Raw genomic sequence first — 56,362 nt, forward strand, 5'->3', positions numbered from 1 at the left:
ACCGGCTATGGTGACGGCGCGGCGCTGGTGGTCAAGGAATGGCATCCCGACGGCGGCGTCGTCGCCAACAGCTATGACGTGTTCGGCGACCAGGTCGACAGCTGGGACGCCCTCAACCGCCATACGAGCATGGCCTATGACAAGCTCGGCCGGCTCACCCAGGTGACGCGCCCGGCGACGGCGGCGGGCACGCTGGTGCAATCCTATGCCTATGACCTGCTCGGCAACCGGATCGGTGCGTGGAACAACGCCGTCGGCTATGCCGGCCGCGAGCGCACCCAATATGACGCGCTTGGCCGGATCACGCTGCAGGTCGCGTTCGGCGGCGACACCACCACCACCAGCTATGGCTGGGACGGCGCCATGGCCACCTCGGGGCTGGGGACCTTCGGCGGTTGGGTGGCGACGACCAGCACCGACGCTGATCGGGCCTCGGCCAGCTACGGCATCCATGCGGCGGTCCAGCGTGTCGACATTTTCGGCCGGGTTGTCGCGCGCAGCGACAAGGGCGGCCAGGCCTATGGCTATCAATATGATCGCGCCGCCCGCATCGTCGCCGAGACGAGCACGCTCGACGGAGCGCCCGCGCGCAATCTCGTCTACAGCTATTACAATACCGGGCAGATCCGGCAGGTCCTCTCGGGCGACGTGCCCGTCGTCAACACCAGCTGGAATCGCAAGGTCGCGAGCTATGAATATGACCTGCTCGGCCAGCTGACCCGCGAGACCCTTGTCAGCGAGGTCGCGGAGTTCAAGGAGGAACGATATGTCTGGGTTCTGGCTCCAGGCCAGTCTCCCGACACGCCCGAGGGGGAAGGGCAGGGCTATTGGGATTTCATTCCCGCAAGCTACATCGTCCGAACCGGCACGTGGCAGGACGGCCGCGCCGAATATGACGCGGCGGGCCGGATCACCCGCTACCGCGACGTTTACGCGCCCGGGGTCGATGCCGTCGACAAGAGCTGGACCTATGATGCCGCCGGCAATGTCCGTTCGATCGCGACCAGCTACCTGCCGGTGCAGGCGAGCGGCCTTCTCGCGACCACGGCGACGAGCCAGACCTACTGGTATCGCTATGACAGCATGAACCGTGTGGTGACGACCAAGGGCGTGTTCGTTGGCGCGGCGGGTTCGGGAGCGATCCAGCGCGGAGGCGCCGGCACGGACGTCACCTATGACGCGGCGGGCCAGCGGGCGACCGCGCAGACGGGTTCGAACGCGCAGGAGGTCTATGCCTACGACGCCGCGGGGCAGCTTGGCTCGGTCGTGATCGGTGGGACGACGCGCGCGCAGACGTCCTACGATCTGTTGGGCCGGGTCTCGAGCTATGCCGAATATGACGGCTGGGGCGTCGGCGTGCACAGCCGCTACGACATCGTCTACGACCCGCGCGGGCTGGTATTGGCGGAGAAGAGCTCGACCAGGCAGGGGAGCGACACGCTCTACACCCACACGGTCAACTATTACAGCGCCACCGGCGTGGGATCCGCCGGCCCGGCGATCAGCTGGTCGGGCCAGGCCGGCAACGCGAGCGGCAGCCTGCTCTACTATAGCGAGACCAAGAACTGGAAGAATGGCGGCACGCCAATCTATGGCGGCCCGGGTAGCTATTCGCAGGCCGATCTCGATTATGCCGACAGCTATACCAGCCAGTCCTATGCATGGCGTGACGGCGCGCAGCAGACGCTGGTGCAGCTGACCAACCGCGACGGCACGAGCAGCTCGAGCTACAGCTATGACCGCGACGGGGCGCTGACCGGGGTCGCCATCAACGGCGGTTCGCGACCCCGCGCGATCCTGTATCGGACCGACCTGCAGGGCCAGGTGATCCTGCGCGGCGAGACCGACCTCATCTGGGGGAACAACGAGCCGCTTACGCGCACCTATATGTTCGGCGGGCGCCAGATGGGCGTGGTGAGCAACGACGGCACTGCCAATGTCGACTATGCCGCCGCGATCGCCGCGCGCACGGCAGCGCCCGGCAACGGCACGTTCCGGAACGGCGCGACCAACGCCACCATCTTCGCCGATTTCGACGCCAATTTCACGGCGCTGAACGGTGGCACGGTGGGCGGCGCCTCGAGCTATTCCGCGAGTGCGGGCGAGACCCTGCAGTCGATCGCCGCCCAGCTCTGGGGCGATTCCAACCTGTGGTACCGCCTCGCCGAGGCCAATCCCGGCTTCGGCGCGGGCGGCGCGGTGCCCGCCGGCACCACGCTCACCGTTCCCGGCGGCGTTGTCGGCAGCCATCACGACGCCACCACCTTCCGGCCCTACGACCCCGCCGAGGCCATCGGCAACACCTCCCCCAACACCCCGGCGCCGCCCAAGCGGAACAGCTGCGGCGCGCTCGGGGCGATATTGGTGGCGGTGGTGTCGATCGCGGTCAGCGTGGCGCTGCCGCAGCTGTCGCCCTTCTTCAAGTCGTTCGCCGGGCAGGTGCTCGGCGGCCTGCTCGCCAATGCCGCGGGCCAGGGCGTGGGGATCGCGACAGGCATCCAGGACCGGTTCGACTTCAAGGGGCTGGCGATGGCGGGGGTGACCTCGGCCATCACCGCGGGGCTGGGCGGCAAGGGCACGTTCAAGTCGGTCGGCGCCGATGACGTCGACATTTCGCAGAGCATCTTCGACAAGGTCGGGATCGGCACCGGCGTGCTGGGCTCGGCGGCGCGGGCGGTGATCGGCGGTGTACTCGGCGAGGGCATCGGCGTGGCGACCGGATTGAAGTCGCAGTTCGACTTCGCGGGCGTGGCGGCGGCTGGCGTGGGTGCGGCGGCGGGCGCGCCGTTCGGCGGCAAGGGGCTCGGTCGCGAAGTGCTCGGCATCGGCGCGGACGCGCTGGCCAGCGCCGCCAGCCGCTCCGTCCTCACCGGCACCAGCTTTGGCGACAACATCATCGCCACGCTGCCCGGCGTCATCGCGCGAACCCTCGGCAGGGTCGCCGAGGATGCGATACAGCGCGGCCAACTCGCACGTGCGAACGCTGGCGGGCTGAGCTCTGAGAACAAACTGCTGCTACTTAGCTTCAACCCATATGCCGATGGTGACAGTACTGCCACCAGCATGGAGGCGACGGGGCGCCACGCATGCTTTGTCGCCGGGACATTGGTGCATACCGAGCGTGGCCTGATTCCAATCGAGCAGATCAGACGGTTGGACCTTGTTCTGTCGAGGCAGGAAGACGGCCCCAACGCGCCCATCCGCCTGAGCAAGGTGATTGCGTTGCATCACGCGGATGGGCAGCGAACCCTGGAGGTGGCTTTCGCTTCGGGCGGCGCTGCCGAGCTCTCAATCATCACAACAACCGCCAAACACCCATTCTGGGTCTGCGGGCGTGGTTGGGTCGATGCGTCGCTGCTCGAGGCAGGTGAATTTCTGTCCCTCTCGGATGGACGGACGGCTCGGATTGCGTGGACAAGGGAGACGGGCAAGGCGACCTCGGTGTACAACATCACCGTCGACGAGGATCACACTTACTTCGTCGGCCGGGAAGGCATTTGGGTACATAACAAGCCTGCGTTCCAGGATCCTACGCCAAGGAGCGTCGCCGATATCGCCGGTAAGCACCGAGATCCGGTGGGGCCGGCCGATAACGATCAAATACACCGCGATCTGATTGCCGTTATCGAGGAGAGATATGGCGGCGATGAGAGGCTCATAAAAGAAGCGGATGATATCCATGACGGATGGAAGAGATATTTCGAGAGTAAGTCTGGAATATCTGTCATGTCGATATTGGATAGTGTCGTCAAAGGCATAAATTCTGTCGTAGATGTAAATGTAGAATACTATGGAAATCTGGGGAGTTATCTCGTTGGTTCGCAATCTCTGTACGGGCAGTATATTGGCCAGCCCTTTGCCAAATGGGCCGGGCCAACGGTAAATCCGATATTGAGCGACATTGAGGGCATGGCGGCGGACCCCCAAGTCGGTTTGCAGATGATGGTTACCGGCGCTCCTCCGGTCAAGTTGCTGGGGGCTGGATCCTATACCCTCGCCAAGGGCTACCAAGGCCTCAGCAAAATCTCGCAATTCCTCAGCCGGGCGAAGGTCGCAGACAGCGCAATAGATATTCTCCCGAAGGGGCAAAGCCTGATGCTACGCCCTGTCGAGATTGAATTTCCAGCATACGGACTGTCATCGCAAAAGCAGGCTTTATTTGCTGCCCATCTTAATGAGCAACAAATTGGCCTTAACTATCTCTCGTTGCAGAGAACGGATGACCTGCTGACCAATCTTACAAATTATCCAAATATTGCCAGTGAACTCAAAGCTGCCCGTGCGCTGGGGCGGTTCAACATAGAAGGATCGGGTGCAGGACTTGACGCGGCTCATCGTCTTGATGCAGTCGCTGGGGGATATCTACATGATTTTGCTGGCTTCCGCGATCCGGTTCAGCAGCGTATTGGGTCTCTGTGGCGAACCCGGGTTGACCAAATCGTTCCGGGCCGAGAACACGTGCTAGTACCCAAGTTCGAGAGATGACCAACATGAACCAATCGTTCATCCCCGCAGCTAAAAACGGTTTTTCCATAGCCGCATTCTCTGCCTTTGGTCACTTTGAAGGCGTTAGAGAGCAAGAGTATCAGAATCTTTCGGCGAAATGGACGAGCTTATGTCAAGAATTATTTTTGGAATTTGGTGGTGTTTTTGATTATACATGGTCGGGTAATCTCTCTCACATTCGGACGAAATTTACGTCTGATCAAGGCGTCGGGATTTGTACTATATTTGTCAACGATCGAACTGCTTCGTCGATATTGTTGATGAATGGCGAAAATGTTAGCGTAGAAAAAGATGTATCGAAGATATTTATCCGATCGCTTCACACGCCTTTATTGAACACGCCGGAAGGCCGAGCTGAAAATGGCTTTTCCGAAATCGAGTCTATTTCAGATCGTCCGCTGATGATTGTGGTGCCTTTCCCAAGCAACGAAATATCCACTCAGAACCATGAAATTGTTCGCGAGCTGGGCTGGCATATGGCGGCTGCATACCTACAAGAATAGCATTAGGGTCAGGACCCATTGATGTGAGAGGTGCGATCTGATTCAGGCTCCGCAAGGAGACTGACTGTGAGCAACCTGTACTGGCTGACGGACGAGCAAATGGCGCGGCTCGAGCCGTATTTTCCAAAGAGCCATGGCAGGCCGAGGGTTGACGATCGGCGCGTGCTGAGCGGGATCATCTTCGTCAATCGTAACGGGCTGCGCTGGCGGGATGCGCCGAAGGATTACGGCCCGCACAAGACGCTCTACAATCGTTGGAAGCGCTGGGGCGAGATGGGCGTCTTCACGCGCATGATGGAAGGGCTCTCGACCGGTGCTGAGCGCAAGACGGTGATGATCGACGCGACCTATTTGAAGGCGCACCGCACGGCATCGAGCCTGGCGGTAAAAAGGGGGATCTCGGCCGCCTGATCGGCCGCACCAAAGGCGGCATGAACACCAAGCTCCATGCCGTCACCGACGCCAACGGCCGCCCTTTGAGCTTCTTCATGACCGCCGGCCAGGTCAGCGACTATATCGGTGCAGCAGCCCTGCTGGACGAATTGCCAAAGGCTCAATGGCTGCTCGGCGACCGGGGCTATGATGCTGACTGGTTCAGGGATGCGCTGCAGGAGAAAGGCATAAGGCCCTGCATCCCGGGCCGGAAATCGCGCAACGAGCCCATCAAATACGACAAGCGCCGCTACAGACGCCGCAATCGCATTGAGAGCATGTTCGGCCGCCTCAAGGACTGGCGCCGCGTCGCTACCCGTTACGACCGCTGCCCCACCGCCTTCTTCTCCGCCATCGCGCTTGCCGCCACCATCATCTTCTGGCTATGACCAATGAGTCCTGACCCTAGGAGGCTTGCTGTCGGCATCGCGTCGATCGAACGAAACCGGACAATGAGTTAGTCGCTAGCAGCAGCTAAGCGCGCCTGATGCCCCATTGGTGCCCCGCCGAAAGGCGCAGCTCGCAACTCACATCTATGTCATGGAAAAATGGTGGACGCACTAGGGCTCGAACCTAGGACCCGCTGATTAAGAGTCAGCTGCTCTACCAACTGAGCTATGCGTCCATTCCGGGTTGTTTCGGCGCTCTTGGTGGGTGCGCCTCCGCAGTGGAGGGGCGCCTTTAGCGTCGCGCTTCGCGGCTTGTAAAGCCCCAATCACAAAAAAATCACCAGCGCTGCACGCGACGGCTCTGGCGGTCGATCGAGAGCAGGATTCCGAAGCAGATCATGAAGGTCATCACGGCCGTGCCGCCGAAGCTGATCAGCGGCAGCGGCACGCCCACCACCGGCGCCAGGCCCATCACCATCGCCATGTTGATCGCGCAGTAATAGAAGATGGTGGCGGAAAGGCCCGCCGCCGTCAGCCGCGCGAAGCGGCTCTGCGCGCGCATGCTCACGCCGATCCCCCAGCGGATCAGGATGCCGAAGCCGACGATCAGGAAGAAGCCGCCCATCAGGCCCCATTCCTCCATCATCGTCGCCAGCGCGAAGTCGGTATGCCCCTCGGGCAGATAGTCGAGATGGCTCTGGGTGCCTTGCAGGAAGCCCTTGCCGAACACGCCGCCCGATCCGATCGCCACCTTGGACTGGCTGATGTGATAGCCGGTGCCCAGCGGATCGCTCTCGGGATCGAGGAAGATCAGCACGCGGTTGCGCTGATAGTCGTGCAGGACGAAGTTCACCGCCAGCGGCGCCGCCACCGCCAGCGCCAGCGCGCCGCCGATGAACAGCCGCAGCGGGATGCCGGCCAGGAACATGATCGTCACGCCGCCCGCGGTGATCATCAGTGCCGTGCCGAGGTCGGGCTGGAGCATGACGAGGCCGGCCGGGATGCCGATCAGCACGCAGGCGGGCCAGATCGCCCCGAACTTCCGGATCTCGCCCGCCGGCAATATCTCGTAGAAACGGGCCATCGCCATCACGATCACCGGCTTCATCAGCTCGGAGGGCTGCAACCGGATGAAACCGAGGTCGAGCCATCGCTGGCTGCCGCCCGCCACCGCGCCGAGCAGTTCCACGCCGACCAGCATCACCACGATGACGATGTACATGGGGAAGGCGCCCAGCGCCCAGAAGCTTTCCGGCACGCGCGAGAGGCCGATGGCCATGGCGAGGAAGACGAAGAAGCGCAGGCCCTGGTTGAACGCCCAGGGCGTCATGCTTCCGCTCGCGGCCGAATAGAGCACGACCAGCCCGAACATGCCGATCGCCACCACCAGCCCGATGATTCGCCAGGGCAGCTGCGCCAGCGGCCCGGGAACGATGCCCGAGGGGCCGAGGCCCGAGGATTGGAGCGTGGCCATCAGTCTGCCTCCACGCTGCCGCGTTCGGCCGCGCTGCTGTCGATCGTGTTGCTGGTCGTGGCGTTGGCGGCTTCGGAAGCGACGGTGCTCGCCGCCTCGGCCGCGTCCTCGGGCGCTTCGGGCGGCGGCGCGCTCTGCGCCGCCTTGAAGGCCTTGGCCTGCTCGGCCATCCGGGTGCGATAGTCGCCGCCCCAGGTCGGTTCCTCGCGGTGCAGCGATTCCATCGCGCGCTTCCGGTCGAACAGGAAGGTCATGATGTCGCGGCCGATCATCGGCGTGTCGAGGTTGCGGATGGTGTGGCCGTTATGCTCGAGCACGATGCCGGCGGCATATTTCGGGTTCTCCGCCGGAGCGAAGCAGACGAGCAGCGCGTGGTCGCGCAGCTTGAAGGGCAGCGAGGCGTTCTTGAGCACGCCCGATGCACGTTCCGCCATGGTGATGCGGCGGACCTGCGCGGTGCCGGTCTTGCCGGCCAGCGTGATGCCGGGAACCTGGATCCGCGCTGCACCGCCGGTGCCGCCCGAATTGATCACGCCGAACATCGCGTCGCGGATGATCGCCAGCTGCTCGGGCGTGGAGGCGAGGGGCGGGGCATCCTGGTGCGGGGCGTCGGCGAGCAGCCGCGGGACGAGCTGGCGCCCGGAAGCGAGCCGGCTCGCCATCACCGCCAGCTGCAGCGGATTGGCCAGCACATAGCCCTGGCCGATCGAGGCGTTGAGCGAATCGGCGACGGTCCATTGCTGCTTGTAGCGCTTCAGCTTCCAGGCGCTGTCGGGCACGGTGCCGAAGCGCTGGGTGGAGAAGGGCAGGTCGAACTTCTGCCCCAGGCCGAGCGCGCGCGCCATCGGGGCCACCGCGTCATAGCCCACGCGGCGCACCATCTCGTAGAAATAGATGTCGCAGCTCTGCATGATGGCATGCTTGAGGTCGAGCGCGCCATGGCCCCCGCGCTTGTGGCAGTGGAACACGCCGTTGCCCACGCGCAGCGCGCCCGAGCACACCACCCGGGCATTGGGATCGACGCCGGCATGCATCAGCGCCAGCCCGTTCATCGGCTTCACCGTGGAGCCCGGCGGATAGAGGCCCTGCAGCACCTTGTTCATCAAGGGCACATGGTCGTCCTCGCTTAGCATCTTCCACTCGTTGCGGCTGATGCCGTCGGAGAAGCTGTTGGGGTCGTAGGCGGGCATCGAGACCATGGCGAGGATGTCGCCGTTGCTCACGTCGATCACCACCGCCGAGCCGGAATTGGTGCCCAGGCGCCGCGCGACATATTCCTGGAGCAGCGCGTCGATGGTGAGCTTCACCGTCTCGCCCGGCTGGTCGGGCCGGGTGGCGAGTTCCTTGACCAGGCGGCCATGCGCCGTCACCTCGACGCGCTTGGCACCCGGCGTGCCGCGCAGGCGATCCTCCAGCGTCTTCTCCAGCCCGTCCTTGCCCAGCTTGAAGCCGGGGGCGACGAGCAGCGGGTCCTTTTCCTTCTGATATTGCTCGGCCGAAGCGGTGCCGACATAGCCGACGAGATGCGCGACGCCGGCGGCCAGCGGATAGTTGCGCGAGAAGCCGCGGGTGGGCTGCACGCCGGGCATCTCCGGCACGCGCACGCTCACCGCGGCGAAGCGCTCCCAGTCGAGATTGTCGGAGACCTGCACCGGCTGGAAGCCCGCCGCCCGCTTCAGATCGGTGCGGATGCGCGACATTTCCTCTTCGGAGAGGCTCAGGATCTGCTGGAGCATGCCCAGCGTCTTCTCCTTGTCCTCCATCCGGTCGGGGATCATGTCGACGCGGAACGCAGTGCGATTGTTGGCGATCGGAATGCCGCTGCGGTCGACGATCCAGCCCCGCCGTGGCGGCGTGAGCGTCAGGCGGACGCGGTTGCTCTCGGCGGTCAGCCGGTAGCGCTCGTTCTCGAACACGGCCAGCCAGGTCATCCGCCCGGCCAGCACCAGCGCGGCCGCGCCCTGGATCCCGCCGAGCACCAGCGCGCGGCGGGAGAAACTGTAAGCCTGCGCTGCTTCGGTGATCCGGGCCATTATTGTCGCTTCTTATCCCGATCGAGCCACGCACAGAACCGGGCAACCACGGGGAACAGCGCCGCCGAGATGAGGATCTGGATGAGCAGCGCCGTATCGACATGGGCAGTGAAGGGAGCCGCCACCAGCCGCCCGCCGATCAGCACGAAGGCGATCGCGCCGCTTGCGATCAGCCAGTCCTGCCAGAAGTCTCGCCACACCAGCCGCGTATCGAGCACGTCCACCATCAGCACCGCGGCCGACCAGAGCAGCATCGCGCTGCCCAGGGGCTGGCCGCTCAGCATGTCGTCGAAAAAGCCCAGCGGGACGGGCATCCACACCTTCATCGAATCGCCGCGCATCAGCCGCCAGGCGAGCAGCATCATCAGCCCGAAGGGCGGCAGGAACGGCACCGTGGCCACCACCGGCAGCAAGGTCGTCATCGACCCCAGCACCACCGAGAGCGGCGCCAGCCAGATGCTGCGCGGCATCTTCTCGCTGCGGCCGAGGGGAATATAGTCGGTCACCGCTATTTCTTCCCGGCCTTTGGCTTTGCGCTGGGCGAGGGCTTGGGGGACGGTGTGGGCGTGGGGTCAGGCAGGAAGGTCGCCTGGACGAGCGCGAAATCGAGCGCGTCGGGATTGGCCGAAGGCTGGGCCACCGCGATGTCGCGCGAAGTGCGGATCACGCGCGCGACGGGGATGTTCGGCGAGAAGATGCCGCCGGTGCCCGACGTGACGAAGGTGTCGCCCGGCTGGAAGATCATCGTCGCCACGCTCGCCGAGCGGATGTCGAGCAGCCCGTCGCCGCGCCCGGTGGCGATCGCGGGCAGGCCGTCGCGGGTACGGCGCACGGGGACGATGCTCTCCGGATCGACGATCAGGAGCACGCGCGCGGTATTGGGACTGGTCTCCACCACCTGGCCGATCAGCCCGTCGGGCTGGCGCACCGGCTGGCCGGCCTTCACGCCCTGCCAGCCGCCCGCGTTGAGCGTGGCATAGCGCCGGGTGCTGCCCATCGAACTGGCCACCAGCCGCGCCACCACCACGGCATCGGTGGAGACGTCGTGCAGCTTGAGCATCTCGCGCAGGTGCCGGTTTTCCTGGTTGAGCGTGCGCGCGCGCTCGACGAGCAGTTCATTGTCGGCGATCTGCTTCTTGAGTCGCGCATTCTCGCCGCGCACATTCACATAGCTGGAGACGCCTTCGGGCACGCCGGCGACGCTGGTGCGCACCCAGGTGAAGGCGGAGGCGACGGGCGTGGTGATCTCCGAGAAGAAACCCCGCACCGCGCCGAAGGCCGGCGGATTGAATATCGAAAGCAGCAAGAGGCCCGCCGCGACCAGCATTCCGCCGACCAGCCCCACATAACCGAGGAAGAGCCCGTATTGCGCCCGCCGCGAAAACCCCGGGCGCCGGTTGCGTGGCGGCGCCATACCCCTTTGCTCCGATTAGACCGAGATGAGGACGCCGCGGAACACCGGATCTTCCAGCGCGCGCCCGGTGCCGAGCGCCACGCAGGTCAGCGGGTCCTCGGCGATCGTGACGGGCAGGCCGGTCTCGTCGCGCAGCACTTCGTCGATTCCCTGGAGCAGCGCGCCGCCGCCGGTGAGGACGATGCCCTGGTCGACGATGTCCGCGGCCAGTTCCGGCGCGGTGTTCTCGAGCGCGATGCGCACGCCCTCGACGATCGTGCCCACCGGTTCCGACAGCGCTTCCGCGATCTGGCCCTGGTTGATCTGGATTTCCTTGGGCACGCCGTTGACGAGGTCGCGGCCCTTGATGTGGATCGTCTGGCCGATGCCGTCCGCCGGCGGCTTGGCGACGCCGACTTCCTGCTTGATCCGCTCGGCCGTGGCTTCGCCGATCAGCAGGTTGTGGTTGCGGCGGACATAGCTGACGATCGACTCGTCCATCTTGTCGCCGCCGACGCGGACCGAGGTGGAATAGGCGAGACCGCGCAGCGAGAGCACCGCGACTTCGGTGGTGCCGCCGCCGATATCGACCACCATCGAGCCGATCGGCTCGGTCACCGGCATGTCGGCGCCGATCGCGGCCGCCATCGGCTCCTCGATCAGCCACACCTGCGAGGCGCCGGCGTTCGACGCGGCGTCGCGGATCGCGCGGCGCTCGACCGAGGTGGAGCCCGAGGGCACGCAGATCACGATCTGGGGCCAGCGCATGAAGCGCCGCTGGCCGTGCACCTTGCGGATGAAGTGCTTGATCATTTCCTCGGCGATGTCGATGTCGGCGATCACGCCGTCGCGCAGCGGGCGGATCGCCTCGATGCTGCCCGGGGTCTTGCCCATCATCAGCTTGGCGTCGTCGCCGACCGCCTTGACGCGCTTGACGCCGTTGAGCGTCTCGACCGCCACCACCGACGGTTCGTTGAGGACGACGCCGCGGCCGCGGAGGTACACCACCGTGTTCGCGGTGCCGAGGTCGATCGCCATGTCGTGGGACATGAAATTGAACAAGCGGGGAAATGCCATCTATGTTTCCGTCCTGCCGGGCGGGCGCCCGCCGCCGGCTAATCGCACAAAATATCTAGTCCGGGACCTTTCCGGGACGGACTGAAGAATCCGGCCTGGTTGCCATGCGGTTGGGGTCGCGGGATGCCGCCGCTTGGGCTAGAGCAACGACCATGTCAATACGCCGTCTGCCCGAACACCTTGTCAACCGAATTGCAGCGGGAGAAGTGGTCGAACGCCCTGCCAGCGCGCTGAAAGAACTGGTCGAAAACGCAATCGACGCCGGCGCCGCCCGGATTGCCGTCAAACTGGCCGGCGGCGGCACCGACCTGATCGAAGTCACCGACGATGGCTGCGGCATGTCGCCACCCGAAATGGCGCTCGCGCTGGAGCGCCACGCCACCTCCAAGCTGCCCGACGACGAGATCGACCAGGTCACCACCCTCGGCTTTCGCGGCGAGGCATTGCCTTCGATCGCCAGCGTGGCGCGGATGACGCTGGAAAGCCGGGTGCGCGGCGCCGAGGGCTGGAGCCGGGTGGTCGACAATGGCGTGCTCGTCTCCGAAGGCCCGGCCGCATTGCCGCCGGGCACCCGCGTGCGAGTCGAGGCGCTGTTCGGCCGGGTGCCGGCGCGCCGCAAGTTCCTCCGCTCGCCCCGCGCCGAATATGCCGCCAGCCTCGACGTGATGAAGCGCCTCGCCATGGCGCGGCCCGACATTGCCTTCTCGGTCGAGCATGACGGGCGCAAGGCGCTGCAGGTGCAGGGCGGCGAGACCGGGCCGGAGCGCGTCGCCGGGCTTACCGATCGCGCGCTCGCCGAGAACAGCGTTGCGGTGGATTTCGAGCGCGAGGGGATCACCCTTGGCGGCGTCGCCGGCCTGCCGACCTTCAATCGCGGCGTGGCCGATCACCAATATCTGTTCGTCAACGGCCGCCCGGTGAAGGACCGCCTGCTCATCGGCGCGCTCCGCGGCGCCTATGCCGAGATGCTGGCGCGCGACCGCCATCCGGTGGTCGCCCTGTTCCTCGACGTGCCGCCCGATCAGGTCGACGTGAACGTCCACCCGGCCAAGACCGAGGTCCGCTTCCGCGACCCGGCCCTGGTGCGCGGGATGATCGTCTCCGGCCTGCGCCGCGCGCTCGACGAGGCGGGCCATCGCAGCGCCCAGCGGCCGAGCGAGGCGGCCCTGGGGATGTGGACGAGCGAGGCCAGGGCTCCGGTGGCTCCTGCGCCGCGGCTCTGGGACGCCGAGCCCGGCTTCACGCCGGCGCCGCAATATGATCCGGCGCCGACCTATGGCTATGCGAGCGTCCAGGACCGTCGCCCGGGCTTCTCGGCCCCGCCGCCCCTCGCTCGCGCCGAGCCGGCGGTCGCGCCCGTCCCGCAAGGCATCCAGCATCCGCTCGGCGTGGCACGCGGCCAGGTCGCCAAGACCTATATCGTCGCCGAGGCCGAGGACGGCCTGGTCCTGGTCGACCAGCATGCCGCGCACGAGCGGCTCGTCCTGGAGCGGATGCGGCGCGCCATGTCCGAAGGCGGCGTGGCATCGCAGGGGCTGCTCGTCCCGGAAGTCGTGGAACTGGACGAGCCCGGCTGCGACCGGCTGGAGGCCCGCGCCGGCGAGCTTTCCGAGTTCGGCCTGGATCTCGAGCGCTTCGGCCCCCGGGCGATGCTGGTCCGCGCGGTGCCCGCCGCGCTCGGCAAGGGCGACGTCCACGCGCTGGTGACCGATCTCGCCGATGAGCTGGCCAGCTTCGACGAGGCGCTCAGCCTGAAGGAAAGGCTCGACCATGTCGCCGCGACCATGGCCTGCCACGGCTCGGTGCGGGCAGGGCGGGTGCTGTCGGTCGCCGAGATGAACGCGCTGCTCCGCGAGATGGAAGTCACGCCGCATTCCGGCCAGTGCAACCATGGCCGTCCGACCTGGGTGAAGCTGGCGCATGGCGATATCGAGAAGCTGTTCGGGCGGAAGTGACGCTCCGGGGCCGTTCCGGTTTTCCCCGTGAAGCTTGCGGGCCCCGGATCCGGGGCCCGCGCTCATGCAGACTAGGTCAAGGAGATAGTTGCTGATTTTACCGATCCGTCGGCGAGCTTGACGAGCGCGCAGAGCTGGCCGCTCGGCTCGTTCACGAAGAATGTCACCTGGCCCGGGGAGAGCGCATTGCCGCCCGGGCTTGCTGCCGGGCATTTGAGATAGCGCTGGCCGCTGGCGTCCAGGCGTTCGGCCAGGCCGGTTCCGATCTCGAAGCGCTGCATGTCCATGCCGCTTCCATTGCCGTTGTTGATCACCTGCCACGCGGCGCTCGACACGGATTGGCCGGCACCGCGCATGACCAGCACCGACTGGTTGTCGGTTGGCGAGCGGATCAATTCGAGATGCGGGCCGATGCCGTCATATTTGCGATGCTGAACCGGCGCGTTCACCTTGGCGGGAGGCGCCAGCGGTTTCGTGGCGCCCGGAACGCTCGGCGCGCCCGGGGCGATCACCGTGGTCCGGGCGCCATTGTCGCTGAATACGACAGCCGGCTCGCCGCTGGAAAGGTTCCAGGCTGGCGCGATCACGGTACAATCCTCGCAATTGGCATCGATGACGATGCCTTTCCCCTTGATCCTCATGGGCGCGATCTGCGCGCCGAATATGGTGACGTTCGCGGCGTTGCTGATCATCACTTCCGTGTCATTCGCAGCGCGCAATAGCCAGCCAGGGCCGATCAGGACCTCATTGGCATATTCGACGAGGATGCCGTATTTGGCGTGCTCGAGATTGCCTTCGCTCTCCAGTACCACGTGATTGATGCGGTCGCTCGCAAGACCCTTGATGTGGATCCCAGCGGAGCCGGGTCCGCCGCCGTCGCCTGCGGTGCCCCGCTCGAAGACGTTCAGGATATTGCGCAGCACGACATTGCCGCGTGGCGGTACCAGGCCGGTCTTTGTCTGCTCGATCAGGATGCCCCTGATCCGCAACGCCTCGGGCGCTGCGGCTTCCCCGCCATTGGTGATGCCGTCCACCACCGCATATACCTGATCGCGCAGGCGGAGGGCGACCGACTCATTGGTTGCAACTACATGCTCCCAGCGGAACCCGATGTTCGAGATGCTGACATGGTCGGCTTCGTCGAAGGCCAGGACGGCGCCCCCGCCGGGAATGGTGCCGGTGCCGTCATAATAGAGGAGCGTCTTGTTACGATTCTCGCCGAAGATCCTGCTGTTGCGCCGCCCGTTCAGCTGGCTGGTCACCCTGTAGAACTCCGCGGGCGAGGGGATGAAGCCGGCCTTCCCCTCGCAAGCGTCCAGAAAGGCTTGCAGTGCAGCGGTGTCGTCGGAGATGCCGTCCCCGACGGCACCGAAATCGCTTGCCGAAACGATATGGCTCATGTCGTTCTCCTTCGCGTTCCGCGCGCACCGCGGCGGTGCATCCGAATCGGAACATATGGAGAACTGTTCTTCGAAATCCTACATGTAAACCATGGTGGGCGCTCGGCGGAGGGAGCTAGCGCCGCACCCTCCCGAAATGCCAGGCGCAATAGCTCCCCAGCACCAGCCATCCCGCGATCACCGGCCAGATGCCGTAGGTCCGCAGCGAATAGCTGAGCAGCGCCGAGATCCCGATCAGCAGGTTCGCCGAGCCCCAGTAGAAGTTCATCAGCGGGGTCGAGAGCCCCACGCCGCGCGGGCGGGAGAAGGGTGTGGGGAAGGGCTCCCCGCGCAGGCCCGCAGCGAGGTGGGGGATCGCGTTGCAGAGCAGCGCCCCGGCGAGGAACAGCACCAGATAAGCCATCGAGGCACGATCCTTCACCGATAAGGGAGCGGCTGGCAATGCGCCTCAGCGCCTGGTCGTCGCCGGCATCCGAAAAACCTGGCCGCCGCGCGCCCTGGCCCAGTCCGGCACCACCGGCGAGCCGTCGGCGGTGCCGCTGAAATCGACCACGCAGATGCTGCCGAAGCGGCGATGCGCGCCGCAGCCGACGCCGGCGAAGCGGAAATCCGACTGGAACAGCAGCGCGCGATGCCCCCTGCCGCGCACGCCGTCATCGACGATCAGGCTGCGGACGACCGCACCCGCGTCGCCGCTGCCATACCAGATGCCTTCGCCGACATAGATGTCGCCGCCACGCTGCCGCACGCGTTCGCCGGGCGTGCGCCCGTCGCGTGAGGCATGGCCGCTGCCGCCGGTGGCGCCCTGCTCGTCGGCATGGTCCTGCGCCGCCAGCGCCAGCAGTTCGGCGCGGCCGAGCGGCGGCAGCGGTTCCTGGCGTTCGAGGAAGTCGATCGCCTCGTCGACTGCGGCGATCCCCTCATTGGTTATCACGCCGTTGCTGTCGCCGGGCAGGAACAGCACCCGGCCGTCGAAGAATTCGCGATATTCCCGCAGCATCTCGGCATATTCGCGTGGATTCTCGCGGGCGCGGTTGATCTCGGCGAGCACGTCGCGCTCGAGACGCGAGACATTGGCGGCACGTTCGCCGGCAGAGGCGGCGCCGCTGGCCAGCAACAGGGCGCACGCGCCGAGCGCGGCAGTCCAACGGCTCTTGGCAATCACGATCGGGCTCCCCCGGAGCCGGCCGGGCCCCGCGCCCGTCCGTTATGTCACGGATAGCGGCATCCGCTTAACCGCCTGAGAAGGCAAGCGGATATTCGGGAGTTAACCTTAGGGACGGCCATCGGGCCGCCGACCTAGATCGGCGACGCACATCACGCGATAGCCCTTGTGCGGCCCACAGGCGATGCCGGCATAGCGCATTTCGGCGGCGAACAATGTCCTGCGATGCCCGCGACCGGGCACCGCATCGTCGACGATCAGCTGGCGCACCACCTCGACGGCGCTGGGCGGGCCATAGGTGATCACTTCGGCCACATAGTCGCCGCCGACGCGGCGCTGCACGCGGGCGCGTGGATTGCCGCCATCGGCCGAGATATGCCCCGTGCGGCCGCTCGGTCCCTGTTCGCGGACATGGTCGCGCGCCGCGCGGGCGAGCAGCGCGGATGGTTCGATCGGCTCCAGCGGAGGCTGGCGCTCGAGGAAGCGGATCGCCTCGTCCACGGCGCGCGTGCCCTCGGCGGTGCGCAGTCCATCCGGATTGCCGGGATAGCGAACGATCCTGCCCCTGAAGAACTTGCGATAGTCGCGGAGCCGCTCGGCATAGTCGCGCGGCCGGGTGCGCGCGAAATTGATCTCGGTCAGCACCGCAGCCTCCAGGCCGGCCTGGGGCGGTATGGCGATCGCCAGGGCGAGGGGCAGGAAAGGTGGCATCGTGCCCCTATAGGCCAGATCCGGGTGAACGCGTTCCGAACAAAAGATTAACGCCCGCTGCAACCTTGCCCGGCGAGGCTCGTTCTATACGGTGAACAACAGGCAAGGTTCTGATCGATATGAACAAGGTTTTGCCCGTAGTGTTGGCGTTGATTCCGTTGGCTGCGATAATCGGAGCCTGTGTTTCTTGTCCGTGATGCAATAGTTTCATTCGAGAATGCGGATATATATTGAGGATCTGCCCGGAGGCCTTCTCGAATACTGATATTCCCTGACGGGTCGCACAGGAAAAGGGCCGCTCCGGAATGCCGGAGCGGCCCTTTCATTTTCCCGTTACGGGGGCGATCAGCCCTCGGCGGTCTCGCCTTCGTCGGCGGCCGGAGCCTCCTCGCGAACTTCGGCAGTCGCGCCCGGCTCGGCATTGGGATCATAATCCTCGACGAAGCCGGTGGTGTCGCGGCCTTCCTCGAACATCTGCGCCATCACGTCGACGCCCTGGGCCTGCATGTCGGCCTCTTCCGGCGAGCGGGCGACGTTGACCTTGACGGTCACCGACACCTCGGGGTGCAGCGCGACGCGCACCTCGTACACGCCGATCGCCTTGATCGGCTTGTCGAGGACGACCTGCGCCTTGGTAACCTTGTGGCCGTCGGCGACGAGCGCCTCGACCAGGTCGCGCACCGCGACCGAGCCGTAGAGCTGGCCGGTGTTCGAAGCCTGACGGATCAGGGTGACGGACACGTCGTTGAACGTGCCGGCTTCCTTCTCGGCGTCGGTGCGACGCGCGGCGTTATCGGCCTCGATGCGCGCACGGTTGGCTTCGAAGACCTTCCGGTTCGCGGCGTTCGAGCGGAGCGCCTTCTTGTTCGGCAGCAGGTAGTTGCGGGCGAACCCGTCCTTGACCTTCACCACGTCGCCGATGGCGCCGAGCTTGTCGACGCGCTCAAGCAGAATGACTTCCATGGGTCGAGCCTCCCTTACTTAACGATGTAGGGCAGCAGGCCCAGGTGACGGGCGCGCTTGATGGCCTGGGCCAGCTCGCGCTGCTTCTTGGCGCTCACCGAAGTGATACGCGACGGGACGATCTTGCCGCGCTCAGAGACGAAGCCCTGGAGCAGACGGACGTCCTTGTAATCGATCCGGGGAGCGTCCTTCGCGGAGAAGGGGCAGCTCTTGCGGCGGCGGAAAAACGGGCGTGCCATGGTCTATGTCTCCTTATTCGCCGCCGAAACCGGTGTTGCCGGCCTCGTCACGATCGCGACGGCCGCGGCCGCGCTCACGGTCGCCCTTGCGCATCATCACCGAGGGACCCTGCTCCAGCTCGTCGACCTTGACGGTCATGTAGCGGATCACGTCTTCGTTGATCTGCGTCTGGCGCTCCAGCTCGGCGACCACGCCGGCCGGCGCGTCGATCTCGAGCATCACGTAATGCGCCTTGCGGTTCTTCGCGATGCGATAGGCGAGCGAACGAAGACCCCAGGTCTCGGTCTTCACGACCTTGCCGTTATTGTCCTCGACGATCTTGGTGGCGGCTTCCGCCAGAGCGTCCACCTGCGCCTGTGCCAGATCCTGGCGCGCAAGGAACACGTGCTCGTAAAGAGCCATGCGTCTTTCTCACTGTTGGCCGATCGCTGACGCCACCCCGTGCGGCGCCCCTCCGGCTGTCGTTTCAAATCAATGGTTCGAAAGGGCAGGGAATCGCTTCCATGCCCGAACGAAGGGGCGCCCTTAGCGGAGGTGGGGCGGGAACGCAAGCAGGCGCGCAGATTGGTGCTTGCAATGTAGGATTTCAAATGTTCTCCATTTGTTCAATCCAGAATGGAGACAGTTGATGGTACTCGCTTCTAGCTATGGTTTTTCCTCGAGCGCATCGGCGTCCGCGAACAAGACGGCGCTGCAGAATGCGATCAATGCGGCATATCATGTCGAGCTCCCGGAAGACGCCAATGTCGTCGATTTCGAAGGCCCGATCACGCTGCGTCCCGGCACGCGGCTGACCGGCGCCGGCGTCACGGCCTCCCAGATCCGCTGCACGACCGATCTCGCGTTCGTCTACTACGCGCCGACCGGCCTGAACCTGATGGATGGCCCGGAGCTGACCAATTTCAGGCTCGCCTGTGCCGGTTCGGGCATTCAGCTCAACGACCCGAACGGGAACTTCTCCGAGGCCAGCGGCAGTGCTGGCCAGAGCTATATCATGCGCCCGCGTTTCCGGCGCCTGTCGCTCCTAGGCCCGAGCGTCTCGGCGACGGGTTCGTTCGGCATCAACCTGAACAAGTGCTTCTCCGCAGTGGTCGACCAGTGCACCATCGAGCGGTTCGAGCGCGGCTATTGGGGGCGCGGCAGCGACTTCGAGACGATTACCAACCGCACGCGAATCCTCGATTGCGACACGCTGATCCATACCGAGAAGGTCGACACGTTCGGCAGCGGCATGCTGATCGACGGCGCGGACTTGCTGGCTCCGATCCGGACCTTCATCAAGTCGAGCAATCGCCATCTAATGGTGCGCGACAGCTATCTCGAGAAACAGAACGGCTACACGCTGGTCGGGCCGGTGCTCGACATCGAGCACAATTACATTACCAGCTTCGAGCGCAACCGGCTCGAAGTCCCGTTTTCCGGCAAGTCTCCGGAGAACGAGACCATTCAGATGTGCCCCCAGTTTCTGAAGGTGAGCGGCGACGGAAGGGGGGCGCTCTTCGAGTTCGTCGGCAACACTTCGCTCAGCCTCGGCTGGGGCACCGTCGACTGGTATGGCGGCGCGGGCTCCTTCTACGTGCACGATGAATTCGTGCGGCAGAAGATCGTGGTGCGGGACAATCGCCAGTCGTTGCCGGTGCCCTTCGTCACCGAGGATTCGCCGCCGTTGCGGAGCGAGTATCGTGACCTCTGGGTGCTGTCGCCTTCGACGAACGGCCTCTCCGCCGGCAATTATGGCACGGGCTGCAAGGTGGTCGATGGCGCCTTCGTCATTCCGGCGCTGAGCAGCTATGGTTCGCTGCTGCTCTTCCGGGACGACGAGCGTCCGGTGAGCGGCCCGGTGGTCATCCGCGTCCTGGCCAAGGCCAGCGTCGCTGGGCAGCAGCTCTATGTGCAGCCGCAGAATTTCGGCGGCACCGCGTCCGCGAGCACGATCACGCTGACCAGCGACTATCAATGGCACGAGTTGCGGCCGGCTATCGGCACCCCGGCGGTGCCGATCTCGTTCACCGATCTCGCAATCTATCTGTGGAATGACGACACCACCCATGGTGGCGCCGCGCATGTGAAGCAGATCGTGGTCGAGCGCGCCTGACCCGGAGGGGAGGGTGCTCCGAAAGCGGCGCCCTCCTTTCCCCTAGTAACGGTCCCCATTGCCGGCGCCATTCCCCCGCGGCCGCGGCATCGGCCGGGTGTCGCTCGCCACGATCGGTGCCGGGCTGCGCGAGAGCCAGCCCCCGTCATCGTCGAGCCGCGGCTTGGGGAAGTCCGCCGGCGGGTGGATCGGGCCGCAGGGCTCCTCGTCCCATTGGAGGCAGCGCAGCCGGTCGTTGTAGATCACGCCGCGGATGTTGCCGGTGCTGCCGTCCTGCCGGGTGTAGCTGCTGTCGAGATACCATTCGCGGTTCTTGCGGGGCTTGCCCGAGCGCACCGGTTCGGAGACCCGCCCCATGTCGATGCCGCGGAAATGGCGCGAGAAGCTGTCGAGCTCGATCGCCGCGCGGAAACGGCTCTCGGGCGCGCCCGGGCCGTCGATCTTCTGGCTGAGCCAGTTGATCCGCCGGTCGCGCCGCGCCTCTTCCTCGCCCAGCTTGGTGATCCAGCCGGTGTCGCGCACGAACATGCCGACGGTGGAGAAGCTCACTTCCGATTGCTTGGGAATGCCGCGCACCGAGACGATCTGGCCCTGGAAGCCCTTGGAGCCGCAGGTCGTCGCCTGCCACATCGTGCCGTCCGCCTCGTAGAGTTCGCAGCCCATCGCGGTGCGCCGGCCGATGAGCGTGCCTTCGCGCAGCCCGTTCGGCCCCTCGAACCCGCCGACCGAATAATAGAAGCCGGTGACGTGCTCGCCGTCGAAGCTCAGCACCACCTTCACACCGCCGCCCACGATCTGCTGGTAGCAGCGCTGGTCCTGATAGGGGCAGGGGGTCTGTTCGCGGCGGCGCAGATCGGCGGTGACCGAGGTCTTGCCGGTGTAGTTGCCGAAATAGGCGACCTGGCCCTCGAAATCGGGCGCAAGGCCGCCATCGTCGCGGTCGGCCGCCAACGCCGCCAGCGGCACGAGCATGGCGGCGGCAAGGGCCGTAACGGCTGCCCTGAACATCCTGCATTCCTCCCAGTCGACGCGCGTTAACCATAACACTAACGCAGCCGAAACGAGGAGTCGGATTCTTTCGCGCAAACGTAAAACGGCAGGGCGGGGCCCTGCCGTTTCGCGTGCCCGTCAGGCGTTCCGCTTCAGCGGATCGCGCCCGCGAACACCGCCGCGACGATGCCGGAAGTGATGCCGACCAGCACCGCGTCATTGCCCGACCGGACATAGCGATAGCCGCGCGGCGGGGCCTTCAGGCCGCGATAGTGGCGATAGTCGATCTGGCGATAGTCGCGGGCATAGCGGCTGTCGAAACGTTCGCCCTTGCGCCAGTTGCGATATCCCGGCTTGGTGACGACGACCTTCTTCTTGACGACCACCTTCTGCTGCACCGGCGGGCGGCCGTGCTGCGGGGCGGCGGCGAGCACCGGGGTGGCGACCAGCGACGCGGCGACGGCGGCGAGAACGAACTTCTTCATGACTGCACTCCTCATTGTCGGCGACGCCGGATTGCGCCGGCGTCGAGGGCAATCTGGGTCGGCCGTGTCGCAGGTATTTCCCGTTCGATGCGCGAAATGGTCGCAATGTTTCGCAAGTCGGCCGGGTCCGTTCAGCTTCCGCGCTGCGCGCGCGGGGTTGCGTCGGGCAGGGCGCGGTTCTAACGCGCGGCCCCATTGCAGCGCCGCCGACAGGAGAGAGACATGCGCGCCTTCATCTTCCCCGGCCAGGGCAGCCAGGCCGTCGGCATGGGCAAGGCCCTTGCCGAAGCGAGCGCCGCCGCCCGCGAAGTCTTCCAGGAAGTCGACGAGGCGCTGGGCCAGAAGCTGTTCCAGCTGATGACCGAGGGCCCCGAGGATCAGCTGACCCTCACCGCCAATGCCCAGCCGGCGATCATGGCCAATGCCATCGCGGTGCTGCGCGTGCTGGAGAAGGAAGGCGGCATCCGCCTTGCCGACAAGGCCGATTTCGTCGCGGGCCACTCGCTTGGCGAATATACCGCGCTCTGCGCCGCCGGAGCGCTGGATCTCGCTACCACCGCGAAGCTGCTCCGGACCCGCGGCGATGCGATGCAGGCCGCGGTGCCCGTGGGCATCGGCGCGATGGCCGCGATCCTTGGTGCCGACCGCGAAAAGGCCCAGGCGATTGCGGACGCCGCGGCCGAGGGCCAGGTCTGCACCGTCGCCAACGACAATGATCCGGCGCAGGTGGTGATCTCGGGGCATCGCGAGGCGATCGAGCGCGCGCTTCCGATCGCCAAGGAGATGGGGGCCAAGCGCGCGCTGCTGCTGCCGGTCTCGGCGCCTTTCCACTGCCCGCTGATGCAGCCGGCCGCCGATGCGATGGCCGAGGCGCTGGCGGCGGTCTCGATCCGCGCGCCGCTGGTGCCGGTATATGCCAACGTCACGGCAGCGCCGGTCGCCGATCCCGACACGATCCGCGCGCTGCTCGTCGAGCAGGTGACCGGTATGGTCCGCTGGCGCGAATCGGTGCTGGCGATGTTCGCGGCGGGCGTGGGCGACTATGTCGAGTTCGGCGGCAAGGTGCTGGGCGGCATGGTCAAGCGCATCGCCCCCGACGCCGCGCCGGTGAGCGTGGTGACGATGGAGGACATCGAAGCGCTGGCGAAGACGCTGTAGGAATAGGAAGAAGAGATCGGTTCACGCGGAGACGCGGAGGCGCGGAGAACGGGCTTGAAGGATATCGAGCAGATCAGCGGCGACGTGGTCGATGTGGCGCTGCGGCTGCATCGGGAGCTCGGGCCGGGCCTGCTCGAAAGCGTCTACGAGGCCATCCTCGCCAGCAAGCTGATGACGATGGGGCATTCGGTGGCGCGCCAACGGCCGATCGACATTGAATTCGACAACCTTCGATTTGAAGCTGCTTTCCGTATCGATCTGCCCGTGGACGAGCGCTTGCTGGTCGAGATCAAGTCGGTCGAGCGGCTGACCGCAGCGCATGGGAAGCAGCTTCTCGCCTATTTGCGTCTGACCAAACAGCCCGTAGGGCTGTTGATCAACTTCGGGGTCGCGACGTTGAAGGAGGGGCTCAGGCGAATCGTGAACGACTATGCCCCCTCCGCGTCTCCGCGCCTCCGCGTGAACCAATAACTTCCTTCTTCTGGAGACCTCAATGTTCGACCTCACTGGCATGACCGCCCTCGTCACCGGCGCCTCGGGCGGTATCGGCTCGGCGATCGCCAGGGCGCTGGCCGCGCAAGGGGCCCGGCTCGCCGTGTCCGGCAGCAATGCCGACAAGCTCGAAGCCTTCCGCGCCAGCCTGGGCGGCGACCATGTCGCGCTCGCCTGCAATCTTTCGGACAAGGCGCAGGTCGATGCCCTCGTGCCGCAGGCGGTCGAGGCGCTCGGCCAGCTCGACATCCTCGTCAACAATGCCGGCGTCACGCGCGACAATCTGGCGATGCGGATGAAGGACGAGGAGTGGGAACAGGTCATCACCGTGAACCTCGAGGCCGCCTTCCGCCTGATCCGCGCCGCCGCCAAGCCGATGATGAAGGCCCGATTCGGCCGCGTCGTCTCGATCACCTCGGTCGTGGGCGCGACCGGGAATCCGGGCCAGGCAAACTATGCCGCGTCCAAGGCCGGCCTGGTCGGCATGTCCAAGGCGGTGGCCCAGGAGCTGGCCAGCCGCAACATCACGGTCAATTGCGTCGCCCCGGGCTTCATCCGTTCGGCGATGACCGACGTGCTGCCCGATGCGCAGAAGGAAGCGCTGCTCGGCCGCATTCCCGCGGGCAAGCTGGGCGAGGGCGAGGATATCGGCGCCGCCGTCGTCTACCTCGCCAGCAGGGAAGCGAGCTACGTCACCGGCCAGACCTTGCATGTGAACGGCGGTATGGCGATGCTGTGAGCCTGGCGGGGGCTGGAGTGTGATGTCTATGCGTCTTTTCGGAATCGCGGCCCTCATGGCTGCCGCCTTCGCAGTCCCGGCCCAGGCCGCCGATCTCGCGACGATCGATTGCGTGATCGGCAAGCTCAAGCCGGCCCTCACCGAGCAGATCGGCAAGGACGTCACGCGCAACATGGGAGAGGGCGCCACGGTGCGCCCCACCTATGATCCGGCGGTCGGCAGCGGCATCTCGATCGCGGCCAAGGAATGCGCGGACGCGCACAAATGGTCCGAGGCGGCGCTGTGGGCCGCGCGAGTCTACACGCTCGCCAGGCTTGGCCAGCCGATCGCCGAAAAGGCCGTCGTCGCCCAGGGATTCGATCCGAACGAGCTCGAGAACAAGTTCGACGCGCTGCCCGAGGACACGCGCGACCGTCCGCTCACCACCGAGGAAATGCAGCAGCTGGTGATCGCCTCGGTCACCGACGAAGCGAAGCAGACGCGCGCCAATGCGGCGCTGCTCAACAAATATTTCCTCTTCCTCAGCACCGTCCGCTATGCGGCCTGGCAGTTTTCGCAGGCCTGACCGCATCGGCACCGGCGCGCACCCTCTTGCAACGACATCATGTGCGATCTAGGTGCGTTCCAACGATATTGAGCCCCTAGCTACAAAGGAAAACAGGGACCATGGCCACTCAGGAAGAGATCACCACCCGCGTGACTGCGCTCGTCGTCGATCACCTCGGTGTCGATGCCGGCGACGTTTCGCCGACGGCGAGCTTCATTGATGACCTGGGCGCCGACAGCCTCGACATCGTCGAGCTGGTGATGGCGTTCGAAGAGGAATTCGGCGTCGAGATCCCCGACGACGCGGCTGAGAAGATCAGCACCGTCGGCGACGCGGTCTCCTACATCTCCGAGCATCAGGCGGGCTGATCGTCCCCGGACGATCGCGCCCTTATGGGCCGAGCTTGAGAATCCAGCGGCTCCCCGTCCCGGGCTCGAAGAGAGTTGGGCGGGGAGCCGTTTTGTTTTGACCATGAAATCAGGTATTTCGCCGATTTTCATGCGCGAATTTCGAGAAGTTTTGACGGAGAAAGCGGATGCGCCGTGTAGTTGTCACCGGCCTTGGCCTCGTCACCCCGCTGGGCGCGGATGTCGAGACTGCCTGGAAGAACATCATCGCCGCCAAATCCGGCGCTGGCACGATCACGCGCTTCGACGCGACCGATTTCCAGAGCAACTATGCCTGTGAAGTGAAGCCGGCGGGCCATGAATATGGCTTCGATCCGAGCCTGCGCGTCGATCACAAGGTGCAGCGCCAGGTCGATCCGTTCATCGTCTACGGCATCGATGCCGCCGGCCAGGCGATCGAGGATGCCGGCCTCACCGACATGGACGAGGCAACCCGTTTCCGCGCCGGCTGCTCGATCGGCTCGGGCATCGGCGGCCTGCCGGGCATCGAGAGCGAATCGCTCGTCCTGGCCGAGAAGGGCCCTAAGCGCGTCAGCCCGCACTTCGTCCATGGCCGCCTGATCAACCTGATCTCGGGCCAGGTCTCGATCAAATACGGCCTGATGGGCCCGAACCATGCGGTCGTCACCGCCTGCTCGACCGGGGCGCACTCGATCGGCGACGCCGCGCGCATGATCGCGATGGACGATGCCGACATCATGCTCGCCGGCGGTGCCGAGAGCACGATCTGTCCGATCGGCATCGCCGGCTTCGGCCAGGCGCGCGCGCTGTCGACCGGCTTCCGCGACGCGCCGTGGCGTGCCAGCCGCCCCTGGGACCAGGACCGCGACGGCTTCGTCATGGGCGAGGGCGCGGGCATCGTCGTGCTCGAGGAATATGAGCACGCCAAGGCGCGCGGCGCGAAGATCTATGCCGAAGTCGTCGGCTATGGCCTGTCGGGCGACGCCTATCACGTCACGGCGCCGCATCCCGAGGGCTCGGGCGCTTTCCGCTCGATGCAGATGGCGATGAAGAAGTCGGGCCTCGCGCTTTCCGACATCGACTATATCAACGCGCACGGCACTTCGACTCCGCTGGGCGACGAACTCGAGCTGGGGGCGGTTCGCCGCCTCTTCGGGGACGCGATCGGTGACCTGTCGATGAGCTCGACCAAGTCGGCGATCGGCCATCTGCTGGGCGGCGCGGGCGCGGTGGAGAGCATCTTCTGCATCCTGGCGCTGCGCGACCAGGTCGTGCCGCCGACGCTCAACCTCGACAATCCGAGCGAGAATTGCGCGGGCGTCGACCTTGTCCCGCACGTCGCCAAGCAGCGCAAGGTCCGCGCGGTGCTGAACAATTCGTTCGGTTTCGGCGGCACCAATGCCAGCCTGGTGATGAAGTCTGTCTGACGACGCGCCAAACTCGGCACCGGCCACGCAGCCTGCCAAGCCCCGCAAGAAGCGGCGGCTTGGCGGGTGCGCGTTGCTCGTCGGCATCCTGGTGCTGGTCGCGCTTGGCATGGGCGTGCTCCAGCTCTGGGGCGGGGCCGGGCCGGCGAAGCAGAATCTGACGGTGATGATCCCGGACGGGGCAAGCCTGTCGCGCGCCGCCACCGAACTGGAAAAGGCCGGCGCGATCGGCTCGGCGCGCCAGTTCCTCGTGCTCGCCAAGCTGCTGGGCAGCAAGGATGCGATCAAGGCGGGCGAATATCGCGTGCCGGCGCATCTCAGCCAGTCCGACATCCTCAAGATGATGCAGGGCGGCCGCACGCTCCAGCGTTTCGTCACGATCCCCGAGGGCACGCCGTCGATCCTGGTCTACGAGACTCTGATGAAGGCGCCGCAGCTCACCGGCGAGATTCAGGTGCCGGTCGAAGGCACCGTGCTGCCGGACAGCTATGCCTATAATCGCGGCGATACCCGCCAGTCGGTGCTCGATCGCATGCAGAAGGCGATGGCGAATTATCTGGCCAAGGCCTGGGAAGCGCGCAAGCCGGGCATCGCGGTGAACGATCCGCGCGACGCGCTGACGCTCGCCTCGATCGTCGAGAAGGAAACCGGCAAGCCCGAGGAACGCCGCACGGTAGCCGCGGTCTATTCGAACCGCCTGCGGCAGAACATGATGCTCCAGGCCGACCCGACCTTCATCTACCCGATCACCAAGGGCAAGCCGCTCGGTCGCCGTCCGCTCCTCTCCGAGGTGCACGCGAAGAACGCCTACAACACGTACGAGAAGACCGGCCTGCCGATCGGCCCGATCACCAATCCCGGCCGGGCGAGCATCGATGCCGTGCTCGATCCGGCGACATCCTCGGCGCTCTATTTCGTCGCCGACGGCACCGGCGGGCATGTGTTCGCCGACACGCTCGAGCAGCACAACGCCAATGTGCAGAAATGGTATGCCATCCGCCGCGCGCGCGGAGAGATGTAGGCTTCGCCCGCCCTCTGCTTGTTTCCCGAATCGCGGCGTGTAACATTGTTTCGTCATCGCCACGAAACCGGGGAATCGCCGCATGCATCGCCTTGTTCTGACCAGCCTTTTGCTCGCCACCGCCGCGCCGGCCCAGGCGCAGGAAAAGGCCGAGCAGCCGGCCGCCAAGGGGCAGGGCTATCGCGAGCAGATGAAGGCGGAGGTCGAGGCGGCATGGGCACGCCCGCCGGTGGAAGAAGCCAGCGCGGTCAGCCACGGCGCCGTGACGGTGGCGGGGCAGAGCATCGCCTATACCGCCACCGCCGGGACGCTCACCATCCGCGATGACGAGGGCAAGCCGACCGCATCCTATTTCTACACCGCCTATACCCGGGACGGGGTGGGGAAGGGGCCGCGCCCGGTCACCTTCTTCTACAATGGCGGCCCGGGCTCGCCGACGATCTGGCTGCACATGGGCAGCTTCGCGCCGGTGCGCGTGACGACGGCCAATCCCGAATATATCCGCCCCGCACCCTATGGCTTCGGCCCCAATCCCCATTCGCTGATCGACAAGACCGACATGGTGTTCGTCGACGCGATCGGCGCCGGCTGGTCCCGGCCGCTGGGCGACAAGACGGGCAAGGATTTCTGGGGCGTCGATCAGGACGCCGAAGGCTTTGCTCGCGCGATCCAGCGCTACACCAGCAAGTTCAACCGCTGGGCGTCGCCGAAATTCCTGTTCGGCGAAAGCTATGGCACGCTGCGCAACCCGGTGGTCGCCGCCAAGCTGGAGGCTGCCGGCCTCAGCCTGAACGGCATCGTCCAGTTCTCGACGATCATGAACTATGGCGTACGCCAGCCGGGCTACGACCAGAATTATCTCACCCTGTTCCCGACCATGGCGGCGACTGCCTGGTATCATGATCGGCTGCCGAACCGGCCGGCCGATCTGCGGGCCTTTCTCGACGAGGTACGGGCCTTCACCAGCGGTCCCTATGCCGTGGCGCTGGCCAAGGGATCGACGATCTCGCCCGAGGAAAAGGCGGCGGTCGCGGCGAAGATGAGCGCATATACCGGCATCGGCGAGGCCTATATCCTGCGCGCCGACCTGCGCCTCACCCTGCCGCGTTTCCAGACCGAGCTGCTGCGCGATCGCCGTCTGGCCGTGGGCCGGCTCGATTCGCGCTATTTGCTGAACGTAACCGATGCGAATGCGGACAGCCCCGAGGACGATCCCGCCTCGACTGCGGTGTCGGGCGCCTTTGTCGCGACGTTTCAGGACTATGCGACCCGGGTGCTCGGCTACAAGACCGACATGCCCTATCGCATGAGCGCGCGCGGCCCGGGTTTCGAATGGGACTGGAAGCATCGCGCCCCGGGCGACGGCACCCATCTGGCGCCCGACAGCGCCGTCGACCTTGCCTATACGATGCGCACCAATCCCTATCTCAAGGTGCTGTTCATCAACGGTTATTTCGATTTCGCCACGCCGTTCTACGGGGCGGAATTCGACGTCAACCACATGCTGCTGGACCAGCAGCTCCAGAAGAACATCCGCTTCACCTACTATCATGCCGGGCACATGGTGTATCTGAACCCGGACACGCTCCCCGAGATGCACCGCGATCTCGCGACCTGGTATGACGACGCGCTGCGTGCCGCGGCCTCGAGCAACCCGCCGGCCCGTCCGGAGGCGAAGGCCGGCAGGAACTGATCCCGCTTTCAGGCGAACCCTTCGCCTGGCTCCAGCCCCAGCTTCCCGTGATGGTGGATCGCGATCCCGTTCAGGAAGCTGTTGGCGATCATCCGGGCGCGTTCATGGACGTGCTCGGCTGCATTCCCGCCGCCAATCTCTGCCAGCGTCGCGGCGAACAGGTCGAGCCAGCGCGCGAACATCGGCTTGTCGAGCCCGGGAATCGCGAGGTGCAGCGGCATCGGCCGGCCGAGATATTCGCCGCTGCTGAACAGGATCGAGCGCCAGAAGCGCTTCATCTGATCGAGATGCGGCCCCCAATCCGCGATCCGCTCCGCGAAGATCGGGCCCAGCACCGGATCGGCCTGCACGCGCACATAGAATCGGTCGACCAACTCGGAGACGAAGGCATCGTCGATCCCCATCTCGGCAGCGGAGCGCCGCTTCTCTTCGCGGATCGCGATGGCATGGGGGGAGGGCGTGCCGGTCTTTTCCATGGCACCCATCTGGGGTGGATGCGCCAGGATGGAAATGGGACATTCGGTCCGGGCACCGAGGAGCTGCGACTTCGTATCGCCTTCCGATATAGTCGTCATCCCGGCTTTTGCCGGGATGACGACGGGTATCAGAGTCACCCCCGACGAAAGCCGGGGTTCCAGGCGATCAGCCCTTCAGCAAAGCCGCTTCGCGCGCCAGCGCCTCGACCTGCTCGTAGCTCGCGCCCTTCGGCGTGACCCAGGATCCGCCCACGCACAGGATCGGATCGAACGCCAGCCATTCCGGCGCGGTCGCGGCCGAGATCCCGCCGGTCGGGCAGAATTTGCACTGGTAGAAGGGCGCGGCGAGTGCCTTCAGCGCCTTCAGTCCGCCCGAAGTCTCGGCCGGGAAGAATTTGAAATGTTCCAGCCCCAGGTCGAGCCCGCGCATGATGTCGCCGGCATTGGCAACGCCAGGCAGATAGGGCACGCCGCTGCGGGTGATTGCGTCGCCCAGCCTGTCCGTCAGGCCCGGCGAGACGATGAACTCGGCATCCGCCTTCATCACCTGCTCGAACTGATCGGTATTCACGACCGTGCCCGCGCCGACGATCGCACCCTCGACCTGCTTCATCTCGGCGATCGCTTCCAGCGCCGCCCCGGTACGCAGCGTCACTTCGAGCACGCGCAGGCCACCCTTCACCAGTGCCTCCGCCAGCGGGCGGGCGGTAGCGGCGTCTTCGATCACGAGCACCGGGATCACCGGCGCGGTCTTCATGATGGCTTCGATATTCAAAGGGCATGCTCCTGCGCGAACGCCGCGGCGGCGCCGTACAGGCCCGGCTGCGGGTGCGTGATGAGCTTCACCGGAATGGAAGACATCAGCCCCTGGAACCGGCCCTTGGCGACGAACCGCTGGCCGAAGCCCGACTGCAACAGATGGTCCTTCAAGCGCAAGCCCAGACCGCCGGCGATCACGACGCCGCTGGGGCCATGGCACAGCGCCAGGTCCCCGGCGACCGCGCCCAGGCTCAGGCAGAAGCGATCGAGCGCCGCCACCGCCAGTTCGTCCTTGCCGTCCAGCGCCAGGCTCCAGATCGCCTTGTCGTCGAGCCGATGGACCGGCTTGCCCTCGAGCTCGGCCAGCGTTTCGTAGAGCGAGACGATCGCCGGCCCGGCCGCCACGCGTTCCTTGGAGACACGGGTATAGGTCTTGCGCAGCCGCTTCACGAGCGCGTCCTCGATCGGATCGAGCGGCGCGAAGTCGCTATGCCCGCCCTCGGTGGCGATCACGTCATATCCGGCCCGGTGGCGGAAGACCTGCGCCACGCCCAGTCCGGTGCCCGGGCCGCACACGGTGATCGAACCCTTGCCGGGCAGCGGTTCGTCGGGCCCGCACAGATGGAGGAAATGCTCCTCGCCCATCTGCGCGACGGCATGGCCGATCGCTTCGAAATCATTGACCACCGTCCAGGTATCGGCGCCCAGCCGCTCGGGGATGAGGGCGGGGCGGATGACCCAGGGATTGTTGGTCAGCTTGATGATGTCGCCGCCCACCGGCGATGCCACCGCCAGCGCCGCCGCCTTGGGCAATTCGCGGCCCAGCGCCTCGCCATAGGCCTGCCAGGCGAGTTGCAGGCTGGGATGCTCGGCGACTTTCTGCGTGACCGGCTCGCTGATCGAGACCACGCGACCCTCTGCCACTTCGGCAATGGCAAAGCGGGCGTGCGTGCCCCCGATATCGACCGCGACGACTTCCATTCGGGCTCCTGATCCTCTCTCGCGCCGTGGCCTGTCAACGTTGCCAGACCCGGCTGCGCCCTTCTTCCCCCGGGCGGCGCAGAAGTAAAGGGTAACCGTTCTCACGATGCCCCGGTCATCCCGGCGGAAGCCGGGATGGCGGTTGAACCTACAGCCCGGCTTCCGCCAGCATCGCCGAGGCGCCCCGTTCGGCCTCGTCGCAATGGTGGCGCAGCATCGCGAACAATTCGCGGCCGGTGCCGATCGCCGGAGGGGGCGTGGGAACGTGCGCGCGCGCATCCCATTCGGCGGCATCGACCAGGGCGTTCAGCTCGCCCGTCTCGGCGCAGAGCCGCACCACATCGCCGTCGCGCAGCTTGGCGATCGGCCCGCCGCCCAGTGCCTCGGGGCTGAGATGGATCGCGCACGGCACCTTGCCGCTGGCGCCCGACATGCGCCCGTCGGTTACCAGCGCGACCTTGAACCCGCGATTCTGGAGGACGCCCAGCGGCGGCGTGAGCTTGTGCAGCTCGGGCATGCCGTTGGCCTTGGGCCCCTGGAAGCGCACGACCACCACCACGTCGCGATCGAGCTCGCCGGCCTTGAATGCGGCCTGTACTTCGGCCTGGTCCTGGAACACGCGGCATGGCGCCTCGATCGTCCAGCGCTCGCGCTCGACGGCGGAGACCTTGATGCAGGCGCGGCCCAGATTGCCCTTGAGGATGCGGAAGCCGCCTTCGGGCGAGAAGGGCGCATCGGCGGTGCGCAGGATCGTGTCGTCGCCGCTCCGGGCGCCATGCTCGGTCCATACCAGCTGGTCGCCCGCCATTTCCGGTTTGCGGCCATAATCGGCCATGCCGCCCTTGCCGACGGTCAGCGTGTCGCCGTGCATCAGCCCGGCGTCCAGCAACTCGCGGATCACGAAGCTCGGCCCGCCCGCATCCTCGAAGCCGTTCACGTCCGCCGAGCCATTGGGGTAGACGCGCGCCAGCAACGGCACCACGCGCGAAAGCCGGTCGAAATCGTCCCAGTCGATCGTGATCCCGGCTGCCCGCGCGAACGCCGGCACATGGATCAGGTGGTTGGTCGAGCCGCCGGTGGCGAGCAGCACGATTGCCGCGTTCACGATCGCCTTCTCGTCGACGACATGGCCGATCGGGCGATAGTCGTCGCCGTTCCAGCCGATCTCGGCGAGCCGGTGGACGGCGGCACGGGTCAGCTCCTGGCGCAGCTTGGTGCCAGGGTTGGCGAAGGCCGCGCCCGGCATGTGCAGGCCCATCGCCTCCATCATCATCTGGTTGGAATTCGCGGTGCCGTAGAAGGTGCAGGTGCCCTTGGAGTGATAGGCCGCGATCTCGGCGTCGAGCAGTTCGTCGCGGCCGATCTTCCCTTCCGCGTACAGCTCGCGGATCTTGGCCTTTTCCTTGTTGGCGAGGCCCGATCGCATCGGTCCGCCTGGCACCAGCACCATCGGCAGATGGCCGAAGCGCAGCGCGCCCATCACCAGGCCGGGCACGATCTTGTCGCAGATGCCGAGCAGCGCCGCGCCCTCGAAAGTGCGGTGGGAAAGGGCAACCGCGGTGCTCAGCGCGATCGTGTCGCGGCTGAACAGCGAGAGCTCCATGCCCTGATAGCCCTGGGTCACCCCGTCGCACATCGCCGGCACGCCGCCGGCCACCTGCGCGGTGGCCCCGGCCTCGTGCGCCCAGACCTTCATCTGCTCGGGATAGCGGTAATAGACCGCGTGCGCCGAGAGCATGTCGTTATAGGCGGTGACGATGCCGATGTTCATCGAATGCCCGGCCTTTAGCTGGTCGCGCTGCTCGTCGGTGCCCGCATAGGCATGGGCGAGGTTGGCGCAGCCGAGCTTGGGCCGGTCGTTGCCCGATTCGCGCTCGGCATCGACCAGCGCGAGATAGGCGCGGCGGCGCGCCTTGGAGCGTTCGATGACGCGATCGGTGACGGCGGCGATTTCGGAATGCAGGGTCATGACTTGGCCTCGGATTACGCTGCCCAGTGGATATCGACGGGCAGCTCGACATCGGCGAGCACCCGGCCGACCGGATAGCTCGAAGAGGCGCCCTGTTCGATCGCCGCTTCCAGCACCTCCTTCTTGGCCTCGCCGACGATCGCGATCATCAGCGCGCGGGCGGAGACAATGGCGGCGCGCGACAGCGTCACCCGGGCGACGGGGGCTTCCGGGGGCAGGGGATCGGGCATCACGCCCAGCGCGCGGCGTTCCTTCGGGCCGTTCAGCGCCTCGTCGAAATCGGGGCCGGGGAAGATCGAGGCGCAATGCCCGTCGCCCCCCACGCCGAGCAGGCACAGGTCGAGCGGCCAGTGCACGTCCTGGAGCAGCGCATCCGCCGAGCGGCCCGCCGCCTTGTAGTCCGGCGCCTTGTCGCTCACCAGCGGGATGACCCGCGCGCCCTTGGGGATGAAGATCTTGCCGATCGCGGTGACGTTCGACAGCGGATCGCCCAGCGGCACGATGCGATCGTCGCCCGGGATGATCGTCACGCGCTTCCAGTCGATCTTGGCCTTGGCCAGCTTCTCGTAGATCGGCAGCGGCGTCCTGCCGCCCGCCAGCGCGATCACCGCGGCGCCGCGGGCGTCGATCGCGCTCTCGATGATGAAGCCGATATCGCCCGCGACGGCCTCGGCCATCTCGTCGGCATCGTCATAGTCCCACCATTCGATTTCGGTCGTCATGTTCGTTCCTTGTGTTCGGGTGGGTGTTCCTGGCGCAAGATCATCGTCGCACCGAACTGCTCGACGATTATCTCCCGCCAAATATCCCATCTTCGTCATCCCTGCCTGTGCAGGGAGAACGGCTAAGTTCGTGGCGCCGCCCCAGTGTAGCTCACTCGTTCCACGTCACCCCGTCGCGCTCGGTCAGCGCGATCGCGGCGCTCGGGCCCCAGCTCCCCGAGGCATAGGGCCTGGGCTTCACGCCGCCCGCCTTCCAGCCTTCGCGGATCGCGTCGATCCATTCCCACTGCGCCTCCACTTCGTCGCGGCGGACGAACAGCGTGGGATCGCCCTCGATCAGGTCGAGGAACAGCCGCTCATAGGCGATGCGGCGGCGCGTGCCCGCGAACTCGTGCTCGAGGCTCAGGTTCAGCGGCACTTCCTTCAGGCGGATACCCTCGCGGTCGAGCCCCGGCTGCTTCGCCATCACGCGCAGCTGGATATATTCCTCGGGCTGCAGGCGGATCACCAGGATGTTGGGTTGGAGCGCGCCCCCGCGATCCGCGAAGATCGAGTGCGGCACGGGCTTGAACTGGATCACGATCTCGCTGCGCCGTTCCGCCAGGCGCTTGCCGGTGCGCAGGTAGAAGGGAACGCCGTGCCAGCGCCAATTGTCGACATGCGCCTTGATCGCGACGAAGGTCTCGGTGTCCGAGGGCTTCTCCAGGTCGGTGTCGTAGGAACGGACGATCTCGCCCTTCACCGCGCCGCCGCCATATTGGCCGGTCACGGTCAGGTTCGGCACGTCGGCGCCCGCGACCGGGCGAAGCGAGCGCAGCACCTTCACCTTCTCGTCGCGGATCGAGGTGCCGTCGAAGCGGGCGGGGGGTTCCATCGCGATCAGCGCGAGGAGCTGGAGCATGTGGTTCTGCACCATGTCGCGCAGCGCGCCGACATCGTCATAATAGCCCGCGCGGCCTTCCAGGCCGACCGTCTCGGAGACGGTGATCTGGACGTGATCGATTCCCTGCGCATTCCACACCGGCTCGAACAGCGAATTGCCGAAGCGCAGCGCCAGGATGTTCTGCACCGTCTCCTTGCCGAGATAATGGTCGATCCGGAAGGTGCGGTCCTCCGGAAAGGCCTCGGCGACGATGTCGTTGACGATGCGGCTGGAGGCGAGGTCGACGCCCAGCGGCTTTTCCAGCCCGATGCGGACATTGGCACCGGTCAGCCCGGCGGATTCGAGCCCCTTGATCGTCGGGCCGAACAGCGAGGGCGCGGTCGACAGGAAGATGGCGAGCCCGTTCGAGATGTCGCCCAGCTTCTCGGCCAGCGCAGCGAAGCCTTCGGTCTTCGAGGCGTCGAGCCGCTGGTAGAAGAGGCGCTCGAGAAAGCTTCCGACAGCGCTGTCATCCTTCCTGTCGGCCGGCACGAAATGATCGAGCGCCTCGCGGGCGAATGCGCGGAAGCCGGCATCGTCATAGTCCGAACGTGCGGTGCCGGTGATGGTCAGCCCTTCGGGCAGCAATCCGTCGGCGTGAAGACCATAGAGGGAGGGGAGCAGCATCCGCTGGGAAAGGTCGCCGGTGGCACCGAACAAAAGCAATTTGCCCGCGGGCTGTCGCATGGATCGCCTCTCTGTCGTCGTTTCGAGCCCGCGAGACACCAAAGGGGCGCAAAGATCAAGGCCGGTGGCAATGGTTACCAGGGGAAACCGGTGACAGCCGGCGCGCGGAGCGGTGCAAACCATGTTCGCGCAACGTCGCGGCGGCGCGATGAGAAGAAGGAAGAGAATGGTCCACGCGGAGGCGCGGAGGCGCGGAGATTTGCGTTCGCGACTTGCGCCCGTGCCGCGTCAGCGGCAGCACTCGTGCAAGTGTCGTGGTGGAGGGTACCGCTGCGCGGCGGGAGACAGCCTCCGCGTCTCCGCGCCTCCGCGTGCACAGAACTTCCTCTTCATCGCGCGCGAACAAGAAGGCCGGGCATCGCGCCCGGCCTCCCAATTGCTTCGCGCCGTCGCGCGCAGGCCTAGAGCACCAGCCCCGCGGTCTGCTCGAACCCCGCCATGATGTTGAGATTCTGTACCGCGGCGCCCGCTGCGCCCTTGCCCAGATTATCGAGCGTCGCCACCAGCCGGGCCTGGCCGGTTTCGGGATTGCCGAAGACCCGCAGCGAAAGCCGGTCGGTCCCCGCATCTTCCTCGATCCGTACCGTCGCCACATCGCCGGGCAACACGCGCACGATCGGCGAATCCTTGTACGCCTCGCGCAGCGCGTTCTCGATGGCGTCCAGCGACGGCCGGCGCGTGAACGCCTGGAGGGGCAGGGGGACTTCGACGAGCATGCCGCGATAGGTCCGCGCCACTGCCGGCTGGAAGATCGGCGGGTGCACGATTCGGGCGTGCTTGGTCATCTCGGGCACGTGCTTGTGCGCGAGGTTGAGGCCATAGTTGCGGAACGCGGTGTCGGTATGGTCCGGCGCGCCCGCATCCTCGAACTCGGCGATCATCGACTTGCCGCCGCCCGAATAGCCCGAGACTGCGTTGACGGTCAGCGGATGGTCGTGCGGGACCAGGCCGGCACGGATCAGCGGGCGGACCAGCGCGAGGAAGCCGGTGGGGTAGCAACCGGGATTGGAGACGCGTGCCGCCTCGGCGATCTGGGCCGCCTGGCCGGGCTCCAGTTCGGGAAAGCCATAGGACCAGCCATCGGCGACGCGGTGCGCGCTCGAGGCGTCGATCACGCGGACCTTGGCGGCCTTGATCATCTCCACCGCATCGCGCGCGGCATCGTCGGGCAGGCAGAGGATCACGAAGTCCGCCGAATTGAGCGCATCCTCGCGCTTCGCGGCGTCCTTGCGGTCCTTGTCGCTCAGGATGATCTGCTCGATCCCGTCGCGGCCGTCCAGCCGCTCGCGAATCTCCAGGCCCGTGGTGCCCACGGCGCCGTCGATGAAGACGCGAATCGTCATGCTGCCGGGCGCTCCAGCATCGCGGCGGGCACATAGCCGACCAGCTTGTGCCCGGGCGCGACGCCCCAGGCATGGTCGCCGGCGAATTCGAGCACTTCGAACGAATCCCCCGCCGAGAGCTGGGCGAGAGTCTCCGAATCGGGCTTGGGGCCGGCATGGAGCGATATGGACGTGGTGATGATGCGGGGCATAGGCGCCGCATAATGGGGTGCGAAAACCCGATCCGCCAGACGTACGTCTGCCAGGTCACGACGAACGGCATCGACCCTGGGATCGATGGGAACCGAACGGCCCTTCAGCGAGAAACGCTTACGCGCTGGCCCTGCGGGCGACTGGCTCGATGTGCTGGCCAGTGAGGAAATGCCCGAATTCTGCAAGAAACTCTGCCCCTTCCGCGGTCTTTGCGACGAAGATGTTCCGCTTGTCGGTATCGTCGCGTTGACGGCGCAGATAGCCGAGCGTGCCTAGACGATTCAAGGCACGCGTGACGACGGGCTTCGAGACGTTCAAAGCCCGGGCCAATCCGCGCACGGTATGGGGGCCGGGATCGAGATAGACGAGCATCAGCAGCGCCATTTGCCGATTGGTCAGGTCCGGTTCGCCCGATCGCACATAGTCGACGAGCGTGTTCTTCCAGGAAGAAAGCGAGCTGTCGGTCATTGCGTTCACGGCATCTACTCTAGTTGTAACGCCCCCGGTACGCCGGGGCCGAAGCTCATAACGCGCGTGAACCGATCCGGTTTCAGTCCGGATGCGAAATGTTACAGCTTTGTTGGGCGCGTGCGGCGAGAAGGGGCCTGCCAACGGTTGATCGGAGCGGGCGGCTCCCCTATGTGCCGCCTTTCTTCAAGAGGTCCGCGCATTTCATGTTCACCTTCCTGCTCATCGTCCAGGCCTTCATCGCCGCGGGTCTCGTCGGCGTGATCCTCCTGCAGAAGTCGGAGGGCGGCGGCCTCACCTCGAGCGGCAGCCCCTCGGGCCTGATGTCGGCGCGCAGCGCGGCGGACTTCCTGACGCGCACCACCGCGATCCTCGCCACGGCGTTCATCGCCATGTCGATCCTGCTGGCCTTCCTGGCCGCGAATCGCCACGGCGCGACGATCGACGCCTCGCTCCAGCGTACCGCGCCGGCCGCGGCGCCGCAGGCGCTGCCGACCACGGCGCCTCCGGGCGGCGCGGCGCCCTTCGCTCCGGGCAACTCGACCGCGCCGGCGGCTCCGGCCGGGCAGGGCAACAGCGCGGTTCCGCTGGCCCAATAAGCTTCGCCGGCCCCGGCGCGTCCGGGGCCTGTCCACAAAAAATCTGCGCACCGGCGTGAGTCGCACGCTTGCCGGTGCGCGCCCATTCACGTTAGGCGTTTTCTCCCATGGCGCGGTATATCTTCATCACCGGCGGCGTGGTCTCCTCGCTAGGCAAGGGTCTCATGGCGGCGAGCCTCGCGGCGCTGCTGCAGGCGCGTGGCTATCGGGTCCGCATCCGCAAGTTCGATCCCTATCTCAACGTCGATCCCGGCACGATGTCGCCCCACCAGCATGGTGAGGTGTACGTGACCGATGACGGCGCCGAGACCGATCTCGACCTCGGCCATTACGAGCGTTTCACCGGCGTCGCCTCGCGCCAGTCGGACAACATCACCTCGGGCCGGATCTACAAGACGATCATCGAGCGGGAGCGCCGCGGCGACTATCTCGGCGCCACCGTCCAGGTGATCCCGCACGTCACCGACGCGATCAAGGCCTTCGCCCAGGAAGACACCGAGGATCTGGATTTCGTCCTGTGCGAGATCGGCGGCACGGTGGGCGACATCGAGTCGCTGCCCTTCGTCGAGGCGATTCGCCAGCTGCGCAACGATCTCGGCCGCAACCAGTCGGTCAGCGTCCACCTGACGCTGGTGCCATATATTGCCGCCGCCGGCGAGCTGAAGACCAAGCCGACCCAGCACAGCGTGCGCGAGCTGGCTTCGCTCGGCGTCCATGCCGACGTCATCGTCTGCCGCAGCGAGAAGCCGCTGCCGGCGAGCGACCGCGCCAAGATCGCGCTGTTCTGCAACGTGCCCGCCTCGTCGGTCATCCCCGCGCTCGACGCGAAGACGATCTACGGCGTGCCGCTCCAATATCATGCCGAGGGGCTCGACGTCGAAGTGCTCAAGGCCTTCGGCATCGACGTCGCCGGTTCGCCGGACCTCGGCCGCTGGGAGGAGATCGTCGACCGCGTGCTCAATCCCGAGGGCGAAGTCACGATCGGCGTGGTGGGCAAGTATATGGGCGTGCCCGACGCCTACAAGTCGCTCACCGAGGCGCTCACCCATGGCGGCATCGCCAACCGGGTGAAGGTCAACATCCGCTGGCTCGACGCCGAATTGTTCGAGCATGACAATGAGGAAGAGATCACCGCGGCGCTCGAGCCGCTGCACGGCATCCTCGTCCCCGGCGGCTTTGGCGAGCGCGGCAGCGAGGGCAAGATCGCCGGGGTCCGCTTCGCGCGCGAGCGCAACGTGCCGTTCTTCGGCATCTGCCTGGGCATGCAGATGGCCTGTATCGAAGGCGCCCGTGCCGGCGGCGTCGCCGACGCTTCCACCACCGAGTTCGGCCCGACCGAGCAGCCCGTGGTCGGCATGATCACCGAGTGGATGACCACGGAGGGCCTGCAGAAGCGCGAGGAGGGCGGCGATCTGGGCGGCACGATGCGCCTGGGCGCCTATCCCGCGAAGCTCGGCGGCAATTCGGTGGTCGCCTCGATCTACGGAGCGGAGGAGATCAGCGAGCGCCACCGCCACCGTTACGAAGTCAACACCGCCTATAAGCCCGTGCTCGAGCGCGGCGGGCTGGTCTTCTCCGGCATGTCGCCGGACGGCTCGCTCCCCGAGATCGTCGAGCGGCCGGACCATCCCTGGTTCGTCGGCGTGCAGTTCCACCCGGAACTCAAGTCCAAGCCCTTCGATCCGCATCCCCTGTTCGCCAGCTTCATCCAGGCCGCGGTGCGGCAGAGCCGGCTGGTCTGATCCCGATCGGACCGAAATGCGAAAGGCCGGGCCTGGTGCCCGGCCTTCCTGTTCGCGCAACGACGCCACGAAGAAATGGGCAGCGGGGTTCGCTTCCCCTTCGCGTCCCGGCATAGTCCGCGCGAACCGACATTGCCCGTCGCCGACCCGCCAGGCTAACAGCGGAAGCAGGGGGCACGCCGCATGTCGGATTTCGAGTTCATCTTCGCACTGTTCGGCTTGTTGCTCGGGCTTTCGCTTGCCGAGGTGCTGGGCGGCCTGGCCCGGGCGATCGAGGCGCGTCTTCGCCTCGGCTCGGCCATCCGCATCGGCTGGCTGACTCCGCTGCTCGGCGCCTTCGTGATGCTCGACCTGCTGTCCTTCTGGCAGGCGGCCTGGACGGTGCGCGACGTCGTCGGCGTATCGGGCAAGTCGCTGATGGCGATCACTCTCTTCGCCAGCGCCTATTATCTGGCGGCCCATCTCGTCTTCCCGCGCGCCATCGAGGGCCAGCCCGATTTCGACGCGCATTTCTTCCGCGTCCGCCGCATCGTCATCGGCGTGATGTTCGGCCTGCTGCTCTGCCAGCTCGCCTGGTATGCCAACCTCCCGGCGCTCGCGCCGCACCTGCTGCGCCCGCTGTCGCTCGGCCTCACCGCGGTCCTCGCGCTGCTGATGGCCGGCGCGATGTTCGTCCGCGGCGCGCGCGGGGCGCGGCTGGTGATGCTGGCCCTCGTCGCGCGCTACATCCTCATCTACCTGCTCTAGCTTCGCGGCGCCGGGACCATGGGAGCTCGGATGCCCTGTTCCCCGAAACCGGCACTCCGTGTCGAAACCCCCTCCAAATCCGGGTCCGCATCGACTAGCGAACGGCGCATGCGTATCCTGTTCGCCGTCCTCGCCCCGTTCCTCATCGCCACCGCCGCGCCGCAAGAGCCTGCCACGGTCCGCGTCCGCATCGTCACTTCGGCCGGCAACATCACGCTTGCGCTCGATGCGAAGCGCGCGCCGAAGACCGTCGCCAACTTCATGGCCTATGTCGACGATGGCCGGCTCGACGGCACGCAATTCTATCGTTCGGCCCGGCGGAAGGGCGCGCCCGGCCAGGGCTTCGTCCAGGGCGGCATCGGCACCGATGCGCGCCGCATGCTGCCCTCCGTCCTGCTGGAGCCGACCAGCCAGACCGGCATTCGGCACCTCGATGCCACGGTCTCGATGGCGCACGGCCCCAATCCCGATGGCGCCAATTGCAACTTCTCGATCATGGTCGGGCCGAACCCCGGCCTCGATGCGCGCGGAGCCTATCGCGGCTTCGCGGCGTTCGGGAAGGTGATCTCCGGCATGGAGGTGGTGAAGCGCATCCTCGCACTCCCCACCGGCGGCGGCCGCGATGCGATGAAGGACCAGATGATCCTCCAGCCGGTCAGGATCCTTCGCGTCGAGCGGCTGGACGGTGCCGCCCGGCCGACGGGCTATGCCAAGCCCTGGTTGATCGGGCCCGCATCGCGGTAGTTTCCCGTTCCGGGGAAGTCCGGGCTCGCGCCTGGACACAAATCGGAAAAATATATTCCCCCAATTCGGTTCGATCGGCCCGGCCCTCTCCTATGACAAGGATTGGGATAGATCGAAACGCCCTCCGCTCGCAGGCTTCTCGCGTCTGGCCCGAAAATAGTTTCGGATGCCGGCCCCCCGGTCCGGCAGGGAGGGAATTGATGAATATTCAGGATATGCCGATACCGCGTAAGCTCGCGGCGGCCTTCGTCGCGCTCGTCTGCATCTTCGCCGGTATCGGCTGGTTGCTCTTCTCGAGCCTGCAGACGGTCGGAACCGCCTCCGAAGACAAGGAGCGCGCATTCGACGTCACGGCCAGCTCCGACCAGATCATGATGCAGATCCTCGAGGGGCAGAGTGCGGTGCGTGCCTATGTCATTCTTCGGAATCCGGATTTCCTGGCCACCTATCAGGATTCCCGCAAGAAGATCGGCGCGGCTGCCGAGGCCTTCCGGAGCCAGACCAAGGTGCCCGAGCAGCGGGCGCGGCTCGACAAGCTGGTGAACGCCGTCCAGGAGCTCGACGGCAAGCTCGATCACATGATCACGCTTGCCCGGAACCCCGCGACCCAGGCGGAGGCGCAGCAGCTGGCCGGCGTCAAGCAACTCGGCGCGATCCGCGAGATCATGGGTGAGATCGACCGGGGTCAGCACGAACGCGTGGCCTCGACCAAGAAGGTGGAAGCCGATGCACGCGCCGGAGCGGTCGCCGCGCTCACCTTCGGCGGCGCATTCGGCATCGCCATTGCGGTGCTGCTCGGCTGGCTGCTCACCACGATGATCGCGCGGCCGATCAAGGGAATGACTTCGCTGATGGGCCGTCTGGCCGGGGGCGAGAACACGATCGAGGTGCCGGGCACCGAGCGCAAGGACGAAGTGGGCGGCATGGCCAAGGCGGTGCTGGTCTTCCGCGACGCCGCGGTCGCGAAGGAAAAGGCCGATGCGGCGAAGCTGGTCGCCGAGGCCGAGCAGCGGCATGTCGTCACCGAGCTCACCACGGGGCTGGACAATCTGGCGAAGGGCGATCTCACCACGGAGATCTCGAGCGACTTCGCGCCCGAATACGGCGCGCTCAAGACCAACTTCAACTCGGCGCTCGCTGCGCTGCGCACCCTGATCGGCTCGGTCGTCGAGGGGGCGGCGAGCATCCGCACCGGCTCGGGCGAAATCGCCCAGGCCTCGGAGGATCTGGCCCGCCGCACCGAAAGCAACGCGGCGTCGCTCGAGGAGACTTCGGCTGCGATCAGCCAGATGGACGACCGCCTCAAGGCGACGGCCAAGGCGGCGGGCAGCACGCTCTCGCGCGCCAATCAGGCGATCGCGACGGTCGGCGACGGCCGTTCGGTCGCCGACGATGCCGTCCAGGCGATGACGCGCGTGTCGGAAAGCGCCAAGGGCATCGATTCGGTGATCGAGGGACTCGACAAGATCGCCTTCCAGACGCGGGTGCTCGCGATGAACGCAGCAGTGGAAGCGGGCCGCGCGGGAGAGGCGGGCCGCGGTTTCGCGGTGGTTGCCGACCTCGTCTCGGCGCTCGCGATGCGCGCCGAGGAGGAAGCCGGCCGCGCCCGCGACCAGCTGACCGCGACCCAGGCGGACATCGTCGATGCCGTGGCGATGGTCCAGAAGGTGGACGGCGCGCTGGTCGCCATTTCGGGCGATGTCGACGAAGTGCATGATCTGCTCGCCAACATCGCGGCCGACAACGAGGCGCAGTCCTCGGCGGTCACCCAGATCGCCGTGGCGATCGGCACGATGGACCAGGCGACCCAGCAGAACGCCGCAATGGTGGAGGAAACTTCGGCCGCCTCGCGTAACCTGAGCTCGGAAGTCCAGCTTCTCTCGGAACAGGCTTCGGCGTTCAACATCGGCGCGGGCCAGGCGCCGCCACGTCGGCCGGCGCCCGCCGCGAGCGGCATTCGCGAAAAGGTCGCGCCCGGCTATGTGTCGCCGGTCAAGCCGCTGCCGGCTGCCGCCGTCTCCGCGCTCACTCGCGCCGACGACTGGGCTTCCTTCTGACAATTCAGATAAGAAAATCGATTTTAAATTTGAAAGGAAACGTGCGACGCGCTATATTGCAAGTGCGAGCATTGAAGAGGGGAGGGCGAAAGCTCTCCCTTCTTTTTTTGGTGATCGTATCGCTTGCGAACTCGGGCGATGCCCATCCGGCATCCATGCGGCGATGCCAAGTGCCGCCCACATGCCTCCCCCTCCGGGAGAGGAACGCAGTTACCGGGGCGAACTTGCGTGCCCGGAAGGGCCGTTTCCCGCACCCAAGACAAAGGGCGCCCGAACCATGGTCCGGGCGCCCCCCGCTGCGACGTCCAAAGGGAGGAAGACGTCGCGAGCCATGGTCGGTCCGTCAGGCCGCGTCGGCCTCGCGGTGCGCGATCGGGCGCGGCTGGCCGCCGGCATTCACCGCGATCTTCTTGGGCTTCATCGCCTCGGGCACTTCGCGCACCAGCTCGATCACCAGCAGGCCGTCGGCAAGGTCGGCGCTCTCGACGCGGACGAAGTCGGCCAGTTCGAAGCGGCGCTCGAAGCTGCGGGTGGCGATGCCCAGGTGCAGATAGGCGCCCTGGTTGTTCTCGTTCTCCTCGCGCCGCTTGCCGGCCACGAGCAGCAGGTTCTGCTGCGCGGTGATGTCGATCTCGTCGGCCTTGAAGCCGGCGACGGCGATCGTGATCCGGTAGCGGTCCTCGGCGACGCGCTCGAGGTTGAACGGGGGATAATTCTCGGAAGCCTGCGCGCGGGCGCTGGCCTCGAGCAGGTCGAACAGCCGGTCGAACCCGATGGTCGATCGGCGGAAGGGTGTGAAATCGAACTGACGCATATCAAGACCTCCATGCGAAGCGAATTGATCGATGTGCCTGGCGTCCGGTGACCCGCGACGCCGGGCCGGCGGCCCCTGCTGGGCACCGCCTGAAATTGAGATCGTGTTGGATCGCATGGCTTTCAAGATGCGCTGGAACGCGGGCCGCTATCGCCGGTCAACCCAGGCTAGGGATCGCTAAACATCTCCTTGTTCGCTAATATCCATCAAATGAGTGGAGATTAGGCGCGACACGGCCAAAGGGGATGATGATGAGCCTTGCTTCGCTTTCACTGCTGCTTCTGGCGAGTACCGCGCCGGCACCCGCCGGGGCGCTGCGCGACGATCCGGTTGCCGCGAGCGCCAAGGACGAGCGGCAGGCCAGGCCGGCGCAGGAAAGCGGCAGCGGCGAGATCGTCGTCACTGCGCGTCGCCGCGAGGAAAAGGCCCAGGACGTGCCGATCGCGATGTCGGTGATCGGCGGCTCGACGATCGAGCAGACCGGCGCCACCAACCTCAACCGGCTGCAGACCTCGCTGCCCGCCGTGCAATTCTATTCGAGCAACCCGCGCAACTCGGCGATCAACATCCGCGGTCTGGGCGCGCCCTTCGGCCTTACCAATGACGGCATCGAGCAGGGCGTCGGCTTCTATCTCGACCAGGTCTATATCGGCCGCATCGGCGCCTCGACCTTCGATTTCGTCGATATCGAGCGAGTGGAAGTGCTGCGCGGGCCGCAGGGCACGCTCTATGGCAAGAACACTACTGCCGGTGCGATCAACATCACTACGCGGGCGCCGAGCTTCAGGCCGGAGACCAAGGTTGAGCTGAGCCTGGGCAATTACGACCTGATCTCGGCCAAGGCCTCGGTCTCGGGCCCGCTCAGCGACAAGCTCGCGATCCGCATCTCCAGCGCGGTCACCAGCCGCGAGGGGACGATCGAGAATGTCCGCACCGGCGAGGATCTCCACAAACAGCGCACGAGCAGTTTCCGGGGCCAGCTCCTCTGGAAGGTGAACGACGATCTCGACTTCACGCTGGCGGGCGACTGGAACCTCCAGAACCCGCTGTGCTGCGTGCAATATTATGCCCGGGTCGGCGCCACCCAGCGGCCGCTGTCCCGCCAATATGCGGCACTGGCGGCGGCGTTCGGCTATGCGCCGCCGAGCACCGATCCGTTCGACCGCAAGACCGATCTCGATGCCCAGATCAAGTCGCGCCAGGAAATCGGCGGCGCCTCGCTGGTCGCCAACTGGAATCTCGGCCCGGCGACGCTGACTTCGGTCACGGCATGGCGCTATTGGGACTGGCAGCCGAAGAACGACCGCGACTTCACCGGCCTGCCGATCACCACCATCTCCCAGAACCCGTCGCAGCAGCGGCAGGTCAGCCAGGAGCTGCGGCTCAGCTCGAACGGCGACGGCCGGCTGAATTATACGCTCGGCGCCTTCTTCTTCCACCAGACGATCAACACCCAGGGCTCGCAGGTCCAGGGTTCGGCGGCGAGCCGCTGGCTGCTCAACCCCGGCAATGTTCCGCCTGGAGCCACCGGATGCGCGACGGCGACGGCGGCGGCCTGCAATCCGCTGGTGCTGAACGGGCTGACCTCGACCAACACGATCAACTTCGACAACACCAGCTTCGCGCTGTTCGGCAAGCTCAACTGGCAGCCGGTGGACGGCCTCCATATCCAGCCGGGCCTGCGCCTGAACTATGACAAGAAGTCCGGCTTCTACGAGGCCGTCGTCAGCATTCACAACGCGCGCTACAATTATGTCGCGACGGCGGACAATGTCGCGGCATTGCTGGCGAATGGTACGGCGACCGCGGACCAGCTGAACACGCTGGCACCGCAGCGCTACAGCCCGCGCTTCAGCGACTGGAACGTCTCGGGCGACATCACCGTCTCGTATGACGTGTCGCGCGACGTCCATGCCTATGCGACCTATGCGCGCAGCTTCAAGTCGGGCGGTATCAACCTTTCGGGCCTGCCGCTCAATTCGACCAGTACCGGCGTCGATCTCTCCACCCAGACGGTGAAGCCCGAGAAGGTCGATCACTTCGAAATCGGTCTCAAGACCCAATTCCTCGATCGTCGGGTAACCTTCAATACCGCCGCCTTCTGGACCGAGATCAAGGATTACCAGGCGACGGTGAACAATAACGCGATCAACGTGATCCGCGGCTATCTCGCCAATGCCGGCAAGGTGCGGGTGCGGGGGTTCGAATGGGACCTGGCGGCGCGCCCGAGCCAGCGGCTCAATCTCTATTTCAACGGTGCCTATACCGACGCCAAATATACCGACTTCAAGAACGCGCCGTGCCCGCCCGAGCTTTCCGGCGGCACCGCGACCGCGCCCGGCGGGGTCACCGATCCGGCGGGAACGCCCGGCGGCCGCAGCCCTGCCTTTTGCGACATTTCGGGCCAGGTGCTGCCGGGCATCTCGAAATGGTCGCTCAGCTGGGGCGGCGAAGTGCGCCAGCCCGTGGGCGACGGCAATGTCTATCTGGGCTATGATGGCAGCTGGCGCTCGCGATTCTCGTCCAACCCGTCGCCCTCCGCCTATACCTGGATCGACGCCTATTCGCTGTCCAACGTCCGCCTCGGCTGGCGGCGCTCGGACCTCAACATCTATGGCTGGGTCCGCAACGTCTTCGACAAGCGCTATTTCGAGCTGCTTTCGGTCCAGTCGGGCAGCACCGGCCTGGTCGTCGGCCAGCCCGGCGATCCGAGGACCTATGGCCTGACGATCAGCAAGAGCTTCTGAACCTTGCGAGACTGACCTCCTGCCATGGCCGGGGGAGGTTGGGGAAGGGAGGCGGCGCCCGCACCGCCTCCCTTCTTTTCTTGTCGATTTGCACCGGACAATTTGAGCGAAGCTTAACCAACATCAAGTATCCCGATCTCCTATATTGGGAAGATCATGCGTGTAGCCACGGGATCCTTGCCGAGTTTCAGCAATGCGGGCCTGCTCGCCACGCTGGTCTCTGCCTGCCAGATCTGCGGCGGGCTGATCTGGGTGAACTCTTCCGCCTTCGCGCCCTCGGGCTATACCAATGTCGCATTGATCGCGTCGCTCTGCATCTCGGTGCTGGTGCTCTCGCGGCTTACCATCCCCAATGGCGTCCGCGTGTCGCTGGTCCTCGGCGTGATCACGGTGCTGCTCGGCGTGGCGGTGCGTGGCGACATCACCGGGGTGAAGCAGGTGAGCGAGATCGTCTCCGCCGTCGCGAATGGGCGCCCCGGCGGCGTCGCGATGCCCGAGGAGCAGGTCGTCGGCGGGGCAAGGCGCAGTTCCGCTTCACCGGCGCGTATCGATCTGCGGCCCGGCGAAGGCGGGGACGGGGGCTGGGCCGCCCGGCTCAACGATGCGGCGCGCGTCCAGATCGATGGCGGCGCCCCGGCGGAAATCCATGGCAATGTCACGCTCGAGGGCGGCAATATCGGCAATCCGCGCATCGGCTGGGCAGTGACCTGGGCAGGCGTCACGCTCTCCTGCGGCCGCCTCAGCGCGGAAGCGAGCCGTACCGACGCCCTCACCAACCAGGTGGTGGGAACCTTCAAGCGCTCGATCTCGCGCACTGCGGCGCTGCAGCGACCTTCCTGCTACTGAACCGTTTCCGTGTTCGGATCGAGCGTGACGATCACGATAGCTCCGCCCACGGCATAGCCGCTGGCGAGCGGCGCGATCGAGACGCGCGCGCCGATCTCCTCGGCGCCGCCGCATAGCAGCCGCGCATCGAATGCCTCCGCCTCGGAACGGCCGCTCAGCACGCGCTCGATCGCATCGCGCGCAACGGTGCGGTCGCGCACCGCGAGCAGGTCGACGAAGCGAAGCCCCAGGATGCGTTCCCGCGCCAGCCCGACCATCCGGGCAAACTCGGCCTCGACCATCGTAACCGTGCCGCGCACCGTCAGGCGGATCACTTCGATCCGGCCATGCGCCGCGCGGGCCTTTTCCAGCGCTGTCTGCTCGGCCAGCCGGGCTTCCTCGTCGCCCTCATAGCTGACCCGTACCAGCAGCGCGACGCCCTCCACCCACGGAAAGGCGCGGATGCGCAGCCGCGTGCCGCTCTCCTCGTCGAGCGCAAGATCGAACTGGGATTGCTCGCCGCTGCGCAGCACGTGCCGCAGGCTGGAAAGCATGGTGGCGTGCGTGGAAGCGGGCAGAGCATCGGTGATCGGCGAACCGATCAGCGCAGGGGGTGTGCGCCCCAGGATCAGCGCGGCGGCACTCGACGCATCGGTGACCTTCAACTCGGGATCGATCACCAGCAGCCCGCCGTCCATATGCTCGACGAGGAACTGATATTCGAGTTCGCGATGCGTGCCGTCCCGTTCGCCGATCGCATGCTCGGCATCCCAGCTCTCGGCTGCCAGCAGCACGTAGCGTGGACGTCCGTGATAGGTGATCGTGACGGGGCCGTGCATGGCGCGGTCCTGCCAATATGCGAAATTGCGCGTAAGTTCAGCTGATGAAACAGTCTGCACTGATGAGCGTTGCATAATTGAATGCTCTCGAACGTTTTCGGGACGACGGCAGTTTTTTACGTTGCGACCGCAGTAGATTCGAGAATTGCGTAATTTGCTCAATTTCAGTTTGACATGTAGAATACAACAAAGTTAACGTAAATCAAGACCGCCTAGGTCGAAAATGGTGTGAAAAATCAAGGGGATCGTCCCGATCCGGGCGGCTCTGGGTTCGTGCCTTCGCGGCCAAGGTTTACTGAAAATCCGGATATCGTGCCGGCAGGCGTGCGAGCGATTTGGAAGCTCTCCTGTGCGAAGAATCGCGCATGTGTTCGCGTTCGCCTTCCCTGGCCGAGAAGCCGCTCCGCGCCGGCCGCGGGCTGTGGCGCGAACGGCGCGGTGCGGCCGCGATCGAGATGGCCTTCTCGCTGCCGATCCTTCTGATGCTGATCTGCGGGATCGTCACCTATGGTGGCTGGTTCCTCTGCGCCAACAGCGTGCAGCAGGCAGCGAACGAGGCGGCGCGTGCGGCGGTCGGCGGGCTGGACCCCAATGAACGCGCCGCTCTGGCGCGCACCGCGCTGGATGCCAATCTGCGCAAGACCGGCACGCTCAAGCCCGAGCGCATGGACACGCTGATCGACGATGATGGGCGCACCCTGACGGTCCACCTCTCCTATGACGCGTCGAACGATCCGCTGCTTTCGATCAAGCTGGTGCCGCTGCCCAGCAAGGTGATCGAGCGCAGCTCGACCGTGACGCTCACCGCCCCATGAGGTGCGCCATGGCCATCCGGTCCTTCCTTCGCCGCTTCAGGGTCGATCGTGGCGGCAATGTCACCATGCTCTTCGCCGGCGGGTTCGTGATGCTGGCGGGATCGGCGGCGTTCGCGGTGGATACCGGCTCGCTCTATCTGGAGAAGAGGCGGCTGCAAGGTGTTGCGGACGCGGCGGCGCTGAGTGCGGCGAACAGCCAGTCGGCGGATGCCGCGGCGCGCCAGGCAATGGCGGCGAACCAGGCGAGCGACGCGAACATCGAGAAGCTGGAACGCGGCACCTATTCCGCCGACAGCACCGTGGCACCGGCCGCGCGTTTCGTCGCGTCCGGCGACGGCAACGCCGTCCGCCTCGTCATGGGCCGGGACGTGCCGTTGTTCTTCGGCAAGTTCCTTACCGGACGCCCCACGGCGCGCGTGTCGGTGACGGCAACGGCGGCGCGGGTGGACCTCGCTTCCTTTTCGATCGGCTCGCGTCTGGCATCGGTGAGCGGTGGATTGCCCGGCCAATTGCTTTCGGGACTCGCCGGGACCGAGCTGAACCTCAACGTGATGGACGCGCAGGGGCTGGTGACCGCGGATGTGGACCTCCTTGCCTTCATCGACGCGCTGCGCACCCAGGCCAGTCTCCAGGGCCTGACCTTTGGCGAGACGCTTGCCACCAATGTCAGCCTGCCCAAGGCGCTCAATGCCCTGGCGGCGGCGACGGGCAACTCGAGCGCCCAATCGGCGCTGCGCGGAATCGCCGCGCGCGTGCCGCCGGTCACCGTGCAGCTCTCCAAGATCATCGACCTCGGTCCGCTCTCCGGCGAGACCAAGACCGATCCCTCGCGCCCGATCGAGGCCGATAGCTATGCGCTCGTTCGCGAGATGCTCCAGATCGCCACCGGCAAGCGTCAGGTCGATCTGGATCTCGCGGCGGGCGTTCCGGGGCTCCTCTCCACCAAAGTGTCGCTGGCGATCGGCGAGCGGCCGGCGCAGTCGCCCTGGCTTGCAGTGGCCAAGGACCGCAGCGTGAAGGTGCGCACGGCGCAGACTCGCCTGTACGTCGACACCAAGGTGGGTGGTGCGGGCCTGTTGGGCGCGGCTTCGATCCATCTGCCGCTCTTCGTCGAACTGGCCAAGGCCGAAGCATCGCTGCGGAGCATCTCATGCCCGACGCCGGCGACTGCCACGGTCGGCCTCGACGTCACCACCTCGGCGGGGCAGGTGGCGATCGGCGACGTGGATACCGCATCGCTGGGCAATTTCGGCACGGCGATCACCCCCCGCCGGACGACGCTGGTGAAAGTGCTGCTGCTCGCCGAGGTGACCGGCCAGTCGAACGTCAATCTGGGTGGCGCGGGCGCGCAGCAGGTGACGTTCACCGCCCAGGAGATCGCCGCCGGCAAGACGCATACCGTGTCGACCAACGACATCGCCGCCGGCGTGGCGGCATCGCTGGTCCGCGACATGGATCTGCAGGTCAACACGCTGGGGATCGGGATCAATCTATCGCTGGTCACCGCGGCGGTGGGGACGGTGCTTCAGGGGGCGGCGGCGCCGCTCGATTCGCTGCTCGGCAGTCTCACCGGGCTTCTCGGAGTCAGTGTCGGGCAGGCCGATGTTCGCGTGAACGGGCTGCGTTGCGGCAAGCCGATCTTGGTTGGGTAGGGGATTAGAGTCGGGGTTGGGGAATGCGTGGCGATCGAAGAGGACTGAAGATTACGCAGGGCGTGGACCGGCGTGAGGCGATGCGCTGGCCGGTATCGATTGCGGTTGCGGTGAAGGAATCCCGTTTCTGCTTCCAGGACGTGCGCCTGGTCGAGATTTCGCGCCTGGGCTGTCGGCTCGAGACCGGTTTCCTCCTCGAACTGGGGATGGAAACGGTGTTGCGGCTGCCCGGTTTCAAACCGCTGCCCGCCAGGGTGGTCTGGAGCAACCGCGCCGCGGCCGGCCTGCAATTCCTGGCGCCGCTGCATCCTGGCGTGGTCACGCATATCATCAGCCTGCCCACGCCCGAGCAGCAGGCGAGCTATCGCCCGCTTTCGGAATAGCGCCGAAACGGCGGGGATTTCCAACGGGCCGAAAACGGCAAACGCCCGGACCGTTTCCGATCCGGGCGCCTGCGTGACGAATGCTCGTCAGCCCCCTTTGTCAGGCCCAGCCCGCACACTCGTACTTGCCTACGAGCGGGGCTTGGAGCCTCCCCGAACCACGGCCTTTCGCCTGCGCTTCGACAGGAGTTTTGCTAGGCGCACGCACCCGCTTTGTCACTGGCATTACAAGGGGTAGGCGCAGATTGGTCTCACCCTGTGTTGAATCGGCAACATAGCGGTTGGCAGTAGGAATTCGCCGCCATCTGCCCTAGATCGGCAGGAGACCTGTTTTCCCGGCGAGTTACAAGGCCCGCATGCTGTTGATTTCACGCTATGAGCGGATGATCGCCCGCCGCTATCTGCTGCCCGGGCGGAGCGAGGCGTTCATCGCCGTCGTCGCCGGGTTCAGCCTTGTCGCCGTCATGCTCGGCGTTGCCGCGCTGATCGTGGTGATGAGCGTGATGAACGGCTTCCGCGCCGAATTGTTCGACAAGATCACCGGGTTGAACGGCCATGCCGTGGTCCAGGGCTATGGCGGCCAGCTGCGCAATTGGCGCGCGGTGCTCGACGAAGCGAGAAAGACGCCCGGAGTCACCAGCGCGACGCCGCTGATCGAGCAGCCGCTCTTCGCCACCTATAATGGCCGGGCGGAGTTCATCCAGCTGCGCGGCATGCGGATGGAGGACATCCTCAGCAATCCCACGCTCAAGGGCAAGGAAGTCGTCGGATCGCTCAAGAGCCTGAAGCCGGGGGGAGAGCAGGTCGCGATCGGCTCGCGCCTGGCGGAATCGCTGGGGGCCACGGTGGGCAGCGAGATATCGATTCTCAATCCCGCCGGAGCGGCGACGCCCTTCGGCACCATGCCGCGCATCGTGAAGTACAAGGTCGCCGCCATATTCGAGGTGGGCGTCTACGACTATGACAAGGTCTTCGCCGTCATGCCGATCGAGGACGCGCAGACCCTGTTGCTGCTCGGCGACGGCGTTTCGATGATCGAGCTGGAGACTGTCGACCCGGACCGGGTGGCGCAGATCCTTCAGCCGCTGAACGACAAGGTGAGCGGCGTCGGCCAGATCACCGACTGGCGGATGATGAACTCCGAGCTGTTCGAGGCGCTGGCGGTGGACCGCACCGTCTCGTTCACCATCCTCTCGATCATCCTGGTGGTCGCGGCGTTCAACATCGTCTCCTCGCTGATCATGCTGGTGCGCGCCAAGACGCGGGACATTGCGGTGTTGCGTACGATGGGCGCGACGCGCGGCGGACTGATGCGGATCTTCGTGACCGTGGGCACCACGATCGGCGCGCTTGGCGTGGCCGCGGGCGGCGTGCTGGGTTTCCTCTTCATCACGTTCCGGGAAGGGGTGGTGAAGTTCATCGGGCTGGTGACCGGCCAGAATATCTGGGATCCGCAGATGCGCTTCCTCACCGAGCTGCCGGCCAAGACCGATCCGTTCCAGACGATAGGCATTTGCGTGATGGCGCTGATCTTCTGTTTCCTGGCCACGCTCTATCCGGCCTGGAAGGCCGCGAGCACCGATCCGGTGCAGGTGCTGCGCTATGAGTGACGTTGAGGGACGCGTCGTGCCGGTCCTCCAGACGCACGGCCTCAAGCGCAGCTTCAGCCAGGGTGGCGAGACAATCGAAGTGCTGCGCGGCATCGACCTCGCGGTGCAGCCGGGCGAGATCGTCGCGCTGCTCGGCCCTTCGGGCTCGGGCAAGTCGACCCTGCTCCAGGCCGTCGGCCTGCTCGAGGGCGGCTTCCAGGGATCGATCCGGATCGTCGGCAAGGAGGCCGCCCAGCTCGACAGCCCGAGCCGCACCGCGGTGCGCCGCGACCATCTGGGTTTCGTCTACCAGTTCCATCACCTGCTGCCGGATTTCAATGCGCTTGAGAATGTCGTGCTGCCGCAGATGATCCACGGCGCGTTGCGCGCGGATGCGGACAGGCGCGCGGAGGAGCTGCTCACCGCACTCGGCCTCGCACACCGGCTGACGCACCGGCCGAGCCAGCTTTCGGGCGGCGAGCAGCAGCGCGTCGCCGTTGCCCGGGCGCTGGCCAACAAGCCGGCGCTGGTGCTGGCGGACGAACCCACCGGCAATCTGGACGAGGCGACTTCGGACAAGGTGCTCGCCGAATTCCTCGGCCTGGTCCGCACCCAGGGTTCGGCCGCGCTGATCGCGACGCATAACGAGCGCCTTGCCGCCCGGATGGATCGCGTGGTGCGGCTGCACGAGGGGCATCTGGAGTGAAGCATCGCGAGCGCTGGATCCCGGTCACCCTGGGGCTCGGAACGCTCGCGCTGGCAACGGGCATCTGGTTTGCCTGGCCGGTCGCACGCCATGCCTTCGACTCCGGGCGCCAGTTCCGCCCGCTCTACATCCCCTCGCAATCGATGCGGCCTACGCTCGAGGTGGGGGATCGATTCTATCCGCGCGATCTCGGCCCGAAGGGACCGGCGCGTGGCGAGGTCATCGTCTATCGACTGGGTGAGGAGAAGCGTGTCGGGCGCGTCGTCGGGCTTGCCGGCGACAGCGTCGCGCTGGCGGGCGGCATCGTCTCGATCAACGGCAAGCCGGTGCCGCAGAAGCAGATCGGCATGGGAACCGCGGATGAGCTTGGCTCGCCCGCCCGGAAACTGCTCGAACAGTTCCCCGGGGAGGCGCAGCCGCATGCCATCCTGGATCAGCATGCCACGCGCCAGGACGATTTCGCCGCCGTCGTCGTCCCCGCCGGGCACCTCTTCGTGATGGGCGACAATCGCGACAACAGCTCGGACAGCAGGTTCCCGCCCGAGAGCTTCGGTGTGGGCATGCTGCCGGAGAGCGATGTGCTTGGGCGCGTCGATTTCATAGCCTGGTCGATGGCGCTGCCGGGGCGCTTCGATCGCCCGATCACCAGGATCGACAAATGACGGCCTGGCGCGAGGTCCCGACGCTTGCCGGCCGTCACGTCACGCTTCGCCCGATGGCGCGCGCGGATCGTGTCGGCCTGCTCCTGGCCTTTGCCGGGCTCCGCCATCTGTTTCACACTACCGTGCCCGACGATGCCAGCATCGACGCCTGGATGGACCGGATCGAAAATGACGTGGCGGCGGGGCGGAGCCTGCCGTTCACCGTGCTCGATGCCGAGGGGCGAATCGCCGGTGCCACCCGTTTCCTGCGGATGAGCGAGGGCCATCGCCGCGTCGAGATCGGCGGCACGCTCTATGCGCCACGCGTCCAGCGTACCGGGCTCAACACCGAGGCCAAATACCTGCTGCTCCACCATGCCTTTGACGAGCTTCAGGTCAATTGCGTGCAGATCCGCACCGATTTCCTCAACCAGGCCTCGCGCCGCGCGATCGAGCGGCTGGGCGCGCGGATGGACGGCGTGTTGCGCGGCCATCTGATCCTGAAGGGCCATATGCGCGACAGCGTGGTCTATTCGATCCTGGCGCATGAATGGCCCGGCGTCCGCCGCAATATCGAACTGCTGATGGCCCGCTACGAAGGAGAGGCCGCATGACTGCGATCACCGACATTCCCGTCCGCCAGCCCGGCGGCGCGGAGACCACGCTCGCCGATCACGCCGGCGAGGTTCTGCTCATCGTCAATACCGCGTCGAAATGCGGCTTCACGCCGCAATATGCCGGCCTCGAGGCGCTGCACCGCAAGTACAGGGATCGCGGCTTCTCGGTGCTGGCCTTTCCCTGCAATCAGTTCGGGGCGCAGGAGCCGGGGGATGCGGAGGAGATCGCGAATTTCTGTTCGCTCACCTATGACGTGACCTTTCCGGTCTATGCCAAGATCGACGTCAATGGCCCCGATGCGGCGCCGCTGTTCGATGCGCTGAAGGCTGCGGCGCCGGGCGTGCTCGGCTCGAAGGGGATCAAGTGGAACTTCACCAAGTTCCTCGTCGACCGGACGGGCACGAAGGTGGAGCGGTTCGCGCCGACTACCAGCCCCGACGCGATTGGCCCCGAGATCGAGAAGCTGCTGTAATCCGGCCCGGTGCCGGAAGCAGGCGCGTCTGCGGCGGCACCGGCCGGGCAGGGCGGCGCAGGCGATCGAAGAGGCCGGCCACTACATAGCGACCGGTGAGCCCCAGCAGCATCACGGCGCCGGCCCGGCGCGGACGGCTGCGGCGCTGGCCGCGCGCCTCGATCGGCGGTTCGTTGCGCGGGCGATGGCGGCGCGGGGCAGGGGGCAAGGTCATCCGTTCGGCCACTGCCGCGGCGCTGCCGCCCCGGTCGCGCCGCCGCCAGACCACTTTCTGCCCGGCGGGAACCTCTTCCCATTCCTCCGCCCCGACCGCGCGAAGCAGGTCGTCGCCGCAGCGGATGCACAGCGAGAATTCCGTTTCGCCGCTGCGATAATGCGTCGGCATCGCGGTATGGCCGAGCAGCCGGCAGCGCAGCGCGCCCATCAGCGGCGGACCGGGCGGGTGCGGCGCGAGCCGGCGCGGGGCGCGCGGCGATGCATGACCTGCCAGCTGGCGAGCTCGCGGAACCGGCCGTCGACATGCGTCACCGCGAGTCGCGGGTTCCAGATTTCGAACCGGTCGCCGGTGCCCACGATCAGCGCCATGCTCTCGATCCG

The 56,362-nt window shown here is 66.1% G+C and carries 55 protein-coding genes and 1 tRNA gene (1 of these 56 cut by a window edge); 28 read left to right on the plus strand and 28 right to left on the minus strand.

Annotated features, from left to right (window positions below):
- The first annotated feature begins 27 nt into the window (after positions 1 to 27).
- The 3 genes from BGP17_RS18225 to BGP17_RS18235 all read left to right on the plus strand — a co-directional run bounded on the left by BGP17_RS18225 (position 28) and on the right by BGP17_RS18235 (position 5,830).
- Positions 28 to 4,485: a polymorphic toxin-type HINT domain-containing protein gene (locus BGP17_RS18225; RefSeq protein WP_286713029.1), complete on the plus strand. Its 4,458-nt coding sequence runs from the start codon at positions 28 to 30 to the stop codon at positions 4,483 to 4,485.
- Entirely contained in the window at positions 4,482 to 5,009 is a 528-nt protein-coding gene (locus tag BGP17_RS18230; RefSeq protein WP_286713031.1) for a hypothetical protein, read from the plus strand. Before BGP17_RS18225 ends, BGP17_RS18230 begins: the two co-directional genes overlap by 4 nt.
- Positions 5,010 to 5,075: 66 nt before the next feature.
- Positions 5,076 to 5,830 (plus strand): IS5 family transposase gene (locus BGP17_RS18235; protein ID WP_286713033.1). Its coding sequence is split into 2 segments (ribosomal slippage): positions 5,076 to 5,406 and positions 5,406 to 5,830, totalling 756 coding nucleotides; the frame shifts between segments, so codons are not numbered across the junction.
- Between the two features lie 160 nt (positions 5,831 to 5,990).
- On the opposite strand, the gene BGP17_RS18240 is transcribed toward BGP17_RS18235, so the two are convergent.
- The 6 genes from BGP17_RS18240 to BGP17_RS18265 form a co-directional block, all read right to left on the minus strand.
- A tRNA-Lys gene (locus tag BGP17_RS18240) sits at positions 5,991 to 6,066 on the minus strand.
- Positions 6,067 to 6,167: 101 nt separating this feature from the next.
- Positions 6,168 to 7,304, minus strand: coding sequence for a rod shape-determining protein RodA (rodA, locus tag BGP17_RS18245; protein ID WP_167298692.1), 1,137 nt, complete (start codon positions 7,302 to 7,304; stop codon positions 6,168 to 6,170).
- A complete protein-coding gene (mrdA, locus tag BGP17_RS18250; RefSeq protein WP_167298693.1) occupies positions 7,304 to 9,337 on the minus strand; it encodes a penicillin-binding protein 2 in 2,034 nt (677 codons plus the stop codon). The genes rodA and mrdA overlap by 1 nt, the downstream gene beginning before the upstream one ends.
- Complete coding sequence (gene mreD / locus BGP17_RS18255) at positions 9,337 to 9,843, minus strand: rod shape-determining protein MreD (RefSeq protein ID WP_286713035.1); 507 nt, start codon at positions 9,841 to 9,843, stop codon at positions 9,337 to 9,339. Before mreD ends, mrdA begins: the two co-directional genes overlap by 1 nt.
- A 2-nt stretch (positions 9,844 to 9,845) precedes the next feature.
- A complete protein-coding gene (locus BGP17_RS18260) occupies positions 9,846 to 10,751 on the minus strand; it encodes a rod shape-determining protein MreC (RefSeq protein ID WP_167298694.1) in 906 nt (301 codons plus the stop codon).
- Positions 10,752 to 10,766: 15 nt separating this feature from the next.
- Entirely contained in the window at positions 10,767 to 11,807 is a 1,041-nt protein-coding gene (locus BGP17_RS18265; RefSeq protein WP_086129461.1) for a rod shape-determining protein, read from the minus strand.
- A 152-nt stretch (positions 11,808 to 11,959) separates the two neighbouring features.
- Between BGP17_RS18265 and mutL the strand changes: the two genes are divergently transcribed.
- Entirely contained in the window at positions 11,960 to 13,762 is a 1,803-nt protein-coding gene (gene mutL, locus BGP17_RS18270; RefSeq protein WP_286713038.1) for a DNA mismatch repair endonuclease MutL, read from the plus strand.
- Positions 13,763 to 13,833: 71 nt separating this feature from the next.
- On the opposite strand, the gene BGP17_RS18275 is transcribed toward mutL, so the two are convergent.
- The 7 genes from BGP17_RS18275 to rpsF all read right to left on the minus strand — a co-directional run bounded on the left by BGP17_RS18275 (position 13,834) and on the right by rpsF (position 18,643).
- The gene (locus tag BGP17_RS18275; RefSeq protein ID WP_286713040.1) at positions 13,834 to 15,162 is read right to left on the minus strand and encodes a glycosyl hydrolase family 28-related protein; all 1,329 of its coding nucleotides are present in this window, start codon (positions 15,160 to 15,162) and stop codon (positions 13,834 to 13,836) included.
- 115 nt (positions 15,163 to 15,277) lie between these two features.
- A complete protein-coding gene (locus BGP17_RS18280) occupies positions 15,278 to 15,565 on the minus strand; it encodes a hypothetical protein (RefSeq protein WP_167298696.1) in 288 nt (95 codons plus the stop codon).
- A 45-nt stretch (positions 15,566 to 15,610) separates the two neighbouring features.
- Positions 15,611 to 16,327, minus strand: coding sequence for a CAP domain-containing protein (locus BGP17_RS18285; RefSeq protein WP_286713044.1), 717 nt, complete (start codon positions 16,325 to 16,327; stop codon positions 15,611 to 15,613).
- Between the two features lie 108 nt (positions 16,328 to 16,435).
- Positions 16,436 to 17,038, minus strand: a complete 603-nt coding sequence (locus tag BGP17_RS18290) for a CAP domain-containing protein (RefSeq protein ID WP_286713046.1) — start codon at positions 17,036 to 17,038, stop codon at positions 16,436 to 16,438.
- 345 nt (positions 17,039 to 17,383) lie between these two features.
- Positions 17,384 to 18,001, minus strand: coding sequence for a 50S ribosomal protein L9 (gene rplI / locus BGP17_RS18295; protein WP_167298699.1), 618 nt, complete (start codon positions 17,999 to 18,001; stop codon positions 17,384 to 17,386).
- Positions 18,002 to 18,015: 14 nt separating this feature from the next.
- On the minus strand, positions 18,016 to 18,240 hold the full coding sequence (gene rpsR, locus BGP17_RS18300) for a 30S ribosomal protein S18 (protein ID WP_010543816.1): 225 nt from the start codon (positions 18,238 to 18,240) through the stop codon (positions 18,016 to 18,018).
- A 13-nt stretch (positions 18,241 to 18,253) separates the two neighbouring features.
- The gene (rpsF, locus tag BGP17_RS18305) at positions 18,254 to 18,643 is read right to left on the minus strand and encodes a 30S ribosomal protein S6 (protein WP_086129467.1); all 390 of its coding nucleotides are present in this window, start codon (positions 18,641 to 18,643) and stop codon (positions 18,254 to 18,256) included.
- Between the two features lie 226 nt (positions 18,644 to 18,869).
- On the opposite strand from rpsF, the gene BGP17_RS18310 reads away from it, so the two are divergent.
- On the plus strand, positions 18,870 to 20,336 hold the full coding sequence (locus BGP17_RS18310) for a hypothetical protein (protein ID WP_167298700.1): 1,467 nt from the start codon (positions 18,870 to 18,872) through the stop codon (positions 20,334 to 20,336).
- Between the two features lie 42 nt (positions 20,337 to 20,378).
- Here BGP17_RS18310 and BGP17_RS18315 read toward each other — a convergent pair whose 3' ends face one another.
- Entirely contained in the window at positions 20,379 to 21,344 is a 966-nt protein-coding gene (locus tag BGP17_RS18315; protein ID WP_167298701.1) for a hypothetical protein, read from the minus strand.
- Between the two features lie 134 nt (positions 21,345 to 21,478).
- Positions 21,479 to 21,811 (minus strand): RcnB family protein, encoded by a 333-nt coding sequence (locus tag BGP17_RS18320; protein WP_167298702.1) that lies wholly within the window; start codon positions 21,809 to 21,811, stop codon positions 21,479 to 21,481.
- A gap of 222 nt (positions 21,812 to 22,033) precedes the next feature.
- Here BGP17_RS18320 and fabD point away from each other — a divergent pair, with 222 nt between their 5' ends.
- The 8 genes from fabD (at position 22,034) to BGP17_RS18360 (ending at position 29,256) form a co-directional block, all read left to right on the plus strand.
- Positions 22,034 to 22,969, plus strand: a complete 936-nt coding sequence (gene fabD / locus BGP17_RS18325) for an ACP S-malonyltransferase (protein WP_167298703.1) — start codon at positions 22,034 to 22,036, stop codon at positions 22,967 to 22,969.
- A 54-nt stretch (positions 22,970 to 23,023) separates the two neighbouring features.
- On the plus strand, positions 23,024 to 23,440 hold the full coding sequence (locus BGP17_RS18330) for a GxxExxY protein (RefSeq protein WP_286713048.1): 417 nt from the start codon (positions 23,024 to 23,026) through the stop codon (positions 23,438 to 23,440).
- Between the two features lie 22 nt (positions 23,441 to 23,462).
- The gene (gene fabG, locus BGP17_RS18335) at positions 23,463 to 24,200 is read left to right on the plus strand and encodes a 3-oxoacyl-[acyl-carrier-protein] reductase (RefSeq protein WP_286713050.1); all 738 of its coding nucleotides are present in this window, start codon (positions 23,463 to 23,465) and stop codon (positions 24,198 to 24,200) included.
- Positions 24,201 to 24,255: 55 nt separating this feature from the next.
- Entirely contained in the window at positions 24,256 to 24,765 is a 510-nt protein-coding gene (locus BGP17_RS18340) for a hypothetical protein (RefSeq protein WP_286713052.1), read from the plus strand.
- A gap of 101 nt (positions 24,766 to 24,866) precedes the next feature.
- A complete protein-coding gene (locus tag BGP17_RS18345) occupies positions 24,867 to 25,115 on the plus strand; it encodes an acyl carrier protein (protein WP_086129474.1) in 249 nt (82 codons plus the stop codon).
- A 167-nt stretch (positions 25,116 to 25,282) separates the two neighbouring features.
- Positions 25,283 to 26,542: a beta-ketoacyl-ACP synthase II gene (gene fabF / locus BGP17_RS18350; RefSeq protein ID WP_167298707.1), complete on the plus strand. Its 1,260-nt coding sequence runs from the start codon at positions 25,283 to 25,285 to the stop codon at positions 26,540 to 26,542.
- 109 nt (positions 26,543 to 26,651) lie between these two features.
- Positions 26,652 to 27,563 (plus strand): endolytic transglycosylase MltG, encoded by a 912-nt coding sequence (mltG, locus tag BGP17_RS18355; protein WP_167299395.1) that lies wholly within the window; start codon positions 26,652 to 26,654, stop codon positions 27,561 to 27,563.
- Between the two features lie 82 nt (positions 27,564 to 27,645).
- Positions 27,646 to 29,256, plus strand: coding sequence for a S10 family peptidase (locus tag BGP17_RS18360; protein ID WP_286713054.1), 1,611 nt, complete (start codon positions 27,646 to 27,648; stop codon positions 29,254 to 29,256).
- 8 nt (positions 29,257 to 29,264) lie between these two features.
- Here BGP17_RS18360 and BGP17_RS18365 read toward each other — a convergent pair whose 3' ends face one another.
- The 9 genes from BGP17_RS18365 to BGP17_RS18405 form a co-directional block, all read right to left on the minus strand.
- Positions 29,265 to 29,732 carry a group III truncated hemoglobin gene (locus tag BGP17_RS18365; protein ID WP_286713055.1) on the minus strand — a complete coding sequence of 156 codons (468 nt, stop codon included), beginning with the start codon at positions 29,730 to 29,732 and terminating at the stop codon, positions 29,265 to 29,267.
- Between the two features lie 166 nt (positions 29,733 to 29,898).
- Complete coding sequence (eda, locus tag BGP17_RS18370) at positions 29,899 to 30,489, minus strand: bifunctional 4-hydroxy-2-oxoglutarate aldolase/2-dehydro-3-deoxy-phosphogluconate aldolase (RefSeq protein WP_167299399.1); 591 nt, start codon at positions 30,487 to 30,489, stop codon at positions 29,899 to 29,901.
- Between the two features lie 14 nt (positions 30,490 to 30,503).
- Positions 30,504 to 31,472: a glucokinase gene (glk, locus tag BGP17_RS18375; RefSeq protein ID WP_167298714.1), complete on the minus strand. Its 969-nt coding sequence runs from the start codon at positions 31,470 to 31,472 to the stop codon at positions 30,504 to 30,506.
- Positions 31,473 to 31,620: 148 nt separating this feature from the next.
- On the minus strand, positions 31,621 to 33,441 hold the full coding sequence (gene edd / locus BGP17_RS18380; RefSeq protein WP_167298715.1) for a phosphogluconate dehydratase: 1,821 nt from the start codon (positions 33,439 to 33,441) through the stop codon (positions 31,621 to 31,623).
- A gap of 14 nt (positions 33,442 to 33,455) precedes the next feature.
- Complete coding sequence (gene pgl / locus BGP17_RS18385; RefSeq protein WP_167298716.1) at positions 33,456 to 34,163, minus strand: 6-phosphogluconolactonase; 708 nt, start codon at positions 34,161 to 34,163, stop codon at positions 33,456 to 33,458.
- A gap of 151 nt (positions 34,164 to 34,314) precedes the next feature.
- A complete protein-coding gene (zwf, locus tag BGP17_RS18390) occupies positions 34,315 to 35,772 on the minus strand; it encodes a glucose-6-phosphate dehydrogenase (RefSeq protein WP_286713056.1) in 1,458 nt (485 codons plus the stop codon).
- 401 nt (positions 35,773 to 36,173) lie between these two features.
- Positions 36,174 to 37,115, minus strand: a complete 942-nt coding sequence (argC, locus tag BGP17_RS18395) for an N-acetyl-gamma-glutamyl-phosphate reductase (protein WP_167298718.1) — start codon at positions 37,113 to 37,115, stop codon at positions 36,174 to 36,176.
- On the minus strand, positions 37,112 to 37,306 hold the full coding sequence (locus tag BGP17_RS18400; RefSeq protein WP_256924138.1) for an SH3 domain-containing protein: 195 nt from the start codon (positions 37,304 to 37,306) through the stop codon (positions 37,112 to 37,114). Before BGP17_RS18400 ends, argC begins: the two co-directional genes overlap by 4 nt.
- Before the next feature lie 118 nt (positions 37,307 to 37,424).
- The gene (locus BGP17_RS18405) at positions 37,425 to 37,775 is read right to left on the minus strand and encodes a MarR family transcriptional regulator (protein ID WP_086129485.1); all 351 of its coding nucleotides are present in this window, start codon (positions 37,773 to 37,775) and stop codon (positions 37,425 to 37,427) included.
- 206 nt (positions 37,776 to 37,981) lie between these two features.
- On the opposite strand from BGP17_RS18405, the gene secG reads away from it, so the two are divergent.
- The 5 genes from secG (at position 37,982) to BGP17_RS18430 (ending at position 43,664) form a co-directional block, all read left to right on the plus strand.
- A complete protein-coding gene (secG, locus tag BGP17_RS18410; RefSeq protein WP_286713057.1) occupies positions 37,982 to 38,374 on the plus strand; it encodes a preprotein translocase subunit SecG in 393 nt (130 codons plus the stop codon).
- Between the two features lie 107 nt (positions 38,375 to 38,481).
- Positions 38,482 to 40,116 (plus strand): CTP synthase, encoded by a 1,635-nt coding sequence (gene pyrG, locus BGP17_RS18415; RefSeq protein WP_086129487.1) that lies wholly within the window; start codon positions 38,482 to 38,484, stop codon positions 40,114 to 40,116.
- A gap of 183 nt (positions 40,117 to 40,299) precedes the next feature.
- Positions 40,300 to 40,863 carry a hypothetical protein gene (locus BGP17_RS18420; RefSeq protein WP_286713059.1) on the plus strand — a complete coding sequence of 188 codons (564 nt, stop codon included), beginning with the start codon at positions 40,300 to 40,302 and terminating at the stop codon, positions 40,861 to 40,863.
- 108 nt (positions 40,864 to 40,971) lie between these two features.
- Entirely contained in the window at positions 40,972 to 41,607 is a 636-nt protein-coding gene (locus BGP17_RS18425; RefSeq protein WP_286713061.1) for a peptidylprolyl isomerase, read from the plus strand.
- 200 nt (positions 41,608 to 41,807) lie between these two features.
- Positions 41,808 to 43,664, plus strand: a complete 1,857-nt coding sequence (locus tag BGP17_RS18430; RefSeq protein WP_167298722.1) for a methyl-accepting chemotaxis protein — start codon at positions 41,808 to 41,810, stop codon at positions 43,662 to 43,664.
- A 343-nt stretch (positions 43,665 to 44,007) separates the two neighbouring features.
- Here the strand turns inward: BGP17_RS18430 and BGP17_RS18435 are convergent, their stop codons facing one another.
- Positions 44,008 to 44,478: an Hsp20 family protein gene (locus BGP17_RS18435; protein WP_167298723.1), complete on the minus strand. Its 471-nt coding sequence runs from the start codon at positions 44,476 to 44,478 to the stop codon at positions 44,008 to 44,010.
- Positions 44,479 to 44,729: 251 nt separating this feature from the next.
- On the opposite strand from BGP17_RS18435, the gene BGP17_RS18440 reads away from it, so the two are divergent.
- Complete coding sequence (locus BGP17_RS18440) at positions 44,730 to 47,225, plus strand: TonB-dependent receptor (RefSeq protein ID WP_286713062.1); 2,496 nt, start codon at positions 44,730 to 44,732, stop codon at positions 47,223 to 47,225.
- A gap of 156 nt (positions 47,226 to 47,381) precedes the next feature.
- Complete coding sequence (locus BGP17_RS18445) at positions 47,382 to 48,071, plus strand: hypothetical protein (RefSeq protein ID WP_167298725.1); 690 nt, start codon at positions 47,382 to 47,384, stop codon at positions 48,069 to 48,071.
- Here BGP17_RS18445 and BGP17_RS18450 read toward each other — a convergent pair.
- Entirely contained in the window at positions 48,065 to 48,889 is an 825-nt protein-coding gene (locus BGP17_RS18450; protein WP_243857140.1) for a PAS domain-containing protein, read from the minus strand. The genes BGP17_RS18445 and BGP17_RS18450 overlap by 7 nt on opposite strands.
- Positions 48,890 to 49,254: 365 nt before the next feature.
- On the opposite strand from BGP17_RS18450, the gene BGP17_RS18455 reads away from it, so the two are divergent.
- The 8 genes from BGP17_RS18455 (at position 49,255) to BGP17_RS18490 (ending at position 55,765) form a co-directional block, all read left to right on the plus strand.
- Positions 49,255 to 49,704: a TadE/TadG family type IV pilus assembly protein gene (locus BGP17_RS18455; RefSeq protein ID WP_167298727.1), complete on the plus strand. Its 450-nt coding sequence runs from the start codon at positions 49,255 to 49,257 to the stop codon at positions 49,702 to 49,704.
- Between the two features lie 8 nt (positions 49,705 to 49,712).
- On the plus strand, positions 49,713 to 51,356 hold the full coding sequence (locus BGP17_RS18460; RefSeq protein WP_286713064.1) for a pilus assembly protein TadG-related protein: 1,644 nt from the start codon (positions 49,713 to 49,715) through the stop codon (positions 51,354 to 51,356).
- A 62-nt stretch (positions 51,357 to 51,418) separates the two neighbouring features.
- Entirely contained in the window at positions 51,419 to 51,739 is a 321-nt protein-coding gene (locus BGP17_RS18465; protein ID WP_167298729.1) for a PilZ domain-containing protein, read from the plus strand.
- Between the two features lie 359 nt (positions 51,740 to 52,098).
- Positions 52,099 to 53,349, plus strand: coding sequence for a lipoprotein-releasing ABC transporter permease subunit (locus BGP17_RS18470; protein WP_167299401.1), 1,251 nt, complete (start codon positions 52,099 to 52,101; stop codon positions 53,347 to 53,349).
- Complete coding sequence (locus BGP17_RS18475; protein ID WP_286713066.1) at positions 53,342 to 54,034, plus strand: ABC transporter ATP-binding protein; 693 nt, start codon at positions 53,342 to 53,344, stop codon at positions 54,032 to 54,034. Before BGP17_RS18470 ends, BGP17_RS18475 begins: the two co-directional genes overlap by 8 nt.
- Positions 54,031 to 54,696 carry a signal peptidase I gene (lepB, locus tag BGP17_RS18480; RefSeq protein WP_286713068.1) on the plus strand — a complete coding sequence of 222 codons (666 nt, stop codon included), beginning with the start codon at positions 54,031 to 54,033 and terminating at the stop codon, positions 54,694 to 54,696. The genes BGP17_RS18475 and lepB overlap by 4 nt, the downstream gene beginning before the upstream one ends.
- Positions 54,693 to 55,289 (plus strand): GNAT family N-acetyltransferase, encoded by a 597-nt coding sequence (locus BGP17_RS18485; RefSeq protein WP_286713070.1) that lies wholly within the window; start codon positions 54,693 to 54,695, stop codon positions 55,287 to 55,289. Before lepB ends, BGP17_RS18485 begins: the two co-directional genes overlap by 4 nt.
- Positions 55,286 to 55,765: a glutathione peroxidase gene (locus tag BGP17_RS18490; RefSeq protein WP_167298733.1), complete on the plus strand. Its 480-nt coding sequence runs from the start codon at positions 55,286 to 55,288 to the stop codon at positions 55,763 to 55,765. Before BGP17_RS18485 ends, BGP17_RS18490 begins: the two co-directional genes overlap by 4 nt.
- Here the strand turns inward: BGP17_RS18490 and BGP17_RS18495 are convergent.
- Positions 55,719 to 56,189, minus strand: a complete 471-nt coding sequence (locus BGP17_RS18495) for a hypothetical protein (protein WP_286713072.1) — start codon at positions 56,187 to 56,189, stop codon at positions 55,719 to 55,721. The genes BGP17_RS18490 and BGP17_RS18495 overlap by 47 nt on opposite strands.
- Positions 56,189 to 56,362, minus strand: partial view of a hypothetical protein gene (locus BGP17_RS18500; protein WP_167298735.1) — the final stretch only. Its footprint extends 336 nt past the window's final position; the window shows 174 of its 510 coding nt (coding positions 337-510); its start codon lies off the right edge, out of view; it ends in the stop codon at positions 56,189 to 56,191. Before BGP17_RS18500 ends, BGP17_RS18495 begins: the two co-directional genes overlap by 1 nt.

It is taken from the genome of Sphingomonas sp. 67-41 (genome assembly GCF_001899725.1).
GTDB classification, from domain to species: Bacteria; Pseudomonadota; Alphaproteobacteria; order Sphingomonadales; family Sphingomonadaceae; genus Sphingomonas; species Sphingomonas leidyi.

Bases quoted from the DNA above. Each gene is read 5' to 3' on its own strand.
- eda (WP_167299399.1), bottom strand. From the start codon at position 30,489: ATGAAGACCGCGCCGGTGATCCCGGTGCTCGTGATCGAAGACGCCGCT.
- BGP17_RS18440 (WP_286713062.1), top strand. From the start codon at position 44,730: ATGAGCCTTGCTTCGCTTTCACTGCTGCTTCTGGCGAGTACCGCGCCG.
- BGP17_RS18315 (WP_167298701.1), bottom strand. From the start codon at position 21,344: ATGTTCAGGGCAGCCGTTACGGCCCTTGCCGCCGCCATGCTCGTGCCG.
- argC (WP_167298718.1), bottom strand. From the start codon at position 37,115: ATGACGATTCGCGTCTTCATCGACGGCGCCGTGGGCACCACGGGCCTG.
- BGP17_RS18275 (WP_286713040.1), bottom strand. From the start codon at position 15,162: ATGAGCCATATCGTTTCGGCAAGCGATTTCGGTGCCGTCGGGGACGGC.
- fabF (WP_167298707.1), top strand. From the start codon at position 25,283: ATGCGCCGTGTAGTTGTCACCGGCCTTGGCCTCGTCACCCCGCTGGGC.
- BGP17_RS18280 (WP_167298696.1), bottom strand. From the start codon at position 15,565: ATGGCTTATCTGGTGCTGTTCCTCGCCGGGGCGCTGCTCTGCAACGCG.
- edd (WP_167298715.1), bottom strand. From the start codon at position 33,441: ATGACCCTGCATTCCGAAATCGCCGCCGTCACCGATCGCGTCATCGAA.
- BGP17_RS18320 (WP_167298702.1), bottom strand. From the start codon at position 21,811: ATGAAGAAGTTCGTTCTCGCCGCCGTCGCCGCGTCGCTGGTCGCCACC.
- BGP17_RS18290 (WP_286713046.1), bottom strand. From the start codon at position 17,038: ATGCCACCTTTCCTGCCCCTCGCCCTGGCGATCGCCATACCGCCCCAG.
- rpsF (WP_086129467.1), bottom strand. From the start codon at position 18,643: ATGGCTCTTTACGAGCACGTGTTCCTTGCGCGCCAGGATCTGGCACAG.
- BGP17_RS18365 (WP_286713055.1), bottom strand. From the start codon at position 29,732: ATGGAAAAGACCGGCACGCCCTCCCCCCATGCCATCGCGATCCGCGAA.
- glk (WP_167298714.1), bottom strand. From the start codon at position 31,472: ATGGAAGTCGTCGCGGTCGATATCGGGGGCACGCACGCCCGCTTTGCC.
- mltG (WP_167299395.1), top strand. From the start codon at position 26,652: ATGGGCGTGCTCCAGCTCTGGGGCGGGGCCGGGCCGGCGAAGCAGAAT.
- BGP17_RS18460 (WP_286713064.1), top strand. From the start codon at position 49,713: ATGGCCATCCGGTCCTTCCTTCGCCGCTTCAGGGTCGATCGTGGCGGC.
- BGP17_RS18420 (WP_286713059.1), top strand. From the start codon at position 40,300: ATGTCGGATTTCGAGTTCATCTTCGCACTGTTCGGCTTGTTGCTCGGG.
- pgl (WP_167298716.1), bottom strand. From the start codon at position 34,163: ATGACGACCGAAATCGAATGGTGGGACTATGACGATGCCGACGAGATG.
- BGP17_RS18265 (WP_086129461.1), bottom strand. From the start codon at position 11,807: ATGGCATTTCCCCGCTTGTTCAATTTCATGTCCCACGACATGGCGATC.
- BGP17_RS18405 (WP_086129485.1), bottom strand. From the start codon at position 37,775: ATGACCGACAGCTCGCTTTCTTCCTGGAAGAACACGCTCGTCGACTAT.
- BGP17_RS18310 (WP_167298700.1), top strand. From the start codon at position 18,870: ATGGTACTCGCTTCTAGCTATGGTTTTTCCTCGAGCGCATCGGCGTCC.
- fabD (WP_167298703.1), top strand. From the start codon at position 22,034: ATGCGCGCCTTCATCTTCCCCGGCCAGGGCAGCCAGGCCGTCGGCATG.
- zwf (WP_286713056.1), bottom strand. From the start codon at position 35,772: ATGCGACAGCCCGCGGGCAAATTGCTTTTGTTCGGTGCCACCGGCGAC.
- BGP17_RS18425 (WP_286713061.1), top strand. From the start codon at position 40,972: ATGCGTATCCTGTTCGCCGTCCTCGCCCCGTTCCTCATCGCCACCGCC.
- BGP17_RS18340 (WP_286713052.1), top strand. From the start codon at position 24,256: ATGGCTGCCGCCTTCGCAGTCCCGGCCCAGGCCGCCGATCTCGCGACG.
- BGP17_RS18360 (WP_286713054.1), top strand. From the start codon at position 27,646: ATGCATCGCCTTGTTCTGACCAGCCTTTTGCTCGCCACCGCCGCGCCG.
- rodA (WP_167298692.1), bottom strand. From the start codon at position 7,304: ATGGCCACGCTCCAATCCTCGGGCCTCGGCCCCTCGGGCATCGTTCCC.
- BGP17_RS18345 (WP_086129474.1), top strand. From the start codon at position 24,867: ATGGCCACTCAGGAAGAGATCACCACCCGCGTGACTGCGCTCGTCGTC.
- BGP17_RS18475 (WP_286713066.1), top strand. From the start codon at position 53,342: ATGAGTGACGTTGAGGGACGCGTCGTGCCGGTCCTCCAGACGCACGGC.
- BGP17_RS18455 (WP_167298727.1), top strand. From the start codon at position 49,255: ATGTGTTCGCGTTCGCCTTCCCTGGCCGAGAAGCCGCTCCGCGCCGGC.
- BGP17_RS18435 (WP_167298723.1), bottom strand. From the start codon at position 44,478: ATGCGTCAGTTCGATTTCACACCCTTCCGCCGATCGACCATCGGGTTC.
- BGP17_RS18430 (WP_167298722.1), top strand. From the start codon at position 41,808: ATGAATATTCAGGATATGCCGATACCGCGTAAGCTCGCGGCGGCCTTC.
- mutL (WP_286713038.1), top strand. From the start codon at position 11,960: ATGTCAATACGCCGTCTGCCCGAACACCTTGTCAACCGAATTGCAGCG.
- secG (WP_286713057.1), top strand. From the start codon at position 37,982: ATGTTCACCTTCCTGCTCATCGTCCAGGCCTTCATCGCCGCGGGTCTC.
- pyrG (WP_086129487.1), top strand. From the start codon at position 38,482: ATGGCGCGGTATATCTTCATCACCGGCGGCGTGGTCTCCTCGCTAGGC.
- BGP17_RS18445 (WP_167298725.1), top strand. From the start codon at position 47,382: ATGCGTGTAGCCACGGGATCCTTGCCGAGTTTCAGCAATGCGGGCCTG.
- rpsR (WP_010543816.1), bottom strand. From the start codon at position 18,240: ATGGCACGCCCGTTTTTCCGCCGCCGCAAGAGCTGCCCCTTCTCCGCG.
- BGP17_RS18230 (WP_286713031.1), top strand. From the start codon at position 4,482: ATGACCAACATGAACCAATCGTTCATCCCCGCAGCTAAAAACGGTTTT.
- BGP17_RS18450 (WP_243857140.1), bottom strand. From the start codon at position 48,889: ATGCACGGCCCCGTCACGATCACCTATCACGGACGTCCACGCTACGTG.
- BGP17_RS18400 (WP_256924138.1), bottom strand. From the start codon at position 37,306: ATGCCCCGCATCATCACCACGTCCATATCGCTCCATGCCGGCCCCAAG.
- fabG (WP_286713050.1), top strand. From the start codon at position 23,463: ATGTTCGACCTCACTGGCATGACCGCCCTCGTCACCGGCGCCTCGGGC.
- BGP17_RS18490 (WP_167298733.1), top strand. From the start codon at position 55,286: ATGACTGCGATCACCGACATTCCCGTCCGCCAGCCCGGCGGCGCGGAG.
- mrdA (WP_167298693.1), bottom strand. From the start codon at position 9,337: ATGGCCCGGATCACCGAAGCAGCGCAGGCTTACAGTTTCTCCCGCCGC.
- rplI (WP_167298699.1), bottom strand. From the start codon at position 18,001: ATGGAAGTCATTCTGCTTGAGCGCGTCGACAAGCTCGGCGCCATCGGC.
- BGP17_RS18495 (WP_286713072.1), bottom strand. From the start codon at position 56,189: ATGGGCGCGCTGCGCTGCCGGCTGCTCGGCCATACCGCGATGCCGACG.
- BGP17_RS18260 (WP_167298694.1), bottom strand. From the start codon at position 10,751: ATGGCGCCGCCACGCAACCGGCGCCCGGGGTTTTCGCGGCGGGCGCAA.
- BGP17_RS18485 (WP_286713070.1), top strand. From the start codon at position 54,693: ATGACGGCCTGGCGCGAGGTCCCGACGCTTGCCGGCCGTCACGTCACG.